Raw genomic sequence first — 56,792 nt, 5'->3', positions numbered from 1 at the left:
GTCGCTGAAGACGAACTCCTGCTCCGGGTCGCCGATCGCGTGGAACCCGACCATGAGCGACCGCGGGAACGGCCACGGCTGACTTCCCAGATAGGTCACGTGGCTGACGCTCAGACCTATCTCCTCGGCCACCTCGCGCGCGACGCAGGACTCGAAGGACTCGCCGGCCTCCACGAACCCCGCGATCAGCGAGAAGAGCCGCTCGGGCCACACGGTCTGACGTGCCAACACCGCGCGGTCGTGCCCGTCGTGGATGAGGCAGATGACCGCCGGGTCCATCCGGGGGAACTCCTCGCGGCCCGAGACCGGGTCGACCCGGGCCCACCCCGCCTTGTGACTCTTCGTCGGCGACCCGTCGGCGGCGCTGAACCGCGCGCTGTCATGCCAGTTCAGGAGCGCCGTGGCGGTGGCCACCAACTGCGCGCTGACGTCGTCGAAGATCGCGCCCGCGCGGCGCAGGTCGAGCACCTCGGACTCGGCGTGCGGGTCCTCCGGCCCGTCCAGCGCGCCGCGCACCGCCCAGACGTGCCTGCCGTCGGGCATCCGACCGAGGAACACCGCGTGCTCGTCCGGCGTCGGCGAATGCTTCGCGGCACTGCCCAGGACCACCTGGCCACCGGAGATCAGCACCTGGTTTCGCCGGTCGACCTTCAGCAGTAGCGCGTCACCCCATCCGGCCACCGCGGCGTCGACGTCGGTGCGCAGTTCGTCGGCGCGGTCGGCGCCGACGCGCGACAGCAAAGGCACGTTGCGCAGGGTGAAGGCACCGAGGCCGGGGCCGGTCCCATTACCCGTCGCGCCGGTCATCGGTCGACGTCCGCGTTGCGGATGTACAGCAATCGGTCGCCGAGCTCCATGGCGTCGGCCTCCGGGGCGTCCACCCGCACCAGGCTGCCCCCGCGGACCACCCCGAGCACGATGTCGGGCAGGTGCCGCGCAGAGCCGCCGACCTCCTTGGTGGTCACGTCGCGCTCGGCGATGGCAAAGCCGGCGTCGGGGGTCAGCAGATCCTCGATGAGCTCCACCACCGTCGGCGTGTTCGCCGCCATGCCAAGCAGCCGGCCGGCGGTCTCAGACGACACCACCACCGAATTGGCGCCGGACTGCAGCAGCAGATGCTGGTTCTCCGACTCCCGGATCGAGGCGATGATCTTGGCGTTCGGAGCGAGTTCCCGCGCAGTGAGGGTGACCAGGACGGCGGTCGGGTCGCTGTTGGTGGCCACGACGATCGCCTTGGCGTGCTGCGCCCCGGCGAGCCGCAAGACGTCGGCCCGGTTGGCGTCGCCGTGCACCGTCACCAGCCCGGCGCGGTCGGCGCGATCCAACGCGGCCCGATCGGTGTCGACGACGACGATCTCACCGCTCTTGGCGCCGTCGCCGATCATGGCCGACACGGCGGTCTTGCCCTTCGTGCCGTACCCGATGACGACGATGTGGTCGCGCACTCTTCTCCTCCATTGCTGAATCTTGAGGGTCTGCCGCGAAGCTTCGGTCAGGGTTTCCACGGTCGTACCGATCAGCACGATCAGGAAGGCCACGCGCAACGGCGTGATCACCAGCACGTTGATCAAGCGGGCCGACGGGGTGAACGGCGTGATGTCGCCGTAGCCCGTCGTCGACAGCGACACCGTGGCGTAGTAAAGGCAATCCAGGAACGACAGCTCGTTGTCTTGGACGTCGCGGTAACCGTCGCGGTCGAGATAGACGATGAGCACCGCGGCGAACAACGCCAGCAGCGCGTAGACCACCCGCATCCCGATCTTGCGGGCGGGGCTCACCGGTGTCTCGGGGATGCGCAACGTGCCGACCAGCGCGTGGTCGGGCTGGGTGGTCAACGTCTGATCGAGCGCCTCCATCCGGCGCCGCAACCTACCCTTGGCCACGAGGGCCCGTCATCCGCCCAACTCGCCGCACAGCACAATGTAACCATGAGCTCCCTCACCGCATCATCCGAGAACACGGCAAGCCAGGTCACGGCCCAGCGAATGGGGGCGACGCTCATCGGCATGGGCGTGCTGCACTTCGTGGCGCCCAAGCCCTTCGACACCATCGTGCCGGCGGAACTGCCCGGCACCCCGCGGTTCTACACCTTGGCCTCCGGCGTCGCCGAGGTCACCACCGGCGCCCTCCTGATTGCGCCGCGCACCCGTCGCGTCGGCGCACTCGCCGCCGTCGCGCTCTACGTGGGAGTGTTCCCCGCCAACGTCAACTCCGTGCGGGTGCTGTGGAACAAGGGCTGGCCCGCCCGCATCGGCACCATCGCGCGGCTGCCGCTGCAGATCCCCATGATCACCAAGGCGCTCAAGGTGTACCGCACCGCGCCTCGCTAACGGCCCCAAGCAACCCCGCGAGCCATTCGGCGTCGGGCAACACCTCGGGGACCACCGTGCGTCCGCTGCGCACGTAGTGGAATGCGGCGCTTACCCGCTCTGGTGACACCCCCGTCGTCGCCGCCCAGGCCAGCCGGTAGACCGCGAGCTGAACGGCGTTCTGCTGCAACGCCTCGTCGCTTGTGGGCGGATCGCCGGTCTTCCAGTCCACCACCGTCACCCCGCCGTCGTCGTCGGCGAACACCGCGTCGATGCGGCCCCGGACGACCGTGCCACCGATCACCATGTCGAAGGGCACCTCGACGTCGACCGGCGTCCTGGACGCCCACGGCGACGAGGCGAACGCCTCCTGCAGTTCGGCGAGCCGCTCGGCCGCCGCCAGGCCCAGTTCACCGTCGACGGCCCCCGGCAGGTCTTCGAGGTCGAACAGCCGCTCGGCGTGGAAGAACCGTTGCACCCAGTCGTGGAAGGCCGTGCCGAGCAGGGCGTGGGGATCGGGGCGGACCGGCACGCGCCGCTGCAGCCGACGCAGCGCCCCGTCAGGATCGCGGCCGACGTCGACCAGCGCGCTCACCGACAGCTGCGCAGGCAGCACCGGGACGGGCCGTACCGACGCCAGCTCACGCTCCGCGATCAGGGCGTCGACGTCGGCGACCCATCCGTCGGGATCGGCCACGGCGGGGTCCTTCACGTCTGGGGCCGCCCCCGCTGGCGAGGCCGTCATCGCCCGGGTGACGAGTTCGACGCCACGGTCGACGACATCGCGGTCGGCACCCGCCGGGTCGACGGGCCAGGATCGCTCGGTCACGATGTCCCGCAACGGGTTCGACTCACCGTCGGCCGGGGCGGGCGCCCACTGCTCGACGACACCGCAGGGACTTCCCGCCTCCGCCGCCCTGTCGATCACGTCCTTGATCTCCAGCAGGAAGTCCGACGGGCCGCGTGGCGTGGACTCCGTGGCCCCCCAGTGGTGACCGGACAGCAGCAGCGTGTCCTCGGCGCGGGTGAGCGCCACGTACAGCAACCGGCGTTCCTCGTCGACCCGACGCTGGTCCAAGGTCTTCCGGTGCGCGGTAATCTTGTCCGACAACGCCTTTCGGTCGTTCACGTCGGACGTGTCGAGTACCGGCACCCCGTGTTCGGACACCGACGCGCGGTCACCGCGCAGCAGCGGAGGCAGGTCGCCTGCGTCGCTGAGCCACGTCCGGGCCGACCCGGAGGACGGGAACACCCGGGCACTGAGGTGCGGCACCGCGACGACCTCCCATTCCAACCCCTTCGCGGCGTGCACGGTCAGGATCTGGACCCGATCCTTGGACACCGTGATCTCCGCCGGGGCCAGGCCGTTCTCCACCTCCATCGCGGTGTCGAGGAAACCGAGCAGACCGGCAACCGTGGCGGCGGGGCGTGCCGCGAACTCCGCGACGACGTCGGCAAACGCGTCGAGGTGTTCGGTACCGCACCAGCCGGCCGAGACCGTCTGCGCCGCCCGCACTTCGGCGTCGACGCCGAGCATCCAGCGAATCTCGGCGATCAGGTCGGGCAGCGGGTGGTGGAGCTGAGCCCGCAGCGCGGTCAACTCACGGCACAGCGCGACGATGCGGTCGTAGCCCAGCGGCGAATAGCGGTCGGGACGACCCGGATCGCAGATGGCGTCGGCCAAGCAGGCGGTGTCGGCATCGGGGCTCGCCGAGGCGACGATGTTCGCCGGGGCGGACCGGTCCACGGTGCCCTTGGCCGCCGAGTCGAGTTCCACCGCCCGCCGCCACAGCGCCGCGACGTCGGCGGCGCCGAGACGCCACCGCGGTCCGGTGACCACGCGCATCGCAGCCGAGCCTGCGGTGGGGTCGGCGGTCAGCCGCAGCATCGCGACCACGTCGGCCACCTCGGGCACCGACAACAGACCGGACAGGCCGACCACCTCGACCGGCACCCCGCGCCCGCTCAAGGCGTCCGCGACGGGAGCGGCATCGGCGTTGCGCCGCACCAGCACCGCCATGGTGGGAATATCGACGCCGGTGTCGACTGCACGGTGGTAGAACTCCGCCAATTGGTCTGCCAGCCAATCCCTTTCGACGCTCACATCGTTATGCAGCGCGCAGCGGACGGTACCAACCTGGGCACCGGGACGCGGGAGCAGCTCGCGCACGGCCACCGACCGGCGGCGGGCCTCCGCCGACACCGCATTGGCCAGGTGCAGGGCACTGGGCGGGTTGCGCCAGCTGGTACGCAACTCCAGGGTCGGCGCGGGCGTGCCGTCGGAGAGGCAGAAGTCGGTGGTGAACCGCGGGAGGTTGGTCGCCGACGCGCCACGCCAGCCGTAGATCGACTGGATCGGGTCCCCGACCGCGGTCAAGGCGAGCTGGTCGTCGACGCCGCCGCCGAACAACGCCGACAGTGCGACCCGCTGCGCGTGACCGGTGTCCTGATACTCGTCGAGCAGCACCACGCGGTACCGCTGGCGCAGCTGCTCGCCGACCCGGGGGAAGGTGGCAGCGAGCCGGGCCGCCGCGGCCATCTGCATGCCGAAGTCCATCACGTTCTCCGCGCGCATCCGGTGGTGCAGGGCGTCGATCATCGGCACCAGCTCGGTGCGCTCGGATTGCACGGTCAGGAGTTTCAGCAGCGACTGGTTGGGGCCGGTGTCACGCTGCCTCGGTCCGGCGGGCAGGGTGTGCACCAGCCGCTCCAGTTCGAGGTGGGTGTCGCGCAACTGGTCGGTGTCGACGAGGTGCTCGGCCAGCTGACCGGCCAGCCTCAGCACCATCCCGGTGACGGTGGCCGGGGACTTCTCCGTGTCCAGCGCGGGGTGCTCGCACACCACGCGAAAGGCCAACTGCCACAATTCCGTTGCCCCGATCAGGCGGGTCGACGGCTCCACCGGGAGCAGCAGCCCGTGCTCGCGCAGCAACGTCCCCGCGAAGGCGTGATAGGTCCCGATCGACGGGTGCTCGTCGACCTCCGCGCGCTCGCCCGGCACCAGACCCGCCCCGGCCAGGCGGGCCAGCCGAGTGCGGACCCGGCGCAGCAGCTGACCGGCGGCCTTACGGGTGAACGTCAACCCCAGCACCTCGCCGGGGCGGGCGTACCCGTTGGCCACCAGCCACACGACGCGGGCGGCCATCGTCTCGGTCTTGCCGGCCCCGGCACCCGCGATCACCACCAGCGGACCCGGTGGTGCCGCGATGACCGCGGCTTGTTCGTCGGTGGGCGCGAAGATGCCGAGCGCCTCGGCCAATTCGGCCGGTGAGTAGAGGTCGCTCACGGGCGGCCACCCCGTGCCGCCTGCGCGGGACACGTGGCACGCACCGGGCAGTGCACGCAGCCGTCGTTCACCCGGGCCACGAACTCCGGGCCCTTCGTCGCGCCGGCAGCGTGCCGGACTCGATCGCGCCACTCCGCCTGGCCGTCGCCGGTCATCGGGCTCTGCTCGCGCTCGGCGGCACCCGCGGCACCGATCTTGCCAAGGTAGACCAGCCGGCCACCCCCGGCCTGATCGCCCTGCGGCAGAACAGCTTCGGCGATCGCAAGCTGATACATCGCGAGCTGGGCGTGCTGCTGAGCGTCGTCCTTGCTGACCGGGCTCTTGCCGGTCTTCACGTCGATGACGACGAGTCGGCCCTCGGCGTCGCGCTCCAGCCTGTCGACGCGGCCGCGCACCCGGACGCCCGGCTCGTCACCGTCGCCGGCCGCGACGACACCCTCGACGTCCACCTCGGTGCCCACCTCGGTGAGTTCGTGGCGGGTCCGAGCCCGCCACTCGAGGAACGCCGTCACCATCCCCCGGTGCCGTTCCAACTCGTTGGCGGCGAACCACGCGGCGTCGAAGGGCAGTTCCTCCCAGACCGATTCGAGCCGCGCCAGCATCTGGCCCTCCGTCGCCTCACCGTCGGAGACCAGCGCGTGCACCAGCGTGCCGAGCGCCGAGCGGACGTCGCGGCCGTCGTCGCCGCCGTGCCGTTCGAGCAGCCACCGCAGCGGGCAGTCCGACAGTGTCTGCAGCGTCGACGGGGACAGCGTGACGACGTGCGCGTCACCGTCCCACAGCGGCTCGTCGGTCGAGACCGTCGTGCCGGCGTACCACTGCTCCGGGTTCGCACCGGGCACCCCGGCGTGTGCCAACCGGGCCAATTGCGCTGCTGCACAGGCGCGGACGTCGTCGGTGACGGTGCCGTCCGCCGCACACACCACGGCCCGCAGCCTGCCGACCACCGCCGCGGGGGACAAGACCCGGGGGGCACGGACCGGTTCGGGGTCGGCCTCGGGTGGCACGGTGGCCAAGGCGGCGAGTTCGGCGACGAACGGGGACGGCATCGCCGCGTCGTCGCCCTGGTCCCCGTCGACGGCGGTGACCAGGACGTGCGTGCGCGCTCTGCCGAGGGCGGCGACCAACAGCCTGCGCTCCTCGGCCAGCAGCGGCGCCCGGGTGGACGTGCCGTCGGCGATCCCGTCGAGGACGTCGACGAGCTGCTGGGTTCCGAGTACCCCGCCACGCGGGACGACGTTGGGCCACAAGCCTTCCTGCAGACCCGCGACCACGACGAATTCCCACTCCCGGCCCAGCGACGCGTGCGCCGACAGCACCGCCACCGCGTCACCGCCGCCATTCGATTCGCCACCGGCGGGCAGCACCATCGACCGCACGTGGTCGACGAACCCGGTCAGCGTCGCACCGGTGGTGTGGGTGACGTACTGCTCGACCACGTCGAACAGCGCGGTCACCCCGTCGAGGTCACGGCCCGCTTGAACCCCGGCCGTACCGGCCCGCTCGGTGGCCGCCAACCACCGCCGCTGCAGGCCGGTCTGATGCCACGCCTGCCACAGCGTGAACCGTGGGTCGAGACCCTCGGACTGGCTTCGGCTGGCCGCGGCCAGCACCTTGCGCACCCGTGTGAGGGCCCGGGCCAACTGGTCGGGCACGTCGCCGGGGACGGGGCGGACAGGATCGAGTGCGTCGACGAGAAGATCGGCGAAGTCGCGCGGAACGTCACCCGCGTCCACCCGCCGCAGAGTGCGGCGCAACTGCCGCAACGACACCGGGTCCACCCTGCCGATCGGGCCGGTCAGCAGCGCCAGGGCGCGGTCGCCGTCCAGACCGCCGGAGACGACGTCGAGGACGTCGAGCAGCGCCGCCACGGCGGGCTGTTCGGCGAGCGGGCCCGTCGACGCATGGTGCGCGACGGGGACGCCCGCCACCGTCAGGGCCCGCGCGAGGCCGGCGCCCACCCGGGACATCGACCGCACGACCACGGCCATCTGCGACCACGGCACGCCGTCGACGAGATGGGCCCGCCGCAGCGCGTCGGCGATCACGGCGGCCTCCGCACGCTCGGACGCGGCGACCCGCACCCTCACCGACCCCTGCCGGTCCCCCACCGCCGTCAGCTGCCGGGCGTCGTCGACGCCGGGCAGCCGGCTCGCGACACCCGTCACCGCGCGGGCGACCGCGGCGGCGCACCGGTGTGACTCGCCGAGCACGATCCTCGGCTGGTCGTCCCCACCCAGCAGGGCCGGGTCGGCGCCGCGGTAACCGAACACCGACTCGTTCGGATCGCCTGCGACGACGGCCAGTTCGGCACCTGCGGCCAGCACGCGCACCAGCAGGGCGGCCTGCGGATCGAGGTTTTGGGCGTCGTCGACGAGCAGCAGCCGGATCCGGCTACGCTCGGCGGCCAGCAGGTCGGGGTCGGAGGCGAAGGCCTCCAGGGCCGCACCCACCAACTCGGCCGCGCCCAGCGCAGGCACCGTGGCCTGCGGCGCCGCCATGCCGACCGCGGACCGCAACGCCATCACCTGCTCGTAGACCTGCGCGAACTGACCCGCCGCCACCCATTCCGGGCGGGCCGCGCGGCGGCCGAGGCGTTGCAGCGCAGCCGGTTCCACACCCCGCTCGGTGCAGCGTGCCAGCAGATCCCGCAGTTCGTTGGCGAACCCGACGGTGCCCAGCGCGGGCAGCAGATGACGAGGCCACCGCACCGAGGCGTCCGCGCCGTCCTCGAGGTCACCGGCGAGCAGTTCGCGGATGACGCCGTCCTGTTCGGCGCTGGTGACCAGCCGCGGCGGCGGGTCACCGTTGCGCTGGGCCGCCAGCCGCAGCACGGCGAAGGCGTAGGAGTGCACGGTGCGCACCATCGGCTCGCGCACCGCCGACGGACCGTTCTCCAGCAGCGCGGAGGTGACCATGGCCCTGGCCGTGGCGCTCAGACGTGCCGAACCCGTGAGCAGCAGAATCGATTCCGGCGCCAGTCCCGCCGCGATGCGCGAGGCGGCGGCGTCGACCAGGAGCGAGGTCTTCCCGGTGCCCGGGCCACCGACCAGCCGCACGGTGCCGCGCAGCGCCGGATCGGTCAGCACGGTGAGAGGCGATGCGGTGTGCGGGGCGGGCATGAGGACATGTCACCACGGGGGTACGACAAGACCGCCCGCCTTGCGACTGGCAGCATCGACGCCGTGACCGACCTCCTGAGCGTGCGCCGCTTCGGCCCCCACCAACCACCCCGGATCCTGGCCCTGCACGGGTTGACCGGGCACGGCCAGCGCTGGGAGACCCTCGCCTCGGGGCACCTCGCCGAGTACCCGATCCTTGCCCCCGACCTGCTGGGTCACGGCCGGTCGTCGTGGGCCGCGCCGTGGACCATCGAGGCCAACGTCGCCGCGCTGGCCGGGCTGCTGGACGCCGAGGCCGACGCGCCGGTCTGGGTCGTCGCGCACTCCTTCGGCGGGGCCGTCGCCCTCACGCTCGCCGCGACCCGCCCCGACCTCGTCGCCGGTCTGATCCTGCTCGACCCCGCCGTGGGCCTCGACGGCGACTGGATGCGCGAGATCGCCGACGCCATGCTGCAATCCCCGGACTTCGCCGACCGGGACGAGGCGCGCGCCGACAAGACCTCGGGGTCCTGGGGTGAGGTCGACGCGACGGAGTTGGAGCGCGAACTCGACGAACACCTCGTCACCTTGCCCAGCGGCCGGGTCGGCTGGCGCATCGGCCTTCCGGCGGTGATGTCCTACTGGAGCGAGCTGGCCCGACCGATCGCCGTGCCGAGGCCGGGCACGCCGACGACGGTCGTGCGGGCCGCGAGAACCCAACCCCCCTACGTCACCGACGAACTGGTGGGGACCCTGCGTGCCGCGCTGGGCCCCGACTTCACCCTCCTCGACGTCGACTGCGACCACATGGTGCCGCTCGCCAGACCCGCCGAGACGGCCCGCCTGATCCGCGACCTCGTGGGCTGATCGATGGCCGCCATCACCGACGAGCAGGTCGAGACCGTCCGCGCGCTGGTGGCCTCGATTCCCGCGGGCAAGGTCTCGACCTACGGCGACATCGCCGACGCCGCAGGGCTTCCCAGCCCGCGCATCGTCGCCTGGATCATGCGGACCGATTCCTCGGATCTGCCCTGGCACCGGGTGATCAGAGCGTCGGGCCGGCCGGCACCGCACTTGGCCACCCGCCAACTCGAAAACCTCAGAGCCGAAGGCGTTCTCGCCGACGACGGCCGCATTGCGCTGAACGAGGTGCGGCACGAATTCTGACGCGTCGACTACAGGATCAGGCGCACCAGGGCCGCCGTGCGGGCCAGTCCAGGGAACGCCGCCGCGGTCGACCGCGGATGCAGCGCGTGGACGGCCAGCCGGAACATCAACGCGCGCAACAACATCTGCGGCCACTCCGGCAGAGGGGCCCATCGCTCGACCAGCCCGTCGTCGGCCTCACCCCAGGCCAGGGCGTCGACGACGACCACCCCGGCCGCCCACGACGCCGGTCGCCAGTAGGGCGTGATGTCCGTGATGCCCGGTGCCGCGGTGCCTGCGAAGAGCACCGTGCCGTAGAGGTCCCCGTGCACGAGCTGGCTGGGGCTGCGGGTCGGCCGTCGCAACGCGGCGAGCTGCGCGATCAGGTCGATCGAGCGCTGTCCGTCGGCACCACCGGGCGCGACGCGCGCACCCGGCGGCAGCGCGTGCAGCGGGCGGTCCTCCCAGGCGGCGCGGTCGGCGGCGATGAAGACGTCGACGTCGGACCACGGTGCCGACGGCGGCTGGGTGAGGAACCTCGGGCGTTCGAGCTTGGCGGTGGCTTCGTGCAGCCGCACCGCCGCGGAGACCACTTCGTCGTGGCGCGGCTCCGGGGTCCCGGTGACGAAGGTGTCGGCTCGCCAACCCGCCACAACGTAGCGGCCGTCGGTCGAGCGCACCGGGCGGGCCAGGCGCACCCCGTCGACGAACAGCGTCTCCCGGACCTTCGCCGACCACCCCGCCCGCGCGTGCTCGGCGACCATCGACAGCACCACTTCGCCGCAGCGCCAGCCACCCTCCCAGCTGGAACCCAGCGGTACGGGCCGGACACCCGAGAGGCCAAACGCCGCCAGGACGTGATCGGGCGGCATGTCGGCACTCACAGACTCACCCTAAGGCGTGGGCTCGCGATCGAGCCGTCAGTACATGACCATGTCGGGTTCGAGTTGCCGCGCCCACGCCACGATCCCGCCCTGCAGGTGCACCGCGTCGGCGAAACCCGCGCCCTTGAGGGTGGCCAGCACCTCGGCCGAACGCACCCCCGTCTTGCAGTAGAGCACCAGCGTCCGATCGAGCGGCAGTCTCGCCAGACCGTCGCCGGCGTCGATCTCCGACTTCGCGACCAGCTCGGCCCCGTCGATGTGGTTGATGGCCCACTCGACGGGTTCGCGGACGTCGATCAGCGCGATGCGCCGGCCTGAGTCGAGCATGTCGCGAAGTTCACCGGGTGTGACGGTCGCGTCGGCGGCCGCGTCGACCGCGGCCTCGGACACCACGCCGCAGAACTCGTCGTAGTCGACGAGCCCGGTGATCCTGGGCGTCTCGGGGTCCTTGCGGATGGTGATGGTGCGATACGTCATCTCCAGGGCGTCGTACATCATCAGCCGACCCAACAGCGGTTCACCGATCCCGACGAGCAGCTTGATGGCCTCGGTGCCCATCACCGACGCGATCGACCCGCACAGGATGCCAAGGACGCCGCCCTCGGCACACGACGGCACCATGCCCGGCGGCGGCGGCTCGGGGTACAGATCGCGGTAGTTCAGACCTCGCCCGTCGGGGGCGTCCTCCCAGAACACCGACACCTGACCCTCGAAGCGGTAGATGGAGCCCCAGACGTAGGGCTTGCCTGCGAGCACTGCGGCGTCGTTGACGAGGTACCGGGTGGCGAAGTTGTCGGTGCCGTCGACGATCAGGTCGTACTGCCCGAACAGGTCGACGGCGTTGTCGGCGGTGAGCCGAATCTCGTGCAGCCGCACCTCGACCAGGGGGTTGATCGCGAGGATGGAATCGCGTGCGCTCTGGGCCTTGGGTCGGCCGACGTCGGCCTGACCGTGGATGATCTGGCGCTGCAGGTTGGATTCGTCGACGACGTCGAAGTCGACGATGCCCAGGGTGCCCACGCCGGCGGCGGCCAGGTACAGCAGCGTCGGCGAGCCGAGTCCACCGGCGCCGATCACCAGGACGCGGGCGTTCTTGAGCCGCTTCTGCCCGTCGACCCCGACGTCCGGGATGATCACGTGCCGGCTGTAGCGCGCCACCTCGTCGCGCGTCAGCTCCGCGGCGGGCTCGACCAGTGGGGGCAGCGACGGCATCGGATCAGGCGATCGGATAGGGCCAGGAGTTGAAGCGGCACGTCTTGCCGTCGGCCTGAACCGACTGCGGGTCGAACCGGGCGTCGTCGTCGTTGCTGGTGGAGAACGTCTGCTGCATCATGATCGGCGCCAGCGCCCCGTTGTCGGCGCACGGTTCGTGCTTCTGGTACCCGATGGCGTGCCCGACCTCGTGGTTGATCACGTACTGGCGGTAGGAGCCGATGTCGCCCTGGAACGGGACGGCGCCGCGCACCCAGCGCGCCTCGTTGATGAACACCCGGGACTGGTCGCCCAGGTAGGCGGGGTTGTAGCAGGACGCCTCGAGCGGAATGTCGTACCCACAGCCCTCGCGCACGGTCATCGGCGAGGTCAGCGAGACCCGGAAGTCGGGGGTCTGGGTGGGATCGTCGACGCGGGTGAAGGCGATCTGCGGGTTGTGCGTCCAGCTCTTGGGGTTGGCCAGGGTCTCGCTGACCATCCGGGCGAAGGCTTCGTCACCGCCCATGGACGTGGTGTCCACCCCGTCCTCCACCTCGACGGTGTAGGTGAAGGACTTGGTGGTGCCCTGCCCGATCTTGGGCGTCGTCCCGGGGACGACGTGCCAGGTCTTGGCACCGGTCTCGGTGAACGGGCCACCCTCCGGGAGGATCCCGGTCGGGAGGTTCGCGTCGAACTGCGTCATTCCCTTGGGTGGGGCGCCGACGATTCCCGTGCCCGTGGCGCCGATGGTGGGCGGACCCTGGACGGGCCCCTCGGCGTTGACCGGCGTCGGGGGGGCGGTGGTTCCGGTGACGGCCTGGTAGACCACCAGGACGGTGATGACGGCCAAGATGGGCAGGGCGTAGGCGCGCCAGCCGTAGGTGGAGACGAAACGCCCCAGCCACGACTGCTTCCGCCAGCGCTGATGGTCGTCGCGATTGGACCGCACGCGGCCGCCGGCGTCGGCCAGCGGGTCGCGTTGCGCGCGCAGGGGCTCGCGGAAGTCGCTGCGTAGTGCGGGTTGCCGACCGCCGCCCACGTCGGCCCGGCGACGCCCCGGGTCGTAGGTCACCGCACCAGAATGGCACAGGCGCGCCGTGGAGCGACTGTGGCGCGCCACCGGCACATGGCATCACGTGACGCGCGGGCGCGAACACCGGTAGTAGTGTCGGTTCGATGACCAGCCGGATCAACGGCTCCCACCGGGGCGGCCAGCATCGGGCCGCAGTACCCCGACTGGATAGAGGAGTGATGAGCGACATCGCCGAACGAAAGGGTGCCCAGTCGGGCGGTGGCGACGGTTCTCCGACCGCGGGCACCACCGGGGGGAATCGGCGCGGAAACCGCCTGCCCCGGGACGAACGGCGAGGGCAACTCCTGGTCGCCGCGAGCGAGGTCTTCGTCGACCGCGGGTATCACGCTGCCGGCATGGACGAGATCGCCGATCGGGCCGGTGTCAGCAAACCGGTTCTCTACCAACACTTCTCGTCGAAGCTCGAGTTGTATCTGGCGGTCCTGGAGCGTCACGTCGACAATCTGGTCACCGGCGTGCAGCAGGCGTTGCGCACCACCACCGACAACCGCCAGCGGCTGCGTGCCGCGGTGGGGGCCTTCTTCGACTTCATCGAGCACGACGGTCAGGGCTACCGGCTGATCTTCGAGAACGACTACGTCACCGAGCCTCAGGTTTCGGCTCAGGTCAAGGTGGCGACCGAGGCGTGCACCGATGCGGTGTTCGAACTGATCAGCAGTGACTCGGGGCTGGAGGCCCACCGGGCCAGGATGATCGCGGTCGGCCTGGTGTCGACGAGCGTGGACTGCGCTCGGTACTGGCTGAACTCCGACCGCCCGATCTCCAAGGAGGCGGCGGTCGACGGCACGGTGCAGTTCGCCTGGGGCGGACTGTCACACGTGCCGCTGACCCGCTTCTAGCTCAGCTTGTCCGCGACGGCCGCGGCCGTGGCTCCGATGCCGAACCCGACCCGGCGCGAATCGGCAGCGCCGATCTCGATGTAGGCGATCCTGCTGTTCTTGACCAGGTAGCGACGACCCTTCTCGTCGGTCAGGGCAAGCACGCCCGAGTCCTTGCCCAGCGCTGCGGTCACCAGCTCCTCCACCTCGGCAGGGGTGGACGCGCTTTGGAGCACCAGCTCGCGCGGACTGTCGGTGACGCCGATCTTGACCTCCACGTGAACCCTTCCGTTCGTTGGTATCCCTTGAGCAGGCTAGTGGACGGCCGAGGTCGCGCGCGTCGGCGGTGGCGCGACTTCGCCGACAGCGCAGCGCGCCCGACGCGGTGGCCGACCGATGACCAACTCGAGTCCCGACCGTGACCTCACCGAAGGCGCGCCAACCTCGTGCGTCACTCCTGTCTCGTTAGCATCGGCTCTACACACCAAGCGACTCACGGGAAGCGGTATGGACAGGCCTTACGGAACGTATTCGAGGACGTCAACCACGGCACGCAACGCCGGCACGAACGGCATTCGCGGCGCGCGGACCGGCGGGTACACCGACGTCGAGAGCGACGTCGTCGACGGCGGCGCCACCTACCGCCGGCGCGAGTACGACCCCGAGTACGGCTCTCGTGGTTCCTACGGGTCGTCGTCCGGCTACGAGTACCGGTCGGGGTACCGGTCCTCCGAATACGGCCGGTCCACGGCCAGCGCCGTCCAGGACTACGACTCCTATGACCGCGACGCGGACTACGGGGACTACCCCGAGGACTACGCGGACGATGACGACGTCTACGAGTACGAGGAGTCCATCGACCGGCGGTGGGTCTGGGTCGCCGGCGTCGCAGGCGCGATCCTGCTCGTCGCGATAATCTGCACGGTGGTGATCCTCGGTGGCGGTGACAGCGGGTCGGTGTCCAAGACGATCGTCGCGACCACACCGACCACCGCGGCTCAGGACGCCGTCACCACCCCCGCGACCACGGCACCGCCGGTGCTCAGCTCCGTGGCACCGCCCCCGCCCGTCGCCGCGCTGTCCCCGGAGACGGTCACCACGGTTCCGCCGACCACGCCGGTGGCCACCAGCCAGGCACCCGCTCCCCAGGCCGCTCCCGTTCCCGTCGCGTCGCCGCGGACGGTCACCTACCAGGTCACGGGCGACCGGCCGCTGCTTGACCTGGTGACCGTGGTCTACACCGACGGCCAAGGTGCGCTGCAAACGCAGTTCAACGTGGCACTGCCCTGGGTGCGTTCGGTGACCCTGGACCCGGGTGTCGAGCTGACCTCGGTAACCGCGACCAGCCTCACCGGTCGGCTGAACTGCTCGGTGACCGACGCGAACGGCACAATCCTGGTGGCCCAGAACACCAACTCGATGATCGCCACCTGCACCAAGTAGGCCTACCCCAGACCGAGCTCGCGCACCCGGGCGTTGTGGGTCTCCTGCAACCGGCCGAAGAACTCGGTCAACCGGCCAAGGCCCTCACCGCTGGTGACGACGAAGTCGACCAGTTCGTCGTGTTCGGCGAGCACGTACTGCGCCTGCGTGATGGCCTCGCCCAGAAGCCGCCGCGACCACAGCGCCAGCCGGTGGCGTTGCTTGTCGCTGGCGGTGACCGCGGCCTTGACCTCGGCCACGACGAACTGCGAGTGCCCGGTCTCCGAGAGCACCGCGCGCACCACGTCGGCGGCGTCGTCGGGGAGCGCGTCGGCGATCTCCAGGTAGAAGTCGGCGGCCAGCGCGTCGCCGATGTACGTCTTGACCAGCGCCTCGAGCCAGGTGCTCGGCGTGGTCAAGCGGTGGTAGTTCTCCAGGGCGGAGGCGTACTTGGTCATCGCGGGAACGATGTCGACGCCGCGCTTGGCCAGTGCCTCACGCAGCAGCTCGTAGTGGTTCATCTCGGCGGCCGCCATGCTGGCCATGTTGATCCGACCCGCCAGGTTGGGAGCCATCCGCGCCTCGTCGGTCAGGCGATAGAACGCGGCCACCTCGCCGTAGGCCAGGAGCGCGAACAGCTGGTCGACACCTGCATGCCTGGCCACCGTCGGGGCCACCGTCTGCTCGGGCGACGCCCCGGGCTGCGTCGGAGTCATGGGTCGACTCTAGACGGGCCCGGCACGCCGATCGGCGTCGCGACGGCACCGAATCACCGGCCAGCTATCATGGGGGGCGGAAGTGGCACATCTCGTACCCGCCGCTCCCAAGAAATGTGCGTGCACGTGTCGGTCCGCTTCCCCGGAAGCCGAGGCCCCCAACGTTCCTTCGTCGAACCCGTGTGCGCGTGTGGACGCCGCGAGATTGACAAACGAAAGGTTACGTCGGCAAACGCATGACTTCATTCACCACCACCCCCAACGGCCCCGAATCCGACCAGGACGTCGCGACCCCCGACATCGTCGTCGTCGTCGACGGTCCCGAGGCAGCCCCCAAGACCACGACGTTCGCCGAGCTCGGCGTCCGCGAGGAGATCGTCCGGGCGCTGGCCGAATCCGGCATCGAACACACCTTCGCCATCCAGGAACTGACCCTGCCGCTGGCACTGTCGGGCGACGACCTGATCGGTCAGGCCCGCACCGGCATGGGCAAGACCTTCGCCTTCGGCGTGCCGCTGCTGCACCGCATCGTCACCGACGAGTCCCGCCCGCTGACGGGAATCCCCCGCGCGCTCATCGTGGTGCCCACCCGTGAGCTGTGCATCCAGGTCTACGAGGACCTCGCCAACGCCGCCAAGTACCTGAGGGTCGGCGACCGCAAGATGTCCGTCACCGCCATCTACGGCGGCCGCCCCTACGAGTCGCAGATCGAGGCGCTGCAGAAGGGCGTCGACGTCGTCGTCGGCACGCCCGGCCGGTTGCTCGACCTCGCCCAGCAGGGGCACCTGCAGCTCGGGGGCCTGTCGGTGCTCGTGCTCGACGAGGCCGACGAGATGCTCGACCTCGGCTTCCTGCCCGACATCGAGCGGATCCTCAAGCAGACCCCCGACGACCGGCAGGCGATGCTGTTCTCGGCGACGATGCCCGACCCGATCATCACGCTCGCCCGCACGTTCATGAACCAGCCGACGCACATTCGCGCCGAGGCGCCGCATTCGGCAGCCACCCACGAGAACACCACGCAGCACGCCTACCGAGCGCACGCGCTGGACAAGGTCGAGATGGTCGCCCGCATTCTGCAGGCCGACGGCCGTGGCGCCACGATGATCTTCACCCGCACCAAGCGCACCGCGCAGAAGGTCGCCGACGAACTCGCCGAGCGCGGCTTCAAGGTCGGCGCCGTGCACGGCGACCTCGGCCAGGCGGCCCGCGAGAAGGCGCTGAAGGGTTTCCGCAACGGTGACGTCGACGTGCTCGTCGCCACCGACGTCGCGGCACGCGGCATCGACATCGACGACATCACCCACGTCATCAACTACCAGATCCCCGAGGACGAGCAGGCCTACGTGCACCGCATCGGGCGCACCGGCCGTGCGGGCAAGACGGGCATCGCGGTCACCCTCGTCGACTGGGACGAGCTGCCCCGCTGGACGATGATCGACAAGGCCCTCGGTCTCGACACCCCCGATCCCCTCGAGACGTACTCCAGCTCCGCGCACCTGTTCACCGACCTCGGCATCCCGGCCGACGCCACCGGCTCGATCGGCAAGGCGACGCGCTCCACCGAGCCGAGGGACCGGCCGCAGCGCGAGTCCCGGGACGGCGAGAAGCGCGTCAGCAGCGACCGACCGGCCCGCAACCGCGAGCGGACCCGGCAGCGCACCCGCGGTGCGGCGAAGTCGGAGGCCACGTCGGGCCAGGACACCGAGAGCACGGGCTCGGCACCCGAGGGCACCGAGACGGCCCCCGCTGGCGACTCCACCGGCCCGGCCAAGCGTCGGCGCAGGCGTCGTCGTCCCAGCACGTCCGCGCCGACCACCAGCTGACCGGGGCGCCCACGTCCCGATGGTTCCAGCCGTGAAGTTCCCCCGGTGGCGGGGTTCCCCACCACCGGAACGCCGCACCAGGGGCGATCTGCTGGCGGCCGCTGCGATCGTGGTGGTGCTCGCCGTCGCCGCCGGACTCGTCTGGTGGAGCAGTGACGCCAGGGCCACCCTCAGCGCACCGGCCGCCGAGCCGGTGCCCGCACTGAAGGCCGCCCGCGACGTCCCGAGGGCGCTGCGGGAGGTGTGGAGTGCCGCCAGCCCGAAGACTCGCCGCCCCGTGGTGGCCGGCGGTGCCGTCGTCACCGGGGACGGAAACGAGGTCGACGGTCGCGACCCGGCCACCGGGCGCGTGCTGTGGAGCTACGCCCGTGGTGTCCCGCTGTGCGGTGTCACCTACGTCTACAACGACGCCGTCGCGGTGTACCCCGACGACCGGGGTTGCGGGCAGGTGACCACCATCGACGGGCAAACCGGGCGCCGCCACTACTCCCGGACCGCCTATGCCGACCCCGACGTGACGCTGTCCTCGGACGGGTCGACCGTGCTGTCGGTCGGCGACACCCGGCTCGAACTGTGGCGATCGGACATGGTCCGGATGATCGGGTACGGCTACCTCGACGCACGGATCAAACCCGGCGTCCCGGCCCAGCCGCTGTGCGGCATGGTCTCGGCCGCGGCGAGCTCCAACGCGGTCTCGGTACTGCAGAAGTGTCCCGGGCAGGCCGACCTGAGGCTGACGCTGCTGGTCCCCGCCGACCAGGAGGACGAACCCACCACCAAGATCGTGCAGCTGCCGGGCGTCCCCGCAGACTCCGACGCACGGGTCATCGCCGTCTCCGACACCACCACGGCGGTCTACCTGTCCAAGCCGACGCCCGTCGTCAACGTCATCGACGACACGGGGACGACGATCGCGAGCACCGCCTTGCCGGGTCCCGCCTCACCGCAGGCCGTGGCCTCCCGGGCCGGCGACCTCATCACCTGGTGGACCGGCGATTCGGTCATGGTCTTCGATGCCAACGGATTGCGATACAAGTACACCGTCACCCCGGTCGCGCCGCAGGCACCGGTGGGTCCGGCCACCCTGATGGCGGGGCGGATGCTGGTCCCCGTCACCTCCGGATACGACGTGTTCGCCCCCGGGACCGGCGCCGGCGAGTCCCACATCCAGGTACCGCGGCCACCGAGTCAATTCGCCGTCGTCCCGAACGTCGCCGGCACGACCGTGCTCGAACAGCGTGGCGACACCCTGGTCGCCCTGGCCTGACTAGAGCTCCGGGGTGAACGTCGGCAGCGCCTTGCCGGACTTCCAGTGCTTGAGCAACGCCGCTGCGAGCTCACGATAGGCCAACGCGCCCTTGTTCTTTCGTCCCGCCAGCACCGACGCCCCCGAGGCACTTGCCTCGGCGAAGCGCACCGTTCTGGGGATCGGCGGGGCTAGCACCGGTAGCTGGTAGCGGTCGACGACGTCGAGGATCACGTCGCGGCTGTGCGTGGTCCGCGAGTCGTACAGCGTCGGCAGCGCCCCCAGCAGCACCAGGTCGGCGTTGGTGATCTGCTGCACGTCGTCGACCGTGCGCAGGAACTGTCCGACGCCGCGGTGCGCGAGCGTCTCGCACTGCAGCGGCACGATGACCTCGTCGGCGGCGGTCAGCCCGTTGAGGGTCAGGACGCCAAGGGACGGCGGGCAGTCGACGATGACGACGTCGAAGGGATCGGTACTCGACTCCAGTTTGGTCAGCGCCCGCTTCAGTGCGTACTCCCGGCCCGCCCGCATCAACAGCATCGCCTCGGCCCCCGCGAGGTCGATGTTGGCGGGCAACAGCGTCATGCCCTCCGGTGTCTCGAGCAGCGCGGTGTCGGGTTCGACGTCGCCGAGCAGCACCTCGTGGATCGACACCGCCAGCTTGTCCGGGTCGTGGCCCAGGGAGAACGTCAGCGAGCCCTGCGGATCCAGGTCGACGAGCAGCACCCGTCGGCCCTGTTCGGTTAGCGCCGCACCCAGCGACGCGACGGTGGTCGTCTTGGCGACGCCGCCCTTTTGGTTGGCGACCGCGAGCACCCGCGTCACGTGGTCACCGTTGCTTCGCTCGCCGGGGGCATGCGGTTCATACTGGCACGCGCAACCCGAGAAGGCGCGTGCGGCACAATCGCGGGTGTGAGTGTGTCCGGAGGGCAGCAGTCTGGAGGCGTCGAGCGGCATCGGCTGTTGTTGCTGCGGCACGGTGAGACCGAATGGTCCAAGAGCGGCAGACACACGGGGACCACGGACCTCGAACTGACCGACGAGGGACGCGAGCAGGCCACCCTGGCGCGCGAGGCGCTGGCCGACCTACGGCTGCGCGACCCGTTGGTGGTGAGCAGTCCGCGGCACCGCGCACTGGTCACCGCCGAGCTGGCCGGGTTGACCGTCGACGAGGTGACGCCGCTGCTGGCCGAGTGGAACTACGGCGACTACGAGGGCCTGACCACCGCCGAGATTCGCGAGACGACGCCGGACTGGACGGTGTGGAAGTACGGCTGCCCCGGCGGCGAGAGCACCGCGGCGGTCAGCGCCCGCGCCGACCGCGCCGTCGCGCTGGCGCTGTCGCACATGGAGACGCGCGACGTGGTCTTCGTCGGGCATGGGCATTTCTCGCGCGCCGTGATGACCCGGTGGATCGAACTGCCGATCGCCGAGGGCATCAGGGTGTCGATGGCGGCGGCGTCCATCGCGGTCTGCGGCTTCGAGCACGGTGTCCGGCAGATCGCCGCGCTCGGCCTGACCGGGCACCCCAACCCCTGTCTGCCCGCGTGACGGAACCGACCTTCGTCCTGGCCGAGCGCGACGGCGTGCTCGTGGCCGACGGTGTGACGGTCGCCTATCCCACGCTGGCCGACGCGCGATCGACCCTTGCCGCCGGTGACACCCGAATGGTGTTGGGAGCGTTGCCATTCGACGTCACCCAGCCGGCCGCACTGTCCGCCCCCGAGAACGTCCGCCGGAGCGCGACGCTGCCGGACTGGCCCACCCGTCCGATGCCCGCCGTCCGCATCACCGCAACGGAGCCCACTCCCGACGAACACCGGGCCCGCATCGCCACGGCGTTGGAGCAGCTTCGCAACCCCGACTCGCCGCTGCACAAGGTGGTGCTGGCGCGCGCGCTGCACCTGCTTGCCGACGCGCCACTGGACATCGCCACCCTGGTGCGTCGACTCGCCGAAGACACCTCTGCGACTGCGTACTTCGTCGACTTGAGTGCGGCGGGCGGTCGCCACGTCGGCACCGCGCTCATCGGTGCCAGCCCCGAGTTGCTGGTGGCCCGCCGCGGCGACGTCGTCAGTTGCCGGCCGTTCGCGGGATCGGCACCGCGCTCGGCAGATCCGACGACCGACCGGGCCAACGGCGCGGCCCTGGCCGACTCCGCCAAGGACCTCCACGAGCATCGGTTGGTCGTCGAGCAGATGCGCACGGCGTTGCAGCCGCTGTGCACCGACCTCGAGATCGCCCCCACCCCCGAGCTGAGCCGCACCTCGGCGGTGTGGCATCTGAACACACCGATCACCGGTCGGCTCCGCGAAAGGTCCGTCACCGCATTGGATCTCGCGGTGGCACTGCACCCCACCGCCGCCGTCGGCGGAGTACCCACCGCCGACGCCGTCCGCCTCATCTCCGACGTCGAGGGTGACCGCGGCTTCTACGCCGGCGCCGTCGGATGGTGCGACGGCCAGGGTGACGGCACCTGGGTGGTGTCGATCCGCTGCGCGGAGTTGTCGGCCGACCGGCTCAGCGCCCAGGCCAGGTCCGGCGGCGGAATCGTCGCCGAATCGGATCCGGATGACGAAGTGGCCGAGACGAATACGAAGTTCCGCACCATCCTCAGCGCGTTGGGAGTCAGCACATGACCGTGAACATCCGTCGAGCGCGACCCGGTGACGAGGCCGACCTCGTCGCCATGGTGCGCGAGCTGGCCGAGTTCGAGCACGCCGCCGAGGAGTGCACCGTGACCGAGACACAGTTGCGCGAGGCACTGTTCGGCGATCCGCCCACGGTCCAGGCACACGTCGCGGAGGTCGACGGCCAACCGGCCGCCATGGCGTTGTGGTTCTACAACTTCTCCACGTGGGACGGCGTCGCCGGCATCTACCTCGAGGATCTCTTCGTACGGCCCGCATTCCGGCGACACGGTCTGGCGCGCACCTTGCTCTCGACGCTGGCCCGTGAGTGCGTCGACAAAGGCTACTCCCGGCTGACGTGGGCGGTGCTGGACTGGAACTCCAACGCCATTGCCCTGTACGACGCCGTCGGCGGACGCCCGCAGAGCGAGTGGATCACCTACCGCGTCTCCGGTGAGGAGTTGTCGGCCTTGGCCGCCGGACCTCAGACCTCGCCGTCGGAACTCTGAGCCAACCACTGCACCGCCGAGGGGCTGAACAGCAGCACCAACGCGACGACGGCGACCACGGCCACCGGAATGCCGTAGGACCACTGCTGCGAGCCGACCGCGATGTACCACGCCACCGGTAGCAGCAGCAGCTGGGCGAACACCGCGATCCCACGGCCCCACCGCCGCCCGGTCCACAGCGCCCACGCCGCGGTGAGCACCGCGGCACCCATCACGACGTACCAGGCCGCGGTGCCGTAACCGCTGATCGACACCTCGTGGGCACCCTCGAGGGCACGGACGACGAACACCACCGCCACGACGACGAGTGCGACGCCCTCCAGCGCCACGATGGCGGCCGCCTGACGAATGGTGGAGGGCGAGGGCACGATCACATCGACGAGCGTAGAGCGCGTGGTGACGGCATGCCGATAGGGTTGAGCCCCGTGCGTGCCGTCCTGATCGTCAACCCCAACGCCACGTCGACGACTCCGGCGGGGCGTGATCTCCTCGCGCACGCGCTGGAGAGTCGCGTCAAGCTGACCGTCGCCCACACCAACCACCGCGGCCATGCGATCGAAATCGCAAGGGACGCAGCGCGAGACGGAACGGATGTGGTGATCGTCCACGGTGGCGACGGCACGGTCAACGAGGTGGTCAACGGCATCCTGGGCGATTGCGGGCAGACCCCGCCCAAACGCGGCCCGGCGATCTCGGTGGTGCCCGGCGGGTCGGCCAACGTGTTCGCCCGCGCCCTGGGCATCAGCCCCGATCCGGTCGAGGCGACCAACCAGCTCGTCGACCTACTCGGTGCCTATCGGCGCGGGGTGAAGTGGCGTCGCATCGGCCTGATGGACTGCGGCGACCGCTGGGGCGTCTTCACCGCGGGAATGGGGGTCGACGGCGACGTCGTGGCCGCGGTGGAGGCTCAGCGAGAGAAGGGGCGCAAGGTCACCGCGTCGCGCTACATCAAGGTGGCCACCCGCGAGGTGCTGGCCAGCGCCCGCCGGGAGCCGTCGATGACCCTGGAGCTCGCCGGCCGGGCTCCCGTGACCGGCGTGCACTTCGCGTTCGTGTCGAACTCGAGCCCGTGGACCTACGCCAACACCAGGCCGGTGTGGACCAACCCCGACACCAGTTTCGAGACCAATCTCGGCGTCTTCGCCACCACCAGCATGAACATCTGGGCCAACTTGGGGCTGGTGCGCCAGATGCTCTCGAAGAACCCGCGGCTGGATGCCAAGCATCTGGTGCGTGACGACGACGTGCCGTGGGTACGCGTGACGGCGGACACGCCGGTTGCCTGTCAGATCGACGGAGATTACGTCGGCCAGCGCGAAAGGATGACCTTCACGTCGGTCCGGGATGCACTTGGTGTGGTGGCGCCGCCACCGAAAAGGCCCTGACCTGCGAGCCCGCTGTGAACCCGCGCGATTTAGGGCGCAAGTAGGGCAAGTGTAGTACAAACGTGAGGGGGCTCCGACCAGTTGGTCCCCGGTAACGATGCCAGTGAGATTGCCCACGTGTGAACGCGCCTCTATTGACATCTGTTGAGCCTGTGGAAGCATCGTTTGCAACAGTGCAGAAACATTTGTGTGCACGCGTTAACAGCCGAAGAAAAGTTCGTGCGCCTTGCTGCGCACAGGAATAGGAGTTATAGCTATGGATTGGCGGCACAAGGCGGTCTGTCGTGACGAGGATCCGGAACTGTTCTTCCCCGTGGGAAACAGTGGCCCGGCCCTCGCCCAGATCGCTGACGCGAAGATCGTCTGCAACCGCTGCCCGGTGACGACGGAGTGCCTGAGCTGGGCATTGGAGTCCGGCCAGGACGCAGGCGTCTGGGGCGGCATGAGCGAGGACGAGCGTCGCGCGCTCAAGCGCCGCAACGCTCGGACGAAGGCTCGCACGGGCGTATAGCTCGCACCTTCCTCACCTTTACGGCCCCGGCTCTCGCCGGGGCCGTAAATTTTTGCCCGCCCGACATCCCGTCGGATTGCCAAGAATGTAAAGAATGCGTTACTGAGCGGAGCGTCCCCGCCGACCGACGGGCACCCGCAGGACCACGTCCGTTCCGCCCGTCGGCACCGCGTGCATGCCCAACGACCCGTCCAGCTCGGCGGCCACCAACGTTCGCACGATCTGCAGCCCCAGACTGTCCGACTTCTCCAGGCTGAACCCCTCCGGAAGACCTCGGCCGTCGTCGTGGACGACGACGTCGAGCCAGCGGGCCGACCGCTCTGCCCGGATCGTCACGCTCCCGTTCTCCGAGGTCGAGTCGTAGGCGTGTTCTATCGCGTTCTGGACGAGCTCGGTGATGACCATGACCAGCGCGGTGGCGCGGTCGGCGTCGAGGACGCCCAGATCGCCCACGCGGTTGATGCGAACGGGCCTGCCCACCGAGGCGACGTCGTTCATGATCGGGACGATGCGGTCGACCACCTCGTCGAGGTTGACCTCCTCGTCGACCGACATCGACAGCGCGTCGTGCACCAGGGCAATCGACGACACCCGTCGTACCGACTCGATGAGCGCATCCCTGCCCTCGGCGTTGTTGGTGCGCCGGGCCTGCAGCCGCAGCAGCGCGGCGACGGTCTGCAAATTGTTCTTCACGCGATGGTGGATCTCGCGGATCGTCGCGTCCTTGGACAGCAGGGCCCGGTCGCGGCGCTTGACCTCGGTCACGTCACGGATCAGGACGGCCGCGCCGGCCGCCGCGCCGTGGACCACCATCGGAATGGTGCGAAGCAGCACCGCCGCTCCCCCGGCGTCGACCTCCATGCGCATGCTGGATCCGCCCGAGAGGGAGTCACGGACGTGGTTGGCCAGTTCCTGGGCCTCGAACGGGTCGGAGATCAACGGTCGGGTGATGGTGACGAGGTTGTGTCCCTCGAGCTCGGCGTTGAGCCCCATGCGGTGATACGCCGAGATGGCGTTCGGGCTGGCGAAGCTCACCTCGCCGACCTCGTCGAGCCGGATGAATCCGTCACCCACCCGGGGGCTCGACCGCGACATCGCGATGTCGCCCACGTTGGGGAAGGTGCCCTCGGAGAGCATGTGCAGGATGTCTGCGGCGCAGTCGAGGTAGGCACGCTCGAGCGGGCTGACCTTGCGCTGATCGGCGAGGGCCGTCTGATGGGTGAGGACGGCCACCACGTGATCGCCGTGGCGCACGGGAACGGCCTCGACGTTGAGCCATCGACCCTCCGACGAACCGAGGAGGTCCGCCTCTGGCTCGCGCCCGATCGCCCCTGAGGCGAATGCGGCGACTACGACCGGCATGTCCGCAGCGGTGTTCACGGTGCCCACCGCGTCGGCCAGAAGCACCGTGGGCGCCGTGTTGGGGCGAACCTGCGCCACGCACACCAGCGAACCGTCGTCGTGGCGTACCCACATCAAATAGTCGGCGAAGGACAGATCTGCCAGCATCTGCCACTCGCCCACCACGGCGTGCAAATGGTCGACGGCGTTGCCGGGCAGCATCGTGTGCTCGGCGAGAAGATCACCGAGGGTCGACACGGACCTGGCCTCTCGGTGTGGTTGACCTAGCTGATGACGGCGATGAGATCGCCGGCCTGGATGACGTCGCCGACGGCGACGTTGACCGCGGTCACCGTGCCGGACGCCTCGGCGAGCACCGGAATCTCCATCTTCATGGATTCCAAGAGGACGACCGTGTCGCCCTCGTTGATGTCGTCGCCTTCGCTGACCACGACCTCGAGCACACTGGCCACGATCTCGGCGCGAACGTCCTCGGCCATCTTCACCCACTCGTCTCTAGAGCCGCCCCTGCGGTGTCTATCGAACCACACGCCCGGGATTGGAATGCAGTGGTGCGAGCGTGAGACACTGACGGGCAAGCAATTGACCCATTGGAGGACCACCATGGCCAAGCGTGGCCGTAAGAAGCGCGATCGCAAGCACACCCAGGCCAATCACGGCAAGCGCCCGAACTGCGGTTCGAAGGCAGTGAAGTAACTGCTGCCTAGCTGCTGATGATGGTGGTGCGGCTGATCTCGACTCGCAGCCGCGCCCGCAGTGAATCCGGCGCCTTGTCGCCACTGCACCTGGTGGCGATGAGGCGCTTCACGCGTTCCTCGATGCCGTATTGGCGCAGGCAGGTCGGGCATTCTTCGAGGTGGTGACGCAGTTTGTCACGCGTCTCGGTGGTGCATTCACCGTCGAGCAGCGTCCATACCTCCGCGATCACCGACGCACACTCGGGATGGGCGGGGTCGACCGGACCCACCGGCGGGCGGAACGTGTGCTCCTCGGGTCGTGAAAATTCGTCGTTCACGAAGACACCTCCTCGGGCTCGATCTGGCCTCGGATGAAGCCGCGATCCCTCGCGACGTCGGCCAGCAGTTCACGAAGTTGCTTGCGTCCACGGTGCAACCGGGACATCACCGTGCCGATGGGCGTGTCCATGATCTCGGCGATCTCCTTGTAGGGGAACCCCTCGACGTCTGCGTAGTACACCGCCATCCGGAACTCCTCGGGCAGCGCCTGCAGCGCGGCCTTGATCTCGGTGTCCGGCAGCGCCTCCATCGCCTCGACCTCGGCCGATCGCAGACCAGTTGACGTGTGCTGGGCGTTCGCCGCCAGCTGCCAGTCGGTGATTTCGTCGGTCGGGTACTCCGCGGGCTGCCGTTGCTTCTTGCGGTAGCTGTTGATGTAGGTGTTGGTGAGGATGCGGTACAGCCACGCCTTGAGGTTCGTCCCGGCACGGAACGACCGGAAACCGGCGTAGGCCTTGACCATCGTCTCCTGCAGGAGATCCTCGGCGTCGGCTGGATTGCGGGTCATGCGCAGCGCGCCGCCGTACAACTGGTCCAGCAGCGGTATCGCATCGCGCTCGAAACGTGCCGTGAGCTCGGCGTCCGTCTCGATCAACGGTTCTTCGGCCGCGGCGGGTGCCGCTCCGTCGAGATCGGTCATCTGGATCGACACCGTCCCTTCTGTCGCGGCACCGAACGAAACCGGGTCGTAGACCGGCCGTTCCAGGCAAAGCGTTGGCACCGAGGTGTCTCCTTCCTTCCGATCCTAGTGGCTCGTACTGACGGAGTCGCCCCCACGGCGCCCATCGATGCAGAACAACAGCATGGATAGCCACGAATGTTCCCCTCGAATCCCCACTATGGTGAGGCCGTGGCCCGTGCAGCGACCCCGGCGATCGCCGCCCTCGTCGCGGCGAACGTCGACCACGAGGTCCTGAGCTACCACCACGATCCGCGCAACGACGCCTTCGGGGACGAGGCGGTGGCGGCGCTCGCCGCCGCCGGCGTCGAGGTGTCCCCAGAGCAGGTGTTCAAGACGTTGGTCATCGCGCTGCCGTCGAGTCTGGCCGTCGCGGTGCTTCCCGTTCCATACAAGCTGTCGCTCAAGGCCGCTGCCGCCGCGCTGGGCGCGCCTCGGGCCGATCTCGCCGATCGCGCCGCCGCCGAACGGTCGACCGGGTACGTCGTCGGCGGCATCTCACCGCTGGGCCAGCGCCGGACGCTGCCGACGGTCGTGGACGACTCGGCGTACGCCTGGGACCGCGTGCTGTGCAGTGCGGGCAAGCGCGGGTTGCAGGTGGCCCTCGCCCCCGCGGATCTGGTGCGACTCACCAAGGCGGTGACCGTCGACGTGCTCGCGCCGTGACGGTTCTAGGGTGATGCCATGTCGCTCTCGGGAAAGACCATGTTCATCTCCGGCGCCAGCCGTGGCATCGGGCTCGCGATCGCCAAGCGCGCGGCCGCCGACGGCGCCAACGTCGCCTTGGTCGCCAAGACCGCAGAACCCCACCCGAAACTCGAGGGCACCATCTTCACCGCCGCCAAGGAGATCGAGGAGGCCGGCGGGCACGCGCTGCCGATCCTCGGCGACGTCCGCGACGGCGAGTCGGTCGAATCGGCCGTGGCACAAGCCGTTTCGCAATTTGGCGGCATCGACCTCTGCGTGAACAACGCCTCGGCGATCAACCTCGGGTCGATCACCGAGGTGCCGCTCAAACGCTTCGACCTCATGAACGGCATCAACGTCCGGGGTACCTATGCGGTGTCGCAGGCGTGCATCCCGCACATGGTGGGCCGCGACAATCCGCACATCCTCACGCTGTCGCCGCCGATCCTGCTGGAATCGAAGTGGCTCAAGCCGACGGCCTACATGATGGCCAAGTACGGCATGACGTTGTGCGCGCTCGGGATCGCCGAGGAACTGCGGGGCGACGGCATCGCCTCCAACACGTTGTGGCCACGGACACTGGTCGCCACCGCCGCGGTGAAGAACCTCCTCGGCGGCGAGGAGGCGATGAGCCGGGCCCGCAAACCCGAGGTCTACGCCGACGCGGCCTACGTCATCTTCAACAAGCCGGCCCGCGAGTACACCGGCAACTCCGTGCTGTGCGAGGACGTCCTGGTGGAGTCCGGCGTCACCGACCTGTCGGTCTACGACTGCGTGCCCGGTTCCGAACTGGGCGTCGACCTGTGGGTCGAGACACCCAACCCGCCGGGCTACGGCTCCTGATGTGGGCCGGCGGCCGCTACGAGTCGGTGGCCGAGCGCATCGCCGTCGTCGCCGGTGAGACCGTCGAGGCCGCTGGACGCCGCCGCGCGCTCGACGGGGCACGCCTCGTCGACCTGGCCTGCGGCACGGGCAACGCCGCGTTGGCGGCTGCAGGTCGCGGCGCGCTGGTCACCGGCGTCGACGTGACCCCCGAACTGGTCGACATCGCCCGACGCGCGGCGACCGATGCCGGCCACCACGTCACCTGGGTGGTCGCCGACGCCTCGGCGACCGGGTTGCCCGACGCGTCGTTCGACGTCGCGGTCTCCAACATGGGCGTCATCTTCGTCGAGCCGCAGCAGCAGGTCGCCGAGATCGCCCGCCTGCTCGAACCAGGTGGCGTGCTGGCGTTCTCGTCGTGGGTGCGCTCCGGGGACAACCCGATGTTCGATCCGATCGTCACGGTGCTCGGACCGCCACCGAATCGGGGGTTCACCCCCGACCAGTGGGGTGAGCGCGCCGTCGCCACCGAGCGGCTCGACGCGACGTTCGCCGACGTCGAGATCGACGACGGGACGCTCGCGTGGACGTTCGACTCGAAGGACGACGCCCTGCACTTCATGCGGTACGAGTCGCCCATGCACGTCGACCTGTTCACCCGCGTCGACGGGAGCGTCGGCGACAGACTGCAGGCCGCCTTCGACGACGCCCTTTCGGCCCACGTCACCGACGGAGGCGGGGTCCGCTTCGAGGCGCCCTACGCGGTGATCACCGCCGTCCGCCGCTGAGCAGGGTTCCGTTCTTACGGCGCCTGGTAGAGGATTCCGCGCCCAATCGCCTCGCGCACCACGGGCATGGCCGCCTCGGCGAGCGCGTCGGCGTCGACCCCGTGGTGGGCGGCCAGCAGCTCGACGAGACTGCCCAACGGCACCTCTCCCCGACACCCGGCGAGCAACGCACGCGACACCTCGTCGACGCCCAGCACCGCGCCGGGGCCACCGGGGCGACGCACGGCGGCACCGACCACCTGCCAGCCGTCGGGCCCCGGCAGCGACTGCTCCTCCAGCACCACCGGAGCGGTGGACAACTTGGCAGCCAGCAGCACGGCGTCATCGGTGTCGTAGAGGTATTGCCGCCGCGCGAAGAAGGCCTCCACCTCGGGCCCGGTGAGGCCCTCGTCGGCTTCGGTGATCTCCTCCAGGATCTGCTCCGGTGGGCGATGCTCCCCACGGCGCGGCGCCCGCACCATGATCATCCCCATGCCGACGCCGGCCACCCCCTCGTCGGCGAACCAGTCCAGCCACGACCCGCCCCGCCGAGCGGCGTCCTCGGGCCGCTCGCCCGCGTCCGACGTCCACAGCGACACGTAGCTGATCGGATCGGCGAACTCTCGCTGCACCACCCACGCGTGCAGGCCCGTGCCCGCCAGCCAGCCTCGAACCCGCTCGCGCCAGTCTTGCCCGTCGCGCACCATCCAATTGGCCATGATCTGCGCGGTGCCACCGGGTTCGAGATGGTCGCCCACCTCTTCGATCAGCTTCTGCGACAACGCATCTCCGGCCATTCCGGAGTCGCGGTAGAGGTAGTCCAGCGCACCGGTGCCCACGACGAACGGCGGGTTGGACACGATGAGGTCGAAGCGCTCACCCGCCACGGGCTCGAAGAGGCTTCCAGCCCGCAGGTCCCATCGCATGCCGTTGAGCCGCGCGGTCGCCGCGGCGAGCGCCAGCGCCCGTTCGTTGGTGTCGGTGGCGACGATCTGCTCGCAGTGCCCCGACAGGTGCAGAGCCTGGATGCCACTTCCGGTGCCGACGTCCAAGGCGCGCCCGACCGGCGAGCGCACCACCGCGTGAGCCAGCGTGACGGAAGCCCCGCCGATGCCGAGGACGTGGTCGTGGTGCACGGGCCCGGGATGCATCGCGGCGTCCTGATCGGAGACCACCAGGAAGTCGCGCACGCCGTCGCCGTGCGGGCGGATGTCCAGCGCCGCCCGCAGCGACCCGTCGTCGAGTCGTACGACGACACCGTTGTCGATCAGGGCGTCGACGCCGACCGTCGGCATGGCGACCGCGACGCGTTCCGGTGACTCCCCGGCGCCCAGCAGGAAGAGCCGCACCAGAATCGCGAGGCGTTCGTCATCGGCGCCAGCCCGGTCGGTGACGCGCAACGCCGACCACCACAGCCCACGGCTGAAGGCCGCGTTGGCGTCGGCGCCGAGCAGGTTGGTGACACCGTCGGTGGAGTAGTCCGCGCTGCGCAGATCGGCGGCCAGCGCGTCGACGACGCTGGTCGCGTGAAGCGGATGGTTCACAACAGGGTTCCCTGCTCGGCGCGCGGCTCGGCAGGTTCGATCAGCTCTGGCCCGTTGTTGCGAATGCTGTTGACCAGCCGCGACACCTCCCGTACCGCGATGCGGTCGAGATCACCGTGACCGCGCAACAGGCCGTCGTCCATCGGAGCGTCGGGATCCAGCCACCGGTCCCAGTCGCATTCGCTGATGCTCAACGGCATGCGGTCGTGAATCTCGGCCAGCGGACCCGCGGACTCGGTGGTGATGATGGTGCACGTCAGCAGCGGCGCGGCGTCCTTGGCGGGTCGCCACGTCGACCACAGGCCGCCCATGAACAGCGGCTCACCGTCGGCGCCGTGCATGAAGAACGGCGTCTTCGCACCCTTCTTGCCGTCCGCCGTCTCCGCGCCAGGGCGCCATTCGTACCAGCCGTCCATCGGAATCAGGCACCGCTTGGTCTTGGCCGCGGCACGGAACGCCGCCGAGGTGGTGACCGTCTCGGCGCGCGCATTGATGAGCAGCGGCCCCTTGGTCTCGGGGCTGCCGTCGGCCTTGGCCTTCACCCACGGTGGGAGCAACCCCCACCGCATCGAGCGCAGGCGTCGGGTCGACTCGTCGTCGGGTTCGGTGTGCCGTTTGACCACCGAGCTGATCGTCGTCGTCGGTGCGACGTTGAAGTTCGGCTGCGGCGGATCCGTGGATTCGGTGGCCGCGATGGTCTCGTCGATCGCCTTGATCTTCTCGGCCAGCAGCGCCGGATCGGTCGTCACCGCGAATCGCCCACACATACGTCCCATGGTGGCAGAAGCAGCCGACAAGGCAGGATGGACGGCATGACGGAGAACGCAGGCGCGTGGCAGGCACCGTCGGTGACGATGCCGATCCATGCAACCGTCGAGGTCCCGGGCTCCAAGTCGCAGACCAACCGCGCGTTGATCCTCGCCGCGTTGGCGAGCCCCCAGGGCACCTCGACCATCGGCGGGGCGCTGCGCAGCCGTGACACCGACCTGATGATCGGCGCACTACGGACCCTGGGACTGACGCTCGACGGGGCGGGCACCGACCTGCGCGTGAGCGGGTCCATCTCCCCCGTCGCCGACGCCACCGTCGACTGCGGACTCGCCGGCACCGTCCTGCGGTTCGTGCCGCCGGTCGCGGCGCTCGGCGGCGAAGTCGTCACCTTCGACGGCGACGAGCAAGCACGGAAGCGCCCGATCGCTCCCCTGCTCGACGGCCTGCGTGGCCTCGGCGTCCGTCTCGAGGGCGACGCCATGCCGTTCCGGGTCCGCGGCGAGGGCTCCGTGGCCGGGGGCACCGTGCACATCGACGCTTCGGCGTCGTCGCAATTCGTGTCCGGCCTGCTGCTGTCGGGAGCGACGTTCCGCGACGGGCTGACCGTCGTGCACACCGGCGAGTCGGTGCCGTCGGCCCCGCACGTGGCGATGACGGTGACGATGCTGCGCCAGGCGGGCGTGTCGGTGAACGACTCGACGCCCAACCGCTGGGCGGTCGCACCGGGTCCCGTCGCCGCCCGGCACTGGGACGTCGAACCCGATCTGTCGAATGCGGTGCCGTTCCTGGCCGCCGCCGCCGTAACCGCAGGTACGGTCCGCATCATCGGCTGGCCCCAGGTCAGCGTCCAACCCTCGTCGAGCATCCTCGAGCTGCTGGGCAAGACGGGATCGTCGGTCCTGCACGGAGATTCGCACCTGGAGGTCAAGGGCTCCGTCGACGGCTACCCCGGGTTCGACGTCGACCTGCACGACGTCGGCGAACTCGCCCCGGCGTTCGCGGCCCTGGCGAGCCTGGCCGAAGTCGGCTCGGTGTCGCACCTCACCGGGATCGCCCACCTGCGCGGTCACGAGACCGACCGACTGGCGGCCCTGACCGCCGAGATCAACGGCCTCGGCGGCCGGTGTGAGGAAACCGAGGACGGCCTGACCATCACCGCCGCGCCGATGCACGGCGGCGTGTGGCACTCCTACGCCGATCACCGAATGGCGACCGCCGGCGCCGTCGTCGGCTTGAGGGTGCCGGGCGTCGAGGTCGAGGACATCGCCACCACCGCCAAGACGCTGCCCGACTTTCCCGGGATGTGGGCCGACATGCTGGCCGGACAGGTACTCGAAACCCGTTGAGAGCGCGGCACTCTTGAACGAGAACGACTGGGACGAATCCGACGTCCGGATCCGCCCCGGCCGTGGGTCGCGGCCGCGGACCAAGACCCGGCCCGAACACCTCGACGCGCGCGCGGCGATGGTCGTCACCGTCGACCGGGGCCGGTGGGGGTGCGCGCTGGGCGGGGATCCCAACCACGTCGTCACCGCGATGCGGGCCCGGGAGCTCGGCCGCACGCCGATCGTGGTGGGTGACGAGGTCGACGTCGTCGGCGACCTGTCGGGGCAAGCCGACACCCTGGCCCGGATCGTCCGGCGCGGGGAACGGCGAACTGTGTTGCGCCGCACCGCAGACGACACCGACCCGACCGAACGCGTGCTGGTCGCCAACGCCGACCAGCTTTTGATGGTGGTCGCCCTGGCCGACCCGCCGCCGCGCACCGGGTTCGTCGAGCGGTCGTTGATCGCCGCCTACGTCGGCGGGCTCGAACCCATCCTCTGCTTGACCAAGACCGACCTGGCCCCAGCCGAGCCGTTCGCGGCGCAATTCGCCGGACTGGACCTGACCGTCGTGACCGCGGGCCGCGACGACGACCTCGCCGTGGTCGACGATCTCCTGGTCGGCAAGTTGACCGTGCTGGTGGGTCACTCCGGCGTCGGCAAGTCCACGATGGTCAACCGGCTGGTGCCCGAGGCCCGTCGAGCGGTCGGGGTGGTCTCCGGCGTCGGCAAGGGCAGGCACACCTCGACCCAGTCGGTGGCGTTGCCCCTGCAGGATGAGGGGTGGGTCGTCGACACCCCCGGCATTCGGTCCTTCGGGCTGGCCCACATCGCTCCTGCCGACGTGATGCTGGCCTTTTCCGACCTCGCCGAGGCCATCGAGAGGTGTCCGCGCGGCTGTGGCCACATGGGACCGCCGGCGGACCCGGACTGCGCGCTCGACGAGCTGACCGGGCACGCCGCCGACCGCGTCGCGGCCACGCGGCGACTGCTGGCCGCGATGGCCGCCGACTAACTGCCCCGCCCGAGAGGAGACGGACATGACTACGGTCCCCGAGATCACCCTCGGCGGCGACGTGCGGATACCCCAGCTCGGATTCGGCGTCTACAAGGTCGCCCCCGAGGAGACCGCCGCCGCGGTGCGGACGGCCCTCGACGTCGGCTACCGCCATCTCGACACCGCGGCGATGTACCACAACGAGCACGGTGTTGGCCAGGGCATCCGCGACGCGGGCGTCGACCGTCGCGACGTCTTCGTCACCAGCAAGCTGGACAACGGATTCCACGAACCCGACGCTGCGCGAAGGGCTTTCGAGGACACCCTCACGGCGATCGGGTCGGACTACGTCGACCTCTTCTTGATTCACTGGCCACTGCCGACGCGTTACGGCGGGGACTTCGTCTCCACCTGGCGGACCCTCGAAGAGTTCGCCGCCGACGGCCGAGCCCGCAGCATCGGCGTGTCGAACTTTCAGATCCCGCATTTGGAGCGCCTTGCCGCCGAGACCGACACCGTGCCCGCCGTCAACCAGGTCGAGGCTCACCCCTACTTCACCAACGCCGCGGTCCGGGACTACTGCAAGCGGCACGGGATCGCATTCGAAGCCTGGTCGCCGCTGGCGCGCGGCACGCTCCTCGACGACCCGGTGATTCGACGGGTGGCCACGTCGACCGGCAGGTCGCCAGCCCAGGTGGTCCTTCGCTGGCATCTCCAACGAGGAGACATCGTGTTTCCGAAGTCGGTGTCCCCGATCCGCATCGCGCAGAACTTCGCGGTGTTCGACTTCGACCTGAGCGACGAGCAGGTCGCCGCCGTCGACCTGTTGGACCGTGGCCCCGCCGGTCGGGTGGGTTCCAACCCCGACACCTTCGACGTCATCTCCAGGTGAGACGGACTCCGAGCCCGGTTTGCGTGCCGGTCGAAACGGGCACGCACACAGGGGCAAATCGCCAAAGGAGGCCTAGTACATGACCAACGTACCGACGATCGAACTCAGCACCGGCGCGCACATTCCGCAGCTCGGATTCGGCGTGTTTCAGATAGATCCGGACGAGACCGCAGGTGCGGTGAAGACCGCTCTGGACATCGGCTACCGGCACATCGACACCGCCGAGATGTACCAGAACGAGGCCGGTGTCGGCCAGGGCGTCCGCGATTCGGGACTCGACCGCGCAGACGTCTTCGTCACCAGCAAGCTCAACAACGGATTTCACGAACCCGACGCCGCCCGCAAGGCGTTCGACGAGACCCTGAGCAAACTCGGCTTCGACTACGTCGACCTCTTCCTGATCCACTGGCCGCTGCCGACGCTCTACAACGGCGACTTCATGTCGACGTGGCGGGTGCTCGAGGAGTTCCGGCGCGACGGCCGGGCCCGCAGCATCGGGGTGTCGAACTTCCAGACGCATCACCTCGAGCGCTTGGCCAATGAGACCGACACGGTCCCCGCGGTCAACCAGATCGAGGTCCACCCGTACTTCACCAACGAAGAGGTCCGGGCCTATTGCGCCGAACACGACATCGCCGTGGAAGCCTGGTCCCCCATCGCTCAGGGCAAGGTGCTCGACGATTCCGTCGTGACGAGGATTGCCGAGGCGGCGGGCAAGACCCCGGCGCAGGTCGTGCTGCGCTGGCACATCCAGCGTGGTGACATCGTCTTCCCGAAGTCGGTGACGCCCAAGCGGATTGAAGAGAACTTCGAGATCTTCGACTTCGAACTCAGCGATCACGACGTCGACGAATTGACCGGTCTCGACAAGGGTGAGGAAGGGCGTACCGGACCCAACCCGGACACGTTCGACTACATCCCCGACTAAGCCGCGACACGAAAAACGGCGGGGAGATTGCGCATCGCAATCTCCCCGCCGTTTTCGTCGATCCTAGGCGTCGACCTTGGCGCGGCGTCTCGCTCGCACCGCGGCGATCGCCGACTTCAGCCCGCGACGCTCGCTGGGCTCGAGCTCGGCGAACATCCGCTCGCTGCGGGTCTCGGGCGCGTCGTCAGCGGTGTCGCGCAGGAACTTGTCCGGCAGCGACAACTTGGCGATGGTGCGCCACGTCTTTCCGTACTGCACCGCGAAATTGCCCGTCGTGTACGGCAAGTCGTACTTCTCGCAGATCTGCCGGACGCGGACGCTGATTTCGTGCAACCGGTTGCTGGGCAGGTCCGGGTACAGGTGATGCTCGATCTGGTGGCACAGGTTGCCGCTCATGAATCGCAGCGTGGGCCCTGCCTCGAAGTTCGCGCTGCCCAACATCTGTCGCAGGTACCACTGACCGCGGCTCTCGCCCACCATGTCGGTCTTGGTGAACTTCTCCGCGCCGTCGGGGAAGTGGCCGCAGAAGATGACGGCGTTGGCCCAGACGTTGCGGATGACGTTGGCCACCGCATTGGCCTTCAGGGTCGACGTGTAGGTCGCGCCAGGCGAAAGGGACGTCAGCGCCGGGTAGGCGACGTAGTCCTTGATCAGCTGGTGGCCGGCCTTGACGCCAAACTCCTTGACCCGCTTCAGCGTTGCCGCACGGTCGTCGCGGCCCTTGGAGATCTTGCCGAGTTCTAGGTGCTGCAGTCCGACGCCCCATTCGAACCCGATGGCCAACAACGTGTTGAACAACAGGTTGCCGTAGAGGTTGAACGGGGTCCACTTGGCGTCGCGGGTGACGCGGATGACGCCGTAGCCGACGTCGTCGTCCATCCCGAGGATGTTCGTGTACTTGTGGTGCATGAAGTTGTGGGTGAAGCGCCAGTGCTTGGACGCCCCGCTCATGTCCCACTCCCACGTCGAGGAGTGAATTTCGGGATCGTTCATCCAATCCCATTGGCCGTGCATGACGTTGTGGCCGATCTCCATGTTCTCGATGATCTTGGCCACGCCGAGAGTCGCGGTGCCCGCCCACCACGCCGAGCGCCGTGAGCTGGCGGCCAGCATGACGCGGCCGGCCACCTCGAGGGCGCGCTGCGCCGCAATGGTGCGGCGGATGTAGCGAGAGTCGCGTTCCCCGCGGGAGTCTTCGATGTCCTGTCGGATCGCGTCGAGTTCGTTGCCGAGATTCTCGATGTCCGCTTCGGTCAGGTGCGTGAATGCCGGTACGTCGGTTACTGCCATCGTTCAGCCTCCTGTCAACTGCCTACGTTAGCGTAACCTACGATTCCGTAGGTTACTAGCCAGTAAAGGTCACACGTCCAGGACACAATCGCCAGACGCTGCGGAAACGCAGGTCTGCACGCGACTACCCGGTTCGTGCTCGACACCCGTGCGCAGGTCCCTGACGTGACCGTCGACCAGTCCGACGACACACGATTGGCAGATGCCCATCCGGCACCCGAACGGCATCCGGATGCCCGCGTCCTCCCCCGCGTCCATCAGCGAGGTGGCGGCGTCGACGTCGACGGTCTTGCCGCTGCGCTCGAAGGTGACCGTGCCACCCGTCCCCCGCGTCGGCGCACGGGTTGCGGCGAACCTCTCCAGGTGCAGGCGGTCCTGAATGCGCTCCGAGGACCACAGTCGGTGCGCGTCGTCGAGCATGCTCTCGGGACCACACGCCCACGTGTCCCGGTCGCGCCAGTCCGGTACGACCTCGGAGAGCTGGGCGAGGTCCAGCCTGCCCTGCGTGCGGGTCGGACGCACGATCAGCCGATACCCGTCGTGAGCGTCGTGCAGGCGGGCCAGTTCGGCGGCGAACATCACGTCGGACTCGGTGGGGGCCGAGTGCACGTGCACCACGTGACCCGTGCCGCCGATTCCGTTGCGCCTCGCGAGGGTCCGCAGCATCGACATCACCGGCGTGATCCCCGATCCGGCGGTGAGGAACAACACCGACGCAGGCGCCGGGTCCGGTATGACGAAGTTGCCCTGCGGTGCGGCCAGCCGCACGATCGTGCCGGGCGTGACACCGTCCACCAGATGCGCGGACAGGAATCCCTCGGGCATCGCCTTGACCGTGATGGTGATCAGACGGTCACGGGTGACCGGTGTCGAGGTCAGCGAGTAGGACCGCCACCGCCACCGGCCGTTCATCAACACCCCGATGCCGACGTACTGCCCGGGTTGATAGTCGAAGTGAAAACCCCAGCCCGGCTTGATGACCAGGGTTGCCGAGTCGACCGTCTCGCGCCGCACCTCGACCACCCGGCCGCGCAGCTCGCGCGCCGACCACAGCGGGTTGGCCAGCTTGAGGTAGTCGTCGGGCAGCAGCGGCGTGGTGATGCGCCCGACTACCGATCGCAGGGCCTGCAACCCGGGATGCTTGTTGGCGCCCTTGAGATTTGGGCGGATGGTGTCGGCCACGTTAGCAGCGATCTTGATCTCGTTCTTGGCCATGACGGCTCCTGCTCAGCTATCCCCGAATGTCCGCGAATCGGCTCTCGGCCGGCAACCTACGGTACCGTAACTTCCGGCGTGGCAGCCAGGCCTCACAGCAGCTCGAGCAGAAACGGGAGCTCCTGGGTGGCATACCAGGCGAGGTCGTGGTCCTGGGCGTCGCCGACGGTCAACTCCGCGTCCTCGTCACCGAAGTCCGCCAGGTCGACCACGGCCATCGCCGCCTTCACCGCGGGCTCGGCCGCGGCGTTGTCGATGTAGGCCGCGACGACGTCGCCGACTGCCACCGGCCCCGCCAGCCGGACGACCGCGTCGTCGAGGTCCGGCCGAATCGTCGCGCCCTCGACGTCGGCGACCAGTACCGCCCGCCGCAACGGCAACCCCTCGGTGTCGTCTCCCGGGTCGCCTCCGGACGCTTCCTCGGCCGCCAACAACCGCAGCGACGCCAGCGCCGCCTCCCGCAACGCCACCTCGGCGAGTTCGTCATCGTCACCCTCGGCGTAGGACTCCCGCAGCGTCGGGGTCACGGCGAACGCCGTCCCGCTCAAGGCGTGCATCGACTGATCGGCGACGAGCCGCTGGAGCATGGCCAGGGTCGCCGGTATGTAGACACGCACCAAGGCAGACTAGCGGCCCGTCTATTGCGCTGCCTCCAGCAGTTCGTCGAGGGACTCCCGCAGCAGCGTGGGCAGCATGTCGACGTCGCTCATCGCGTCGCGGTCGGCGTTGACGCCGAAGTAGAGCATGCCGTTGTAGGAGGTCACCCCGATGGCGAGGACCTGCTTGTTCAGTAGCGGCGGCACCGAGTAGGTCTCCAGCAGCTTGGTGCCCGCCAGGTACATCTGCTTCTGCGCGCCGGGCACGTTGGTGATCAGCAGGTTGAACTGACGAGCAGAGAAGCTGGTGGCGACCCGAGTTCCCATGGCGTGCAACGTCGGTGGCGCGAAGCCGGACAGCGTGACGATGGTCCGCGCGTCGACCAGGCTCGCCGCGGTGGAGTGCGACTCGGTGGCGTGGGCGATCTGGGACAACCTGACCACCGCGTTGCCTTCACCGGTGGGCAGGTCGACCAGGAACGGCGACACCTCGCGGATCGCCTGCCCCGGGCCCTCCGCGTCCAACTCTGCCTCCGGGTACACCGACATGGGCACCATCGCCCGAATCGTCGACGTCGTCGTCACCGGCTCGCCGCGCGACAGCAGCCAGTTGCGCAACGCCCCGGCCACCACCGCGAGGACGACGTCGTTGACGTCGCAGTCGTAGCGGGCACGCAGCTTGCGGTAGTCGTCGAGTTGATGGCTAGCCACCGTGAACCGACGGTTGCGCGACACGGTGGTGTTGAGGGGACTGCTCGGCGCGGTGCCGCGGGCGAGCGTGCGGGCGACGACGGCGAATCTGCGGCCCGCCTCGGCCAGCGCGCCCGTGCTGGTGACGGTTTCCAGGACCGCCGACCGCATCGCCTCCAACTGGGTGCCCGGCCGGGCGACGAACTCGCCGACGGCGCCGAGCGCCAACCGGGCGTCGCTCGGTTCGCGCGCCGGGATCCAGATGTCCTCGCCGAATTCCGGTGCCTTCTGCGTGCGGTCGGCGATGACGTGGCCGATCTCCAGCGCCGTCATTCCGTTCACCAGGGCCTGATGCGACTTGGTGTAGATCGCGAGGCGGTTCTTGGTCAGCCCCTCGACGAGGTACATCTCCCAGAGCGGCCGCGACTTGTCCAACGGGCGGGAACCCAGTCGCGCGACCAGATCGTGCAGCTGCGCGTCGCTCCCCGGGGACGGCAGCGCCGACCGGCGGATGTGATAGGTGATGTCGAAGTCGCCGTCGTCGATCCACACCGGGCGGGCCAGCCCACCGACGACCTCGCGCACCTTCTGCCGGTACCGGGGGATCTGCGGCAGGCGCCGCTCGACCGTCTCGAGAAGAGTCTCGTAGCTCAGCCCGTTGCGGGGCTTTCGCAGGATCGACAGCGATCCCACGTACATGGGTGTCGAGGTGTTCTCGAGGTGGTAGAAGGACGCGTCGGCGGCCGACAACCTCGTCACCATCGCCGCCCACTTCCACTCGTCACGCGCCCGACCCCGTCACGCTATCCGGCCCAGCCCATCCGCCGCATGACGGGTGCGTTCGGGTGTCCCCGGGCCATGGGATCATGAATCGTCTGCGCCTCTCCAGCAGATGTCGTCCATTCGCCTCGACCGCTGGAGAGCAGCCGTGACCGCATCCCCTCTGCCGACCCGTCGCACCTCGTTCACCACGCCGGTCGTGGACTACGAGCCCCCGCCGATCGTCGTCTGCCCGGCGCCGACCTCGGCGGCCCTGCACCGACACGCCACCAAAGCCTTGCGATCGGTGCCCAACGTCCCCGAAGCCGGGGAGTTGCCCGTGCCGCAGGTCGCCGCCGCCTTCGCCGAGACGGCCATTCGCCGCGTGTTGGAGGTCTCGGATCGGCGCCGGCCGGTGGCCCAACTGCGGCCGCTGCTCGCACCGTCGCTGTTCGACGCGGTGGCGGCGTTCACCGCCGCCGGGTCCCGCGAGGGCGCGGCCGTCCTGCGACGGGTGCGGCTGCGGTCGGTGCACGTGCTCGACGGCGACGACGCCGCTGCCGAGGTCTTCGCCAGCTACTCGCGGGGCCGTCGGGTGCGCGCCATTGCCGGCCGGGTCGAATTCGTCAAGGGGCGGTGGGTGATGGTGGCGCTGCAGGTCGGCTAACTAACCCCGGCGAGCCTTTGGCGGGCCGCCCCGAGTCTGCCGACGCGCAGCTTCCCGTCGTTCCCGGCGAGAGCCACCGGTGGGAGCCGCGTGCCTGCCGCCGCCACCCTCGCGCTGCACCTCGGTCGAACCGTCCTCGGCCGGTCCGGAGAACGTCATCGGACGCGCCTTCTCTTCGTCGATTCCCTTGACGCGCAACGACGCCGGGGCCGGGGCCGGCTCGGGCACGACCTCGTCGGAGCCGGCATCGGGGGCCGAGTCGACCTGACGCGCCTTCGCCGCGGCGGCGGCATCGGCGGCGAACTGCGCCAGGTTCGGCGGCGCCGCGGTGGCTCCCACCTGCGCGGCGGGCGGCTGGGCGGCCTGCACCTGCGCGTTGAACAGCAGGCCGACTGACTCCTCCTTGAGGCCGTCGAGCATGCCCATGAACATGTCGTAGCCTTCGCGCTGGTACTCGACGAGCGGGTCGCGCTGCGCCATGGCGCGCAGACCGATGCCCTCCTTGAGGTAGTCCATCTCGTAGAGATGCTCACGCCACTTCCGGTCGATCGTGGTGAGCAGCACGCTTCGCTCGAGCTGGCGCATGGCACCCTCGCCGCCGATGGCCGTCAACTCGGCCTCCCGCGCCGCATACGCCCGTCGGGCGTCCTCGAGGAGCGCCTCGCGCAGTTCGTCGCTCGTCAGCTCCCCGGGCTCCCCGATCGCGTCGGAGTCGACGAGGTCGTGGTAGTCGATTCCCACCGGGTACAGCAGCTTGAGCGCGTCCCACAGCGCGCCGAGGTCCCAATCCTCCGCGTAGCCCTCCGACGTCGCACCGTTGACGTAGGCGGTCACGACGTCCTCGACCATCTGCTTGGCCTGCTCCTGAACGCTCTCACCCTCGAGGATCAACCGGCGCTCGGCGTAGACGACCTTGCGCTGCTGGTTCATCACCTCGTCGTACTTGAGGACGTTCTTGCGGACCTCGAAGTTCTGCTGCTCCACCTGCGTCTGCGCGCTCTTGATGGCCCGCGAGACCATCTTGGCCTCGATGGGCACGTCCTCGGGCAGGTTGAGGCGGGTCAGCAGCCACTCGAGCGTCGCGCCGTTGAAGCGGCGCATCAGCTCGTCGCCGAGCGAGAGGTAGAACCGCGACTCGCCCGGATCGCCCTGGCGGCCAGACCGGCCTCGCAGCTGGTTGTCGATGCGGCGGGACTCGTGACGCTCGGTGCCCAGCACGTACAGGCCGCCGACGTCGCGAACCTCCTTGGCCTCCGCCTCGGCCTCCGCCTTCACCTGGGCGAGCACCCCGTCCCACGCGGCTTCGTACTCATCCGGCGTCTCCACCGGATCGAGGCCGCGTCCGCGGAGACGCTTGTCGGCCAAGAAGTCGACGTTGCCGCCGAGGACGATGTCGGTACCGCGGCCGGCCATGTTGGTCGCGACGGTGATGGCGTTGCGCCGCCCCGCCTCGGCGATGATGTTCGCCTCCTGCTCGTGGAACTTCGCGTTCAAGACGTTGTGAGGGATGCGGCGCTTGGTGAACTGCTTGGACAGATACTCCGACCGCTCGACGCTGGTCGTGCCGATGAGGACCGGCTGCCCCTTCTCGAATCGCTCCGACACGTCGTCGACGACGGCGATGTACTTGGCCTCTTCGGTCTTGTAGATCAAGTCGGACTGGTCGGTGCGGATCATCTCGCGGTTGGTCGGAATGGGCACCACGCCCAGGCCGTAGATCTCGTGCAGCTCGGCCGCCTCGGTCTGGGCGGTACCGGTCATACCGGACAACTTGTCGTACAGGCGGAAGTAGTTCTGGAGTGTGATCGTGGCCAGCGTCTGGTTCTCGGCCTTGATCTCGACGTGCTCCTTGGCCTCGATGGCCTGGTGCATGCCCTCGTTGTACCGGCGCCCGACCAGCACGCGACCGGTGAATTCGTCGACGATGATGACCTCGCCGTCGCGGACGATGTAGTCCTTGTCGCGCTGGAACAGCTCCTTGGCCTTGAGGCAGTTGTTCAGATAGCTGACCAGGGGCGAATTGGCGGCCTCGTAGAGGTTCTCGATACCCAGCTGATCCTCGACGAACTCGACGCCGATCTCGTGCACGCCGACGGTGCGCTTGCGGATGTCCACCTCGTAGTGGACGTCCTTCTCCATCAGCGGAGCCAGTCGGGCGAACTCGACGTACCAGTTCGACGCGCCGTCGGCGGGGCCGGAGATGATCAGCGGTGTCCGCGCCTCGTCGATCAGGATCGAGTCGACCTCGTCGACCACGGCGAAGTTGTGGCCGCGCTGGACCATGTCGTCGACGGTGTGCGCCATGTTGTCGCGCAGGTAGTCGAAGCCGAACTCGTTGTTGGTGCCGTAGGTGATGTCGGCGGCGTAGGCCACGCGACGCTCGTCGGGCGTCATCTGCCCGAGGATCACGCCGACCTCGAGGCCGAGGAAGCGGTGAACGCGGCCCATCCACTCGCTGTCGCGCTTGGCCAGGTAGTCGTTGACCGTGACCACGTGCACGCCGTTGCCCGAGAGCGCGTTCAGGTAGGCGGGCAGCACGCAGGTCAGGGTCTTGCCCTCACCGGTCTTCATCTCCGCGACGTTGCCAAAGTGCAGTGCGGCGCCACCCATGATCTGGACGTCGAACGGCCGCTGGTTCAGCACCCGCCAGGCGGCCTCGCGGGCGACGGCGAACGCCTCGGGCATGATGTCGTCGAGCGTCTCACCACCGGCGACGCGCTTCTTGAACTCTTCGGTCTTGGCGCGCAGTTCGTCGTCGGAGAGCTTCTCCACGTCGTCGGACAGGGAGTTGACATAGTCAGCGACCCTCTTGAGGCGCTTGACCATGCGGCCTTCACCGAGACGGAGCAACTTCGACAGCACGCTAATTTCCCCTAAGCCTGGATGGGGCCTCGATGGGCCTCGAATCGCTTCAAACGAGTTCCATCGTAGGTGACAGGCCGGGCCGAACAGCCGACGCGCCGCACGGGGCGGTCGCGCCGGCTGCGTGCCGCCCGGCGACTAGGACAGGCGGATGAGTCCGTAGTCGTAGGCGTGGCGGCGGTAGACGACGGTCGGCTTGTCGCTTTCCTGGTCGTGGAACAGGAAGAAGTCGTGGCCGACGAGCTCCATCTCGTAGAGGGCGTCGTCACAGGTCATGGGCGTGGCGGTGTGTTCCTTGGTGCGGACGATTCGGCCGGGTTCGTGCTCGTCGACGGCCGGGGTCTCCTCCTCGGCGGGTGCGGACACCGGCTCCACGAGGTGGTTGAGGGCTGTCGCCTCGGCGAGCGACAGGGGCGTCTTGTCGCCGTAGTGAATCTTGCGGCGGTCCTTGCTGCGGCGGAGGCGGTTCTCGAGTTTGCTCACGGCCGATTCCAGCGCCGCGTAGAAGCTGTCGGCGCAGGCCTCGCCGCGCGCAACGGGTCCGCGGCCCCTGGCCGTGATCTCGACGTGTTGGCAGTTCTTGCGCTGCCGGCGATTGCGTTCGTGGTCGAGTTCGACGTCGAACAGGTAGATGCTGCGGTCGAAGCGCTCGAGGCGCGCCAGCTTTTCGGCGACGTACAAGCGGAAGTGGTCGGGAACCTCGACGTTGCGTCCCTTGACGACGACCTCGGCGCGAGGGCCGTCGTGCGACTCCTCCTCGGCGCCCACCATCGTTGATTGGTTGGTGTCCACGGATTGTATTGACATACTTGGCAACTCGCTTCCTCTTCGGCGGCGCACGCGCGATGGCGTGCCGGCATGTAACGGGAGCGCGCCGAGAGAAGCCCGAAAGAAGTCCGCCCGCGGCGCAAGGTGTCGAGTGCTCACCTCCTCGCTTTTGGGGCGATGGCGCCGTTGGTTCTGGACGCCGCCGTGAATAGTTCACGGGTGGTTGGCCCCGACGGTAGTCCGTGTTCACCCTCCTGTGCCACTTATTCGGCACTCGTGTTTTCCGATCTTCACCTGGGAATGACCTGGCGGTAATCGTGCGCAGCTGAATCAGGCGTGCGCCACGGCGAGGACGCCGGCAACTCGCACTCCGGCGGTTTGCAGGACGCGGACCGACTCACATGCCGTGGCACCCGTCGTCACGACGTCGTCGAGCACGAGAACTTCGTTGCTCACGTCGGCGCAGACCCGCACCCGACCCTCGATGTTTCGCTGTCGTTGCCCGGCCGACAGCCCGACCGAGTCGCGCGTGAAGGCCCGCATCCGCAGGGCCGCGACGACGGTGGTTCCGGGGACGGCGGCGGCGCGCGCAACGGCCGTCACGGGGTCACCGCCCCGCCGGCGCGCTGCCGACCGTCGGGTGGGTGCCGGGACCAGAGTCAGCGGAGCCTCGACGACGCCCCAGGCGAGCAGGCGGGCCACTCCGTCGCCGACGGCCGCGCCCAGCGGCGCGACCAGGTCGGTGCGGCCGTGCTCCTTCATCGCGATGATCGCCGCCCGGCGGGAGCCGGCATACCGGCCGAGCGAGAAGACCGGAACACCCGGGTCGAGGCGCGGGGTGACGACGACGGGCTCGTCGGTGTGGACCGCGAGGGCCTGGGCACAGGTTGGGCACCACCGCGTCCCCGGCGCGCCGCAGCCGCCGCACTCCAGCGGGAGGACGAGGTCGAGCAGCATGGGGTGAGTGTGGCCGGTGGGTCCGACAGGGCCGGCGCCGCTCGCCGAGCGTGGACTTGTCGTCGCTTTCTTGGCCAATCTTCGTCAAGAACTCCACACTCGCTGCGGCCACACGGCCGGTCTCGGTCCTCCACCGTCAGCGACAGCCCCGGCGGGCGGGGCTGCGGTCACGCGGGTTAGTGCGCGAAACACAAAGGGCGGCCATCGAATTACCTCACCGGACCTGCATAGTCACTGGGCGACGTGTCCAGGAGGGGAGAAAGCCACGCCAGGGTGGCGGCTCCGGATGCGGTCATGGCCAGGTCCACGCACTATTGGTTTGCCACTAGCGAGCCAAGAGTGCTGCATGGGCTGCCGGAAAGTGAGCTTCGAAGAGCGCCTTTCGCCACTCCCACCATTCTTCGGTCGGAGCGTCCAAGGACGGCGTGGTCAACCCCTCATCGAAGTCGCTGAGAAGCAACAAGTACTGCCACGACTTGGCGTCATTACGGAGTCCGAGTTCATTCGGCGCGTTGACTGGCGCGAGCATGAAGTCGACCCCTCCCTCCCTCGCCGACCAGCACACCTGGAGCTTGCAATCGTCACGCACATAGAAGAGAGCCCACGCAGGCAGCTCACCATATTCAAGCTCGCTGCTGACACCGTCCGACACAAACCCATAGCGGTCGAACACCGGTCCCATGTGAGCCTCGACTTCGAGCCATTCCTTCGTCATTTGTGATCCTTGAGCACCCACGCGTTGCCGTCTCGTACATATCCAAATCTTGCGGCGTTCTCGTTGAGGAAGTTGATCTCCATCGCAGAGAAAGTCTCCCTTCGCACTCTGGCTACCTGGTCGACATCGTTGAAGCCGTCCGGCAAGACGTATTCGATCCGCGAGACCTGGTGCTCCATCTGCATGCGCAAGAATTGCTCATTCACTTCCCAGCCCAGAATTTTGGATTGGGCAGGTGAGAGACCGTCTCCGATTGCGTCCCAAACGTCCCTACCCGTGTCGTAGTAAATGCCTCCATGGTGCCTGGCCTCCCCGATGTATCCGCCATCTTGCCCGTCGTACTTGCCGAGCACGACCCGATCCGAATCCCCTATGTGATGAGTCGCCCCCTCAGCGACCTCCCGCGCCAAGTCCTCTGTCGGTAGCCCATTCCTGAAGGCATCGTTGAGACCGGTCGCCGTGTGCACGGGATCGTGACCGCCCGAACTTGAATGATCACCGCCGTCATGCCCGCCGTGGTCGTCCCCGGACGAATCCGAGCCATGTCCAGTGTCATGCCCAGAGCCGTGCCCGGATCCCCCAGCACCGTGATCGGACCCACCCGACCCGTGACCACCACCGTCGTCACCGGAGCCGTGCCCCGAACCACTCAGGTCATGCCCGGATGCGCTTGCGCCCTCGCCCATCTCGCCGCTGTGCGCTCCGACACTGACCGGCACCTTGTCGTCCGCCCCCACAGACGACGTCACGCCACCGCCGTGATCACCCGAACCCATCGGCATCGACGATTCACGGGCCGGCGGCGGAGCCTCGTAGCCCCCTCCGGACGGCGGCCGAGGAGGCTCGTCGCCCGCGACCGGCGCGGGCTCGGACACCTGGGGTGACGCGGTAGACGGAGCATCCGAGTGCGGCGGCGCGGGTTCGGCCGCCGACGGCGAAACCGGCTCGGTCACAGGCGGTTCCGTGGACGACGGGTGCGGCGCCGGGCTCTCCACCGGCGCCCGCCCACCGGGCGCCTCGGCAGGCCCCGCGGGGACGTCCACAGGCGGGCGACCGACCGGAGCACCCTCCCCCGGCGCCGCCACGGCTGCCGACCCTTCCGGCACCTTGATGCCGTCGAGGTCCTTGGCGACGCGACCAGCCTGGGTGGCGACGCTCTCCGACGCCGCACCGGTAACGCCCTCGCGAGCCGCCCCTGCGGCCAAACGCTCCTCGGCCGAGGCAGTCCGCCCGGCGATGCCCGCACCGTCGGCCGCCGCGTCGGCCTCGCCCACCCCGGGGATGAAGAACGAGCCGACCTGGGCGACGTCGTAACCGAGCGCGCGGTATGGGTGCCCGGCCTCGACGTCCTTCCAGTCGACGACGCCCTTGACCGTGTCGAGGCTGCCCTGCGGGTCGGTGACGACCTTCTGCACCAGCAGCGCGGGATTGGTCACCACGGCCGCCGCCTCGCCAAGACCCTCCCACGTCTTCGCCGCGCCGGACGGGTCGTAGAGAAAACGCGTGGGGTCCAGCTGGCTGATGCCCTGCGCAGTCTCGGCGACGAACTTCACCGCGCCCTCGGACCCGTCGACCAGCGAGGTGAATTCGAACGCCAGCGCTCCGCCGACGTCCTTGCCGAAGACACTGGTGAACTCCTTGGTCGCCCACTTCTCGAGCGAATCGGTGGCCGAGTCCAAGGTGTTGATGCCCTGGTTGAACAGCTGCATGGAGGCATCCGCCTCCCGCTTCATGTTGTCCAGGACGGTCTTGATCTCGTGGGCGATCTTGCGGATCTCGTCGAGAGGATCGTGACCGGTGAAGATGCCGCCGATCGTCTCGAGCACCCCGGCCGGGCTGAGCTGGTGCAACAGGTTGCGGACCGCATTCTGGGTGGCCTCCACGGTGCCGGCGAACCCGTCGACTGAGGTGGCCAACTTCTGAGCCTCGGCGGCGATGGCAGTGAGGCCACCACTGATCTTGCCAAGGGCGTCGGTCATCTGACCGGCCTCGGGAATGCGTTCGGCGCCCAGGCCCGGCCCGGCGGTCTCGAACTGACCGGCCAGTCCGGTGAGCTTGCCGGCGAAGGACTTCCACTCACCGGCCGCAGCCCGCAAGTCCCCCGGATTGCCGTCCGGCCACACGTCGCCGACGAAGGACTCCACCAGCGCCCATCCCAGAGGTGCGGCGATGCCGTCTCCGAATGGCGGTGGCATCCCGGGCGCGGTGAACGGCGCAGGCGCCGGGGGCGGCGGCACCGGTGCGCTGCCACCGCCGACGGTCGACGACGCGTTGGCGTGCCCGTAGTTTGCCGCCGAGGTCCGGATGCCGAACCCCACCCGGCGGCCGGCGTTGACCGCCGATGCGGCCGCGTCCAGGATCGCCTTGCCCGCCGCGGTGTATCCCTGGGCGAACACCAATCCGGCCGCGTCGTGCCCGAACATCGCACCGGCACCGGACAATCCGGCGTCCAGCACACCCACCGCGGCGGCTGTCGCGTCGCCGTCACCGGCGACGGTGGACCCGATCGCCGCGAGGGCAGACGGATCCACCGAGATGGGTGCCGTCACCGGTTAGCCCCAGTTGCGCACGTTGGTCTGCGCCGCCCCGGAGTAGTTCTCGTGCGCTCCCTCGGCGATCTGACGCAGCCGGGCGAGCGCCTCGCGCATCTCGCGCGCCCCCTCGTCCCACCGCTGCTGCGCAGAGCGTTCCGCCTGGCCCGCGTCGCCCTGCCACGCCGTACCCAGCTGCGCCACCGACGCCGCCGCGTGGGCCAACTGCGCCTCGAGGTGACTGTCGAACTCGGCCATCCGGTCGACGACGGTCAACAGCGCCGCTGGGTCCACCTGGAACGCGCTCACAGACCACTCCCGGCCACGCGGGAGGCGCCCGACGCATCGGCCGCGTCGTAGGCATGCGCGGCCTCCTGGAGCAGACCCGACATGGCCGTCAGACCGTCGACGACCTGCTGGGCACCGGCGTGCCATTCCCGCCACACCGCGTCGTACGCCGCGGCCGCTTCACCCGACCAGCCGGGGCCGAGCTGCCCGGACACTTCGCCGTCGAGTGAGCCGAGCCCGCTGCGCACACCGTCGGCCACCGACTCCAACTCGCCGGCCACCGACGCGAGCACCGACGAGGACACATGCAGATCCGACATGGAAATCACCCCCGGTTGAGTCAACGACCACATCAGGGTAACGCGGCGCCCGGAGGGTCAAATGCACTGAATCAGAACGGTTTTGCCAGCTGATTCACAGGAAGCTGTACGGCAATGATCAGCCGGGGAGCACCGGGATCGCCCCCGCGACCATCAACGGCCGCACCTCGGCCCACATCAGGTCGTTCTCGGCGGCAGAGCCCGAAAGTTGCAGCACCCCTCGCTGATCCGCGACGTACAGCGTGGACGGGTTGGCCGCCACGGTCGACACCGGTGCCAGGAGGTTTTGGCTCGGTCCGTCGGAGTTCACGCCGTCGAGGTTGACGTAGGACACCGGATGTTGCGGGTCGGTGCGGCTGACGACGATGTCGTCACCGGTGCGCCACGACAACGACACCGCGGTGTCGCCCAGCCCGAAGCCCAGCCGTCGTGGATAGGTCAGCGCGTAGAGCCCGCCTTGGGTCTGCTCGACTCCGGCCAGGATGACCTGACCGTCGATCACCATGGCCGCGCGGGTGCCGTCGCGCGAGAGCTGCAATTCGGTGACGGGGCCGGGATACCGGGTGAACACCGCGGTCGCGTCGACCGGGATGCGTGCGGGCTGTCCCGAGGCCGCCTCCTGGATGACGCGGACGACGTTGTTGCCGTCCACCACCACCCAGATCGCGTCGTCGAGCGACCAACTCGGACGGGTCAGCGTGCGGCCGTCGATGGCCTGCGAGGAATCCCCGCCGAGCTGCCCGATCCACAGCGACGACGCCATGTCGGGCGCACCCGGCCGCAGCGTCACGACCGAGGCCACCTCTTGTCCGCTGCGCGACAGGGTCGCCGCCGTCTGCCCAGGAAGGTTTCCGAACGACCCCGCCACCCGCGGCGCCTTCTGGCCGTCGAGCGAGACCAGCGACCCGTTGATGAGGGCGTGCAGTCCCGCGGCAGCCCCGGGGTCCGCACCGGGGTCGGTAGCCGCGACGTCGGAGGAATTCCATCCCGCGGCGAAGCGGTCGTCGAGGGCAGCTCCGTCGGCGTTGATCACGTACGGCCCGTTGACACCGGCCCGGTTCAACGTCCAGATGACCTGCGCGGCAAGCAATTGCCGAGAGTGAGGGTCGGTGGTCGACAGGTTCTCCAGGTCGACGCGCGCCCCTCCGTACCCCCGTCCGACACCGGTCTTGCCGCCGTCCGCGCGCGTGACCGGCCCCCGCAACCGCAAGGGCGCGCCCAGCAGGTTGCGCACGGTGTTGACCATCTCTGGCCGCGGGCCGGCCACCAGCTTGCTCACCAGTTCCGTCGGCAGCTGGTCGGGGTCCGAGACGGCGACGTAACGCGGGTCGGGGACGACGGTCTTGCCGGTCGGGTCGACGAAGTACAGGGTGCTGCGCTTGTAGGTCGCGAGGAACTGCTGCCAGTCCAGGAAGACACCGTTGGGCAGCTTGTCGATCCGCCAGCCGCCAGGAGTCTTCACCAGCTCGATCGGCCCCGGGTCGGGCAGCGCGCCGTCGCCGGTCTCGAACACCCCCATGTCGGACAGGGAGCCGAGGATGTCGGCCTTCATCGTCACCGAAACACGTTCGGGCTGGCGCGTTTCGACGAACACCACCCGGTCGATCAGCAGGGCGCTGCCTGCGTCGTCCCAGCCGCTGGACGCGGACTCGGTGAGGAACTGACGAGCGGCCAGGTGCCGGTTGGCGGGGTCGGCCGTCGCCTTGAGGAATTCCCGCAGCAGGACGTCGGGGTCCATGTTGGGAGTCGGAGTCGGCAGGCTCGGGGGTGCTGGACGGTCCATGGTGCCGAGCGCTTGGGGCGCCGACGAACTGGGCACTCCCGCACACCCGGTCATCACCATCGCCAGAGCCAACAACCACGCGACGGCGATCAGCGCGCGTCTCACGCGCGCTCCCCTGCGGTCTCGCGGTCCCGTGCCGGCGCCGCCGACGGCTTGTCCTGTCCAATGGGCTTGAGCGGCAAGGGACTTGCCGTCACCTTGTGACCGCGCACCAACGGCAGGGTCAGCCGGAAGCAGGCACCCTTGCCCGGCTCGCCCCACGCCTCGAGCCGGCCCTGATGCAGGCGCGCGTCCTCGATGGAGATGGCCAGTCCGAGACCGGTGCCGCCGGAGCGGCGCACCCGCGAGGGGTCCGACCGCCAGAACCGGCTGAACACCAACTTCTCCTCACCGGGCCGCAGCCCGACGCCGTAGTCGCGCACCGTGACCGCAACGGTGTCCTCGTCGGCCGCCATCCGAATCCGCACCGGCTTTCGCTCGGCGTGGTCGATCGCGTTCGCGATCAGGTTGCGCAAAATGCGTTCCACCCGTCGCGAGTCGACCTCGGCGACGACCGCCTCGGTTGGCATGTCCACCACCAGTTCGACCGACGCGTCCTTGGCGAGATGACCGACGTTCTCCAGGGCGCTGCCCACCGTCAGCCGCAAATCCTCGGACTCCACGGACAACTCGGCCACGCCCGCGTCGTGGCGCGAAATCTCGAGCAGATCGCTCAGCAGCGTCTCGAAGCGGTCCAGCTCGCTGACCATCAACTCGGTGGCGCGCCGCAGCGCGGGTTCGAGGTCGTCGCTGTGGTCGTAGATGAGGTCGGCGGCCATGCGCACGGTGGTCAGCGGGGTGCGCAGCTCGTGGCTGACGTCGGAGGTGAAGCGGCGCTGCAGATTTCCGAACTCCTCGAGCTGGGTGATCTGCCGCGACAGACTTTCGGCCATGTCGTTGAACGACACCGCAAGCCGGGCCATGTCGTCTTCACCACGCACCGGCATGCGCTCGGTCAGGTGACCTTCGGCGAACCGTTCGGCGATCCGCGACGCCGACCGCACCGGCAGCACGATCTGACGAGCCACCAGTAGCGCGATGGCAGCGAGGAGTCCGAGGAGGACGATGCCACCGGTGGCCATCGTTCCGCGCACCAACGCGATGGTGCTCTCCTCGTTGTTCAGCGGAAAGATCAGGTACAGCTCGAGATTGGTGACCGACGAGGTCGTCGGACTGCCGACGATGAGTGCCGGCCCGGAGAAACCGTCGGTGTTCACCACCGCGTACTGGTAGCTGACCTGGCCGGCCTTGACGAAGTCGCGCAGGGCGGGCGGGATCTGCTGCACCGGTCCCGCCGCAGTCGCGGCCCGCGGGCCGTCACCCGGTACCACCAGCACCGCGTCGAAGGCACCGGCGAGTCCCGCGCCCGAGTCGACCTTGCGGTCGACGAGCGTGTTGCGCGCCAATTGGAGACTGCTGTCGAGCGACCGCGTTTCCTCGCCGCCGACGATTCCGCTGACGGTCGTGCTGGCTCGCTCGATCTCCTCGGTGGCCGCACGCACCTTGGATTCGAGGATGCGGTCGGTGATCTGACTGGTCAGCACGAAGCCGAGCACCATGAGGACGGCCAACGACAACCCGATGGTGAGCGTCACCACCCGCAGTTGCAGAGAGCGACGCCAGGCGAAGCCGAGCGCTCGGCCCAGCGTGCCCAGGCCGCGCAACATCGGAGCCGAGCGGCTCCGGATGCGTCGGCGCGAGCCCCAGATCACGACGACCGCCGAGCGGTCACAATCACGGTGGTCCGGCCTTGTACCCCACTCCTCGGACGGTGAGCACCACCTGCGGGTTCTCCGGATCAGTCTCGACCTTGGCGCGCAACCGCTGGACGTGCACGTTCACCAGCCGGGTGTCGGCGGGATGCCGATAGCCCCAGACCTGTTCGAGCAGCACATCTCGAGTAAACACCTGCCGTGGTTTGCGTGCCAGCGCCACCAGGAGGTCGAACTCCAGTGGGGTCAACGAGATCTGCTCGCCGCCGCGCGTCACCTTGTGGGCGGGCACGTCGATCTCGACGTCGGCGATCGACAGCATCTCGGCAGGTCCGTCGTCGTTGCGACGCAACCGGGCGCGCACGCGGGCGACGAGTTCCTTCTGCTTGAACGGCTTCATGACGTAGTCGTCGGCCCCGGATTCCAGGCCGAGCACCACGTCGACGGTGTCGGTCTTGGCCGTCAGCATGACGATGGGCACCCCGGAGTCGGCGCGCAGGACGCGGCAGACGTCGATGCCGTTCATGCCGGGCAGCATGAGATCCAGCAGCACCAGGTCCGGTCGCAGTTCACGCACTGCCGTCAGCGCTTGGCTGCCGTCACCGATGACCGCGGTGTCGAAGCCCTCGCCCCGCAGGACGATCGTGAGCATCTCGGCGAGCGACGGATCGTCATCGACGACCAGAATCCTTTGCCTCATGGTGCCCATGGTGTCACCGAAACGCGATAAACCCGGGTTACCACACCGGGTGTTTTGCGTCGGCGTCAGCCGGTCAGCGTCCGCGTGAGGTCCGAGGCGACCACGTCGGGTCCCGCGACGGCCCATGGGCCCTGCCAATTCCCGGCGGCCAACGCGGCGTAGGCGGCCCCGGTGCGACGCTGCAGACCGTCGTCGCGCTCGTAGGCGTCGCGCGTGCGGTCGGCGTCGGCGGCCTCGCGACGCACGGCACGTTCGGCGGCCAGCTCGGTCGGCACCGCCAGCAGCACCTGCCAGTCGGGGTGCGGCAGCCCGAAGCGGTCGTACTCCAGTTCGCCGACCCAGGCCACGACGCGTCCGTCGACCTCCTCGTGCAGCCGCGCCGCGCTGTAGGCGGCGTTGGACGCCACGTAGCGATCCAGGATGACGACGTCGTGCTCGTCGAGGAGGCGTTCGATCGTGGGCTTGGCGTCGGCCCTGTCGAGGGCGAACAACGTCGCCATCGCGTACACCGAGGACGCGAGATCGCCGTGGTGACCGTGCAGCGCCTCGGCCGCGAGGTCGGCGTGCACGGATTCGTGATAGCGGGGAAAGGCAAGGCGCGCGACGGTCTTGCCCGACGCCTCGAAGGACGTCTGCAGGCCGTTGGTCAGGGTGCGCTTGCCAGCCCCGTCGACGCCTTCGATCGCGATGAGCACGGCCGTCAATCCATCCCCACACGCGAGTGGCCAGTCACGGCACGCCAAATACGCTGAGGCGCGCGGTAACTGGCCACTCGTCGAGTGCTGTCTGCTAGTAGCGGTAGTGCTCCGGCTTGTACGGGCCGTCGACGTCGACGCCGATGTACTCGGCCTGCTCCTTGGTGAGCTTGGTCAGCGAGCCACCGAGTGCCTCGACGTGGATCTTGGCGACCTTCTCGTCGAGGTGCTTGGCGAGGCGGTAGACCTCGTTGTCGTACTCGTCGTTCTTGGTCCACAGCTCGATCTGCGCGATGACCTGGTTGGAGAAGCTGTTGCTCATCACGAACGACGGGTGGCCGGTCGCGTTGCCCAGGTTCAGCAGACGTCCCTCGGACAGCACGATGATCGAGTGACCGTCGGGGAAGACGAACTCGTCGACCTGCGGCTTGATGTTGATGCGACGGATGTCCTTGTCGCGCTCGAGCCGGGCCATCTCGATCTCGTCGTCGAAGTGGCCGATGTTGCCCAGGATCGCCTGGTGCTTCATCTTGCGCATGTGGTCGAGGGTGATGATGCCCTGGTTGCCGGTCGCGGTGATGACGATGTCGGCCCAGCCGATGGCTTCTTCGACGGTCTTGACCTCGAAGCCGTCCATCAGTGCTTGCAGGGCGTTGATCGGGTCGATCTCGGTGACCGCGACGCGGGCGCCCTGCGCCTTGAGCGCCTCGGCGCAGCCCTTGCCGACGTCGCCGTAGCCGCACACCAGCGCGGCCTTGCCGCCGATGAGGACGTCGGTGCCGCGGTTGATGCCGTCGATCAGCGAGTGGCGGGTGCCGTACTTGTTGTCGAACTTGCTCTTGGTGACCGAGTCGTTGACGTTGATCGCCGGGAATGCGAGCTCACCGGCAGCGGCGAACTGGTACAGGCGCAGCACGCCGGTGGTGGTCTCCTCGGTGACACCCTTGACCGACTCGGCGACCTTGGTCCACTTGGTCGAGTCGGCCTCGAGCGAACGACGCAGCAGGTTCAGGAAGACCTTGTACTCGTCGGAGTGGTCGTCGTCCTCGGGCGGCACGACGCCGGCCTTCTCGAACTGCGCGCCGCGCAGCACCAGCATGGTGGCGTCGCCACCGTCGTCGAGGATCATGTTTGCGGGCTGGTCCGGCCACGTCAGCATCTGCTCCGCAGCCCACCAGTAGTCCTCGAGGCTCTCGCCCTTCCAGGCGAAGACCGGGACGCCCTTGGGCTCCTCGACGGTGCCGTGCGGGCCGACGACGACGGCCGCGGCGGCATGGTCCTGGGTGGAGAAGATGTTGCAGCTCGCCCACCGCACTTCGGCGCCGAGCGAGACGAGGGTCTCGATCAGCACGGCGGTCTGGACGGTCATGTGCAGCGAGCCGGACACCCGGGCGCCCTTGAGCGGTGCCACGTCGGCGTATTCGCGCCGCAATGCCATCAGGCCGGGCATCTCGTGCTCGGCGAGCCGGATCTCCTTGCGGCCGAATTCGGCCAGCGACAGGTCGGCGACCTTGTAGTCGATGCCGTTGCGGACGTCGGCGGTCAGTTCTGGTGCGGTCATGTAGAGCCCCTTTGATGGTGCGTCGTACGTAATGGAGTCAATGCCTGGACGCACCCACGGGTGCGTTGGCGAACACCCCGGCCTGCGGACTCGCGGGACAGGCGCTCGTGCGATGCAACGGCCAAGGCGCTCTGACAGCCAGGAAGTGTCTCGGGAAGTCTATCGTCTCGGCGTCCGACGGAGTCCGGTGGGTGAGTACGGACCGGCGGACGGGAAGAAAATTCGGCCGTCGCGGAGTTTCCCCCCGCGACGGAAGGGACCACGAGTGAGGCAGTCCGAGACGCCGGCCGACGCCGATCTGGTGCTGGCCGCGCAGCACGGCGACACGGCCGCAGTGGGGTTGTTGTTGGCCCGGCACGAGCCGTCGATGCGGGCGGTGGCGCTCAACATCCTGGGCTTTCGGCCCGAGGCCGACGACGTGGTGCAGGATGCCGCGCTGATTGCGTTGCGGCGCCTGGGCGACCTTCGCGATCCCACGGCGGTGGGGCCGTGGCTGCGGTCGATCGTCCGCAACGGCTGCCGAATGCAGCTCCGCGCGGCCACCCCGGTGCCGGTGCCGGACATCGCCTCGGTACTGCGACCCGACGTCGAGCACGATCCCGCCGCTGTGCTGGAGCGGAACGCACACCGGGACTGGGTGTGGTCCGCCGTCGAGGAGCTGTCTCCGCCGCTGCGGCTGGTCACGATCCTGCGGTACTTCACCGCCGTCACCAGCTACGAGCAGCTGGCGCAGGTGTGCGGGATACCCGTGGGAACCGTGCGCAGTCGGCTGAGCCAGGCC

55 protein-coding genes (2 of these 55 cut by a window edge) are annotated in these 56,792 nt (G+C 69.1%); 22 read left to right on the top strand and 33 right to left on the bottom strand.

Features of this window, described 5'->3' with window-relative positions:
- Together nudC and H7K45_RS16190 are read right to left on the bottom strand one after the other, a co-directional pair.
- A protein-coding gene (nudC, locus tag H7K45_RS16195) for an NAD(+) diphosphatase (protein WP_263996808.1) crosses the window boundary here: on the bottom strand, window positions 1-807 show its 5' portion. 156 nt of this gene lie to the left of the window's left edge; only the first 807 of its 963 coding nucleotides appear in the window; its start codon is at window positions 805-807; the stop codon falls past the left edge of the window.
- Window positions 804-1,883 (bottom strand): potassium channel family protein, encoded by a 1,080-nt coding sequence (locus H7K45_RS16190; protein ID WP_263996807.1) that lies wholly within the window; start codon window positions 1,881-1,883, stop codon window positions 804-806. Before H7K45_RS16190 ends, nudC begins: the two co-directional genes overlap by 4 nt.
- A gap of 45 nt (window positions 1,884-1,928) precedes the next feature.
- Between H7K45_RS16190 and H7K45_RS16185 the strand changes: the two genes are divergently transcribed.
- Window positions 1,929-2,330 (top strand): DoxX family protein, encoded by a 402-nt coding sequence (locus H7K45_RS16185; RefSeq protein ID WP_263996806.1) that lies wholly within the window; start codon window positions 1,929-1,931, stop codon window positions 2,328-2,330.
- Here the strand turns inward: H7K45_RS16185 and H7K45_RS16180 are convergent.
- Both H7K45_RS16180 and H7K45_RS16175 read right to left on the bottom strand, forming a co-directional pair.
- Complete coding sequence (locus H7K45_RS16180) at window positions 2,302-5,595, bottom strand: ATP-dependent helicase (protein ID WP_263996805.1); 3,294 nt, start codon at window positions 5,593-5,595, stop codon at window positions 2,302-2,304. The two genes, H7K45_RS16185 and H7K45_RS16180, sit on opposite strands and share 29 nt — an antisense overlap.
- Window positions 5,592-8,717 carry an ATP-dependent helicase gene (locus H7K45_RS16175; protein ID WP_263996804.1) on the bottom strand — a complete coding sequence of 1,042 codons (3,126 nt, stop codon included), beginning with the start codon at window positions 8,715-8,717 and terminating at the stop codon, window positions 5,592-5,594. Before H7K45_RS16175 ends, H7K45_RS16180 begins: the two co-directional genes overlap by 4 nt.
- 63 nt (window positions 8,718-8,780) lie before the next feature.
- Here H7K45_RS16175 and H7K45_RS16170 point away from each other — a divergent pair, with 63 nt between their 5' ends.
- Together H7K45_RS16170 and H7K45_RS16165 are read left to right on the top strand one after the other, a co-directional pair.
- Window positions 8,781-9,563, top strand: a complete 783-nt coding sequence (locus H7K45_RS16170) for an alpha/beta fold hydrolase (protein WP_308206409.1) — start codon at window positions 8,781-8,783, stop codon at window positions 9,561-9,563.
- Between the two features lie 3 nt (window positions 9,564-9,566).
- Window positions 9,567-9,863, top strand: a complete 297-nt coding sequence (locus tag H7K45_RS16165; protein WP_263996802.1) for an MGMT family protein — start codon at window positions 9,567-9,569, stop codon at window positions 9,861-9,863.
- 8 nt (window positions 9,864-9,871) lie between these two features.
- Here the strand turns inward: H7K45_RS16165 and H7K45_RS16160 are convergent, their stop codons facing one another.
- From H7K45_RS16160 to H7K45_RS16150, 3 genes are read right to left on the bottom strand one after another with little or no spacing between them, the layout of a single operon-like run.
- A complete protein-coding gene (locus H7K45_RS16160) occupies window positions 9,872-10,726 on the bottom strand; it encodes a TIGR02569 family protein (RefSeq protein ID WP_263996801.1) in 855 nt (284 codons plus the stop codon).
- Window positions 10,727-10,762: 36 nt separating this feature from the next.
- Window positions 10,763-11,938 (bottom strand): adenylyltransferase/sulfurtransferase MoeZ, encoded by a 1,176-nt coding sequence (moeZ, locus tag H7K45_RS16155; RefSeq protein ID WP_263996800.1) that lies wholly within the window; start codon window positions 11,936-11,938, stop codon window positions 10,763-10,765.
- A 4-nt stretch (window positions 11,939-11,942) separates the two neighbouring features.
- A complete protein-coding gene (locus H7K45_RS16150) occupies window positions 11,943-12,989 on the bottom strand; it encodes a DUF3152 domain-containing protein (protein ID WP_263996799.1) in 1,047 nt (348 codons plus the stop codon).
- A 179-nt stretch (window positions 12,990-13,168) separates the two neighbouring features.
- On the opposite strand from H7K45_RS16150, the gene fasR reads away from it, so the two are divergent.
- Window positions 13,169-13,849: an HTH-type transcriptional activator FasR gene (gene fasR / locus H7K45_RS16145; protein WP_263997042.1), complete on the top strand. Its 681-nt coding sequence runs from the start codon at window positions 13,169-13,171 to the stop codon at window positions 13,847-13,849.
- On the opposite strand, the gene H7K45_RS16140 is transcribed toward fasR, so the two are convergent.
- Window positions 13,846-14,106: a DUF3107 domain-containing protein gene (locus H7K45_RS16140; RefSeq protein WP_263996798.1), complete on the bottom strand. Its 261-nt coding sequence runs from the start codon at window positions 14,104-14,106 to the stop codon at window positions 13,846-13,848. The two genes, fasR and H7K45_RS16140, sit on opposite strands and share 4 nt — an antisense overlap.
- Before the next feature lie 229 nt (window positions 14,107-14,335).
- On the opposite strand from H7K45_RS16140, the gene H7K45_RS16135 reads away from it, so the two are divergent.
- A complete protein-coding gene (locus tag H7K45_RS16135) occupies window positions 14,336-15,271 on the top strand; it encodes a hypothetical protein (protein WP_263996797.1) in 936 nt (311 codons plus the stop codon).
- Between the two features lie 2 nt (window positions 15,272-15,273).
- Here the strand turns inward: H7K45_RS16135 and H7K45_RS16130 are convergent, their stop codons facing one another.
- Complete coding sequence (locus H7K45_RS16130) at window positions 15,274-15,966, bottom strand: ferritin-like fold-containing protein (RefSeq protein ID WP_263996796.1); 693 nt, start codon at window positions 15,964-15,966, stop codon at window positions 15,274-15,276.
- 236 nt (window positions 15,967-16,202) lie between these two features.
- Here H7K45_RS16130 and H7K45_RS16125 point away from each other — a divergent pair, with 236 nt between their 5' ends.
- Complete coding sequence (locus H7K45_RS16125; protein WP_263996795.1) at window positions 16,203-17,792, top strand: DEAD/DEAH box helicase; 1,590 nt, start codon at window positions 16,203-16,205, stop codon at window positions 17,790-17,792.
- A 31-nt stretch (window positions 17,793-17,823) separates the two neighbouring features.
- Entirely contained in the window at window positions 17,824-19,059 is a 1,236-nt protein-coding gene (locus H7K45_RS16120) for an Rv3212 family protein (RefSeq protein ID WP_263996794.1), read from the top strand.
- Here H7K45_RS16120 and H7K45_RS16115 read toward each other — a convergent pair whose 3' ends face one another.
- Entirely contained in the window at window positions 19,060-19,863 is an 804-nt protein-coding gene (locus tag H7K45_RS16115; RefSeq protein WP_263996792.1) for a ParA family protein, read from the bottom strand.
- An 87-nt stretch (window positions 19,864-19,950) separates the two neighbouring features.
- Between H7K45_RS16115 and H7K45_RS16110 the strand changes: the two genes are divergently transcribed.
- From H7K45_RS16110 to H7K45_RS16100, 3 genes are read left to right on the top strand one after another with little or no spacing between them, the layout of a single operon-like run.
- Complete coding sequence (locus H7K45_RS16110) at window positions 19,951-20,589, top strand: acid phosphatase (RefSeq protein ID WP_263996791.1); 639 nt, start codon at window positions 19,951-19,953, stop codon at window positions 20,587-20,589.
- On the top strand, window positions 20,586-21,677 hold the full coding sequence (locus H7K45_RS16105) for an isochorismate synthase (protein WP_263996790.1): 1,092 nt from the start codon (window positions 20,586-20,588) through the stop codon (window positions 21,675-21,677). Before H7K45_RS16110 ends, H7K45_RS16105 begins: the two co-directional genes overlap by 4 nt.
- Window positions 21,674-22,177, top strand: a complete 504-nt coding sequence (locus H7K45_RS16100; RefSeq protein ID WP_263996789.1) for a GNAT family N-acetyltransferase — start codon at window positions 21,674-21,676, stop codon at window positions 22,175-22,177. The genes H7K45_RS16105 and H7K45_RS16100 overlap by 4 nt, the downstream gene beginning before the upstream one ends.
- On the opposite strand, the gene H7K45_RS16095 is transcribed toward H7K45_RS16100, so the two are convergent.
- Window positions 22,153-22,551, bottom strand: coding sequence for a hypothetical protein (locus H7K45_RS16095; protein ID WP_263996788.1), 399 nt, complete (start codon window positions 22,549-22,551; stop codon window positions 22,153-22,155). The genes H7K45_RS16100 and H7K45_RS16095 overlap by 25 nt on opposite strands.
- Window positions 22,552-22,602: 51 nt before the next feature.
- Between H7K45_RS16095 and H7K45_RS16090 the strand changes: the two genes are divergently transcribed.
- Complete coding sequence (locus H7K45_RS16090) at window positions 22,603-23,562, top strand: diacylglycerol/lipid kinase family protein (RefSeq protein ID WP_263996787.1); 960 nt, start codon at window positions 22,603-22,605, stop codon at window positions 23,560-23,562.
- A 256-nt stretch (window positions 23,563-23,818) separates the two neighbouring features.
- Window positions 23,819-24,073: a transcriptional regulator WhiB1 gene (whiB1, locus tag H7K45_RS16085; protein ID WP_079923542.1), complete on the top strand. Its 255-nt coding sequence runs from the start codon at window positions 23,819-23,821 to the stop codon at window positions 24,071-24,073.
- A gap of 99 nt (window positions 24,074-24,172) precedes the next feature.
- On the opposite strand, the gene H7K45_RS16080 is transcribed toward whiB1, so the two are convergent.
- Both H7K45_RS16080 and H7K45_RS16075 read right to left on the bottom strand, forming a co-directional pair.
- Entirely contained in the window at window positions 24,173-25,672 is a 1,500-nt protein-coding gene (locus H7K45_RS16080; RefSeq protein ID WP_263996786.1) for a sensor histidine kinase, read from the bottom strand.
- Between the two features lie 26 nt (window positions 25,673-25,698).
- On the bottom strand, window positions 25,699-25,914 hold the full coding sequence (locus H7K45_RS16075; protein ID WP_263997041.1) for a biotin/lipoyl-binding carrier protein: 216 nt from the start codon (window positions 25,912-25,914) through the stop codon (window positions 25,699-25,701).
- Between the two features lie 124 nt (window positions 25,915-26,038).
- On the opposite strand from H7K45_RS16075, the gene H7K45_RS31695 reads away from it, so the two are divergent.
- The gene (locus tag H7K45_RS31695; RefSeq protein ID WP_369299094.1) at window positions 26,039-26,131 is read left to right on the top strand and encodes a 50S ribosomal protein bL37; all 93 of its coding nucleotides are present in this window, start codon (window positions 26,039-26,041) and stop codon (window positions 26,129-26,131) included.
- A gap of 7 nt (window positions 26,132-26,138) precedes the next feature.
- On the opposite strand, the gene rsrA is transcribed toward H7K45_RS31695, so the two are convergent.
- The gene (gene rsrA, locus H7K45_RS16070) at window positions 26,139-26,450 is read right to left on the bottom strand and encodes a mycothiol system anti-sigma-R factor (protein ID WP_263996785.1); all 312 of its coding nucleotides are present in this window, start codon (window positions 26,448-26,450) and stop codon (window positions 26,139-26,141) included.
- Window positions 26,447-27,091, bottom strand: a complete 645-nt coding sequence (locus H7K45_RS16065; protein WP_263996784.1) for a sigma-70 family RNA polymerase sigma factor — start codon at window positions 27,089-27,091, stop codon at window positions 26,447-26,449. The genes rsrA and H7K45_RS16065 overlap by 4 nt, the downstream gene beginning before the upstream one ends.
- A 210-nt stretch (window positions 27,092-27,301) precedes the next feature.
- On the opposite strand from H7K45_RS16065, the gene H7K45_RS16060 reads away from it, so the two are divergent.
- The 3 genes from H7K45_RS16060 to H7K45_RS16050 are packed head-to-tail and all read left to right on the top strand — an operon-like array spanning window position 27,302 to window position 29,427.
- On the top strand, window positions 27,302-27,796 hold the full coding sequence (locus H7K45_RS16060) for a YbaK/EbsC family protein (protein WP_263996782.1): 495 nt from the start codon (window positions 27,302-27,304) through the stop codon (window positions 27,794-27,796).
- An 18-nt stretch (window positions 27,797-27,814) separates the two neighbouring features.
- Complete coding sequence (locus H7K45_RS16055) at window positions 27,815-28,660, top strand: SDR family oxidoreductase (protein ID WP_263996780.1); 846 nt, start codon at window positions 27,815-27,817, stop codon at window positions 28,658-28,660.
- Entirely contained in the window at window positions 28,660-29,427 is a 768-nt protein-coding gene (locus H7K45_RS16050) for a class I SAM-dependent methyltransferase (protein WP_263997040.1), read from the top strand. The genes H7K45_RS16055 and H7K45_RS16050 overlap by 1 nt, the downstream gene beginning before the upstream one ends.
- Window positions 29,428-29,441: 14 nt before the next feature.
- On the opposite strand, the gene H7K45_RS16045 is transcribed toward H7K45_RS16050, so the two are convergent.
- Window positions 29,442-30,950, bottom strand: coding sequence for a DUF7782 domain-containing protein (locus tag H7K45_RS16045; RefSeq protein ID WP_263996779.1), 1,509 nt, complete (start codon window positions 30,948-30,950; stop codon window positions 29,442-29,444).
- Window positions 30,947-31,717, bottom strand: a complete 771-nt coding sequence (locus tag H7K45_RS16040) for an SOS response-associated peptidase (RefSeq protein WP_263996777.1) — start codon at window positions 31,715-31,717, stop codon at window positions 30,947-30,949. The genes H7K45_RS16045 and H7K45_RS16040 overlap by 4 nt, the downstream gene beginning before the upstream one ends.
- 36 nt (window positions 31,718-31,753) lie before the next feature.
- Between H7K45_RS16040 and aroA the strand changes: the two genes are divergently transcribed.
- From aroA to H7K45_RS16020, 4 genes are all read left to right on the top strand, one after another.
- Window positions 31,754-33,067 carry a 3-phosphoshikimate 1-carboxyvinyltransferase gene (aroA, locus tag H7K45_RS16035; RefSeq protein WP_263996776.1) on the top strand — a complete coding sequence of 438 codons (1,314 nt, stop codon included), beginning with the start codon at window positions 31,754-31,756 and terminating at the stop codon, window positions 33,065-33,067.
- A gap of 13 nt (window positions 33,068-33,080) precedes the next feature.
- Window positions 33,081-34,061, top strand: a complete 981-nt coding sequence (rsgA, locus tag H7K45_RS16030; protein ID WP_263996775.1) for a ribosome small subunit-dependent GTPase A — start codon at window positions 33,081-33,083, stop codon at window positions 34,059-34,061.
- A 25-nt stretch (window positions 34,062-34,086) separates the two neighbouring features.
- Window positions 34,087-34,935: an aldo/keto reductase gene (locus H7K45_RS16025; RefSeq protein WP_263996773.1), complete on the top strand. Its 849-nt coding sequence runs from the start codon at window positions 34,087-34,089 to the stop codon at window positions 34,933-34,935.
- Window positions 34,936-35,014: 79 nt separating this feature from the next.
- Window positions 35,015-35,863 carry an aldo/keto reductase gene (locus H7K45_RS16020; protein ID WP_263996772.1) on the top strand — a complete coding sequence of 283 codons (849 nt, stop codon included), beginning with the start codon at window positions 35,015-35,017 and terminating at the stop codon, window positions 35,861-35,863.
- A gap of 63 nt (window positions 35,864-35,926) precedes the next feature.
- Here H7K45_RS16020 and H7K45_RS16015 read toward each other — a convergent pair whose 3' ends face one another.
- From H7K45_RS16015 to H7K45_RS16000, 4 genes are all read right to left on the bottom strand, one after another.
- The gene (locus H7K45_RS16015) at window positions 35,927-37,153 is read right to left on the bottom strand and encodes a fatty acid desaturase family protein (protein WP_263996771.1); all 1,227 of its coding nucleotides are present in this window, start codon (window positions 37,151-37,153) and stop codon (window positions 35,927-35,929) included.
- A 69-nt stretch (window positions 37,154-37,222) separates the two neighbouring features.
- Window positions 37,223-38,368: a ferredoxin reductase gene (locus H7K45_RS16010; protein WP_263996770.1), complete on the bottom strand. Its 1,146-nt coding sequence runs from the start codon at window positions 38,366-38,368 to the stop codon at window positions 37,223-37,225.
- 92 nt (window positions 38,369-38,460) lie between these two features.
- Window positions 38,461-38,988 carry a DUF6912 family protein gene (locus tag H7K45_RS16005; protein WP_263996769.1) on the bottom strand — a complete coding sequence of 176 codons (528 nt, stop codon included), beginning with the start codon at window positions 38,986-38,988 and terminating at the stop codon, window positions 38,461-38,463.
- Between the two features lie 18 nt (window positions 38,989-39,006).
- Window positions 39,007-40,416, bottom strand: coding sequence for a WS/DGAT/MGAT family O-acyltransferase (locus H7K45_RS16000; RefSeq protein ID WP_263996768.1), 1,410 nt, complete (start codon window positions 40,414-40,416; stop codon window positions 39,007-39,009).
- A gap of 166 nt (window positions 40,417-40,582) precedes the next feature.
- On the opposite strand from H7K45_RS16000, the gene H7K45_RS15995 reads away from it, so the two are divergent.
- Window positions 40,583-41,080, top strand: a complete 498-nt coding sequence (locus H7K45_RS15995) for an Rv3235 family protein (RefSeq protein WP_372512555.1) — start codon at window positions 40,583-40,585, stop codon at window positions 41,078-41,080.
- On the opposite strand, the gene secA is transcribed toward H7K45_RS15995, so the two are convergent.
- From secA to ahcY, 12 genes are all read right to left on the bottom strand, one after another.
- Window positions 41,081-43,942 (bottom strand): preprotein translocase subunit SecA, encoded by a 2,862-nt coding sequence (gene secA, locus H7K45_RS15990; RefSeq protein WP_263996766.1) that lies wholly within the window; start codon window positions 43,940-43,942, stop codon window positions 41,081-41,083.
- A gap of 138 nt (window positions 43,943-44,080) precedes the next feature.
- Window positions 44,081-44,713 (bottom strand): ribosome hibernation-promoting factor, HPF/YfiA family, encoded by a 633-nt coding sequence (gene hpf, locus H7K45_RS15985; RefSeq protein WP_263997039.1) that lies wholly within the window; start codon window positions 44,711-44,713, stop codon window positions 44,081-44,083.
- Between the two features lie 327 nt (window positions 44,714-45,040).
- A complete protein-coding gene (locus H7K45_RS15980) occupies window positions 45,041-45,664 on the bottom strand; it encodes a ComF family protein (RefSeq protein ID WP_263997038.1) in 624 nt (207 codons plus the stop codon).
- 328 nt (window positions 45,665-45,992) lie between these two features.
- Complete coding sequence (locus H7K45_RS15975) at window positions 45,993-46,382, bottom strand: hypothetical protein (RefSeq protein ID WP_263996765.1); 390 nt, start codon at window positions 46,380-46,382, stop codon at window positions 45,993-45,995.
- The gene (locus H7K45_RS15970) at window positions 46,379-48,931 is read right to left on the bottom strand and encodes a WXG100-like domain-containing protein (protein WP_263996764.1); all 2,553 of its coding nucleotides are present in this window, start codon (window positions 48,929-48,931) and stop codon (window positions 46,379-46,381) included. Before H7K45_RS15970 ends, H7K45_RS15975 begins: the two co-directional genes overlap by 4 nt.
- Before the next feature lie 3 nt (window positions 48,932-48,934).
- A complete protein-coding gene (locus H7K45_RS15965; RefSeq protein ID WP_263996763.1) occupies window positions 48,935-49,222 on the bottom strand; it encodes a WXG100 family type VII secretion target in 288 nt (95 codons plus the stop codon).
- Window positions 49,219-49,521 (bottom strand): WXG100 family type VII secretion target, encoded by a 303-nt coding sequence (locus H7K45_RS15960; RefSeq protein ID WP_263996761.1) that lies wholly within the window; start codon window positions 49,519-49,521, stop codon window positions 49,219-49,221. The genes H7K45_RS15965 and H7K45_RS15960 overlap by 4 nt, the downstream gene beginning before the upstream one ends.
- A 118-nt stretch (window positions 49,522-49,639) precedes the next feature.
- Complete coding sequence (gene lpqB, locus H7K45_RS15955) at window positions 49,640-51,394, bottom strand: MtrAB system accessory lipoprotein LpqB (protein WP_263997037.1); 1,755 nt, start codon at window positions 51,392-51,394, stop codon at window positions 49,640-49,642.
- Between the two features lie 11 nt (window positions 51,395-51,405).
- Entirely contained in the window at window positions 51,406-53,055 is a 1,650-nt protein-coding gene (gene mtrB / locus H7K45_RS15950) for an MtrAB system histidine kinase MtrB (protein ID WP_263996760.1), read from the bottom strand.
- Window positions 53,056-53,077: 22 nt separating this feature from the next.
- Window positions 53,078-53,764, bottom strand: coding sequence for a two-component system response regulator MtrA (gene mtrA, locus H7K45_RS15945; protein ID WP_149480903.1), 687 nt, complete (start codon window positions 53,762-53,764; stop codon window positions 53,078-53,080).
- Window positions 53,765-53,820: 56 nt separating this feature from the next.
- Window positions 53,821-54,450, bottom strand: a complete 630-nt coding sequence (locus tag H7K45_RS15940) for a dTMP kinase (RefSeq protein ID WP_263996759.1) — start codon at window positions 54,448-54,450, stop codon at window positions 53,821-53,823.
- A gap of 94 nt (window positions 54,451-54,544) precedes the next feature.
- Window positions 54,545-56,011: an adenosylhomocysteinase gene (gene ahcY / locus H7K45_RS15935; protein WP_263996758.1), complete on the bottom strand. Its 1,467-nt coding sequence runs from the start codon at window positions 56,009-56,011 to the stop codon at window positions 54,545-54,547.
- A gap of 265 nt (window positions 56,012-56,276) precedes the next feature.
- On the opposite strand from ahcY, the gene H7K45_RS15930 reads away from it, so the two are divergent.
- On the top strand, window positions 56,277-56,792 hold the 5' portion of the coding sequence (locus H7K45_RS15930) for an RNA polymerase sigma factor (RefSeq protein WP_263996757.1). It continues 429 nt past the right edge of the window; the window shows 516 of its 945 coding nt (coding positions 1-516); the start codon lies at window positions 56,277-56,279; its stop codon lies off the right edge, out of view.

This window comes from Mycobacterium yunnanensis (assembly GCF_025823185.1).
Lineage (GTDB): Bacteria > Actinomycetota > Actinomycetes > Mycobacteriales > Mycobacteriaceae > Mycobacterium > Mycobacterium yunnanensis.
The sequence above is the reverse complement of the archived record's forward strand: the minus strand, read 5'-3'. Positions and strand labels throughout refer to the sequence as shown.

What these genes read in the sequence shown, in the direction of transcription:
- H7K45_RS16055 (WP_263996780.1), top strand. Translation starts at nt 27,815, where the DNA reads ATGTCGCTCTCGGGAAAGACCATGTTCATCTCCGGCGCCAGCCGTGGC.
- moeZ (WP_263996800.1), bottom strand. Translation starts at nt 11,938, where the DNA reads ATGCCGTCGCTGCCCCCACTGGTCGAGCCCGCCGCGGAGCTGACGCGC.
- H7K45_RS16135 (WP_263996797.1), top strand. Translation starts at nt 14,336, where the DNA reads ATGGACAGGCCTTACGGAACGTATTCGAGGACGTCAACCACGGCACGC.
- H7K45_RS16050 (WP_263997040.1), top strand. Translation starts at nt 28,660, where the DNA reads ATGTGGGCCGGCGGCCGCTACGAGTCGGTGGCCGAGCGCATCGCCGTC.
- H7K45_RS16125 (WP_263996795.1), top strand. Translation starts at nt 16,203, where the DNA reads ATGACTTCATTCACCACCACCCCCAACGGCCCCGAATCCGACCAGGAC.
- ahcY (WP_263996758.1), bottom strand. Translation starts at nt 56,011, where the DNA reads ATGACCGCACCAGAACTGACCGCCGACGTCCGCAACGGCATCGACTAC.
- H7K45_RS16025 (WP_263996773.1), top strand. Translation starts at nt 34,087, where the DNA reads ATGACTACGGTCCCCGAGATCACCCTCGGCGGCGACGTGCGGATACCC.
- aroA (WP_263996776.1), top strand. Translation starts at nt 31,754, where the DNA reads ATGGACGGCATGACGGAGAACGCAGGCGCGTGGCAGGCACCGTCGGTG.
- whiB1 (WP_079923542.1), top strand. Translation starts at nt 23,819, where the DNA reads ATGGATTGGCGGCACAAGGCGGTCTGTCGTGACGAGGATCCGGAACTG.
- H7K45_RS16000 (WP_263996768.1), bottom strand. Translation starts at nt 40,416, where the DNA reads ATGGTGACGAGGTTGTCGGCCGCCGACGCGTCCTTCTACCACCTCGAG.
- H7K45_RS16010 (WP_263996770.1), bottom strand. Translation starts at nt 38,368, where the DNA reads ATGGCCAAGAACGAGATCAAGATCGCTGCTAACGTGGCCGACACCATC.
- fasR (WP_263997042.1), top strand. Translation starts at nt 13,169, where the DNA reads ATGAGCGACATCGCCGAACGAAAGGGTGCCCAGTCGGGCGGTGGCGAC.
- H7K45_RS16040 (WP_263996777.1), bottom strand. Translation starts at nt 31,717, where the DNA reads ATGTGTGGGCGATTCGCGGTGACGACCGATCCGGCGCTGCTGGCCGAG.
- mtrA (WP_149480903.1), bottom strand. Translation starts at nt 53,764, where the DNA reads ATGGGCACCATGAGGCAAAGGATTCTGGTCGTCGATGACGATCCGTCG.
- H7K45_RS16185 (WP_263996806.1), top strand. Translation starts at nt 1,929, where the DNA reads ATGAGCTCCCTCACCGCATCATCCGAGAACACGGCAAGCCAGGTCACG.
- H7K45_RS16100 (WP_263996789.1), top strand. Translation starts at nt 21,674, where the DNA reads ATGACCGTGAACATCCGTCGAGCGCGACCCGGTGACGAGGCCGACCTC.
- H7K45_RS16075 (WP_263997041.1), bottom strand. Translation starts at nt 25,914, where the DNA reads ATGGCCGAGGACGTTCGCGCCGAGATCGTGGCCAGTGTGCTCGAGGTC.
- H7K45_RS16130 (WP_263996796.1), bottom strand. Translation starts at nt 15,966, where the DNA reads ATGACTCCGACGCAGCCCGGGGCGTCGCCCGAGCAGACGGTGGCCCCG.
- H7K45_RS15960 (WP_263996761.1), bottom strand. Translation starts at nt 49,521, where the DNA reads ATGTCGGATCTGCATGTGTCCTCGTCGGTGCTCGCGTCGGTGGCCGGC.
- H7K45_RS16020 (WP_263996772.1), top strand. Translation starts at nt 35,015, where the DNA reads ATGACCAACGTACCGACGATCGAACTCAGCACCGGCGCGCACATTCCG.
- H7K45_RS16175 (WP_263996804.1), bottom strand. Translation starts at nt 8,717, where the DNA reads ATGCCCGCCCCGCACACCGCATCGCCTCTCACCGTGCTGACCGATCCG.
- H7K45_RS16165 (WP_263996802.1), top strand. Translation starts at nt 9,567, where the DNA reads ATGGCCGCCATCACCGACGAGCAGGTCGAGACCGTCCGCGCGCTGGTG.
- hpf (WP_263997039.1), bottom strand. Translation starts at nt 44,713, where the DNA reads ATGGTGGGCGCCGAGGAGGAGTCGCACGACGGCCCTCGCGCCGAGGTC.
- H7K45_RS16065 (WP_263996784.1), bottom strand. Translation starts at nt 27,091, where the DNA reads ATGACCGATCTCGACGGAGCGGCACCCGCCGCGGCCGAAGAACCGTTG.
- H7K45_RS16015 (WP_263996771.1), bottom strand. Translation starts at nt 37,153, where the DNA reads ATGGCAGTAACCGACGTACCGGCATTCACGCACCTGACCGAAGCGGAC.
- H7K45_RS15975 (WP_263996765.1), bottom strand. Translation starts at nt 46,382, where the DNA reads ATGACGAAGGAATGGCTCGAAGTCGAGGCTCACATGGGACCGGTGTTC.
- H7K45_RS31695 (WP_369299094.1), top strand. Translation starts at nt 26,039, where the DNA reads ATGGCCAAGCGTGGCCGTAAGAAGCGCGATCGCAAGCACACCCAGGCC.